Here is a 57,465-nt window from a genome sequence, read left to right on the forward strand (position 1 = left end):
AAACCCTGATCTGAGGGCCTAGCAGGCGATCGTGATCAGGGCGCGTTTAGGACTGTTTCGGCGGTAGCGTTCCTCCGCTACCAATTAAACAAGCCCTGCATCAATGATGCAGGGCTTGTTTCATTTCTACGCGCAGGATCGGGCTTGAACCCCCTAGTTCACGAGAAAGCGAGGCACGCAGCTTTCGGGAGACATCGCACCTTGTGCGATGGTCCGCCGGGCTCCGCCCAAGGATAAAAAGCAGCCCAAAGGCTGGTTTTTACAATTCCCTCCTCCGCGAATATCAAGGGTTCTGGTCTAGCTGAGCCCGGCATGTTCCTGCAACGCCCGCCAAATCTCCGCCTGCACCCGCCCCATCGCCTGATCCCGCCTTCTGATGGCGAAGACTTCTGTGTGACGCGGGCGGAAGCCTTCGACGTTGAGCGCAACAAGCTCGCCGTTTTTAAGTTCTTCCGCGATCATGTGTTCGGGCAGGCCGCCCCAGCCATGGCCATTCATGATGACCGATTTCTTGGTGGCGAAGTCTGAAACAGTCCAGCGCCGCCCACCGGCAAGCACATCGCGCGACTGGTCGTAATCCGGGCCACCGGTGCCCGAGACGATGACCTGAACATAGCTTTGCATTTCCATGCGCGATCGCATGCCGCTGCGCCCGGCCATGGGGAAGCTGCGATGGGCGACGGGGCGGATGACAACCGCGCCGACTGGCGTGGTTTCGACGTGGTCGATGTCGACCCCCTCCAACCCCGCGATGATCAGATCGGCTTCCCCCTTCATCAACCGGGCCAGCGGGCCGCCCATCATTTCGGTGGCAACCGCGATGTGGGTATTGGGGAATTTATCGCCGATTTCACCAAGGATTTTAAGGATCGGTTCGAGTGACATGGTCGCGGTCAGCGCGATGCGCACCAGCGGTTCCTGTGTGCTGCGCAGTTCCTGTGCGGTGGCCTGAAGCTTGTGGAATTGATCAAGCACGCGGGTGGCTTCACGCAGGAATACTTCGCCCTCTGACGACAGGCGGGGTCGGTAGTCTTCGCGCGAAAAGATGGCAAAGCCCAGCTCGTCTTCGAGTTTGCGGACTTGATGGCTGATGGCCGATTGCGCCTTGTTCAGGCGATCCGCAGCCCCGCGAAAGGTGCCGGTACTGACAACCGCGTCAACGGCGATGAGTTGTTCGAGGTTCATGTACGCCTCAAGATGATCTGATTTATAGATCATTACTATGAAAAGTCGATATTATCAATTGCTCGTCTGGTTTGGCATTAAGGGGGCATAGATCAAACCAAAGGAGCTACCCATGAAACTCTATTACTTGCCTGGTGCCTGTTCGCTTGCCAGCCACATCATGTTGCATGAAGTGGGGGGCAAGTTTGACATCGAAAGCGTTGATGTTGCGCAAGGCCTGACCGAAACCGGCCGCACATACCGCGAAATCAGCCCGAATGGCTATGTCCCCGCCCTTGAGATCGAAACGGGGGATACCCTGACCGAAGGTGTCGCGATCTTGCAATACATCGCTGATACCCACCCGTACAGTGCCTTTTCGCCAAAGCCCGGTTCGGTTGCACGCGCGCGCCTGCAACAGTTCTTGAACTTCGCCGCAGCAGAGCTTCACAAATCCTGGGGCCCGCTTTTCACCGACGGGTCGAGCGCGGCGGAACAGCTTGCGGCCAAGCAAAAGGTCGGAACCAAGTTCGATTATCTTGAAAGCGTATTGGCAGATGGCCGCGAGTACCTTGTTGAAAACCGGTTCTCGGTGGCTGATGCCTATACCTTTGTTCTGGCGAACTGGGCGAATTTCAAGGAAATCGATCTGGGCAACTGGCCGAACCTTGCGACGTTTGTCGCGCGCATTCAGGCCCGCCCGGCAACGCTGGCTGCGATGAAGGCCGAAGGGCTTGTGTGATGAAATCTTCTGATGAACAGCAGATCGACGCGTTGATGGAGCGCTATTTCGAAGGGCTTTATCACTCTGACAGTGCAATCCTGCGCACCGTGTTCCACCCGGAACTTGCGTATGTCAATGCGACGGACGGCAATCACGAGTTCATGGATCTTGAGACGTACATGACGCGCATCGATAACCGTGAACCCCCGGCCAAACGCGGTGATCCCCGCCGCGAAAGCGTTGACCGGGTATCCCTGACGGGCCGCCAGATGGGCCTGGTCGAAGCCCGCATGACCATGATGGGTCGGGATTATCAAGACCTGCTGACACTGATCCATACCGATGACGGATGGCAGGTGATCACCAAGGTTTTCGCGTATCGCGCAAAGGAGGACTGAGCAATGCCGTACGTCAATATCAAGGTCACCCGCGAAGGTGGGCCGGATGGAACCGGCCCAACTCCGGAAGAAAAAGTGCAACTGATCAAGGGCGTAACTGATCTGCTTCAGAAGGTCCTGAACAAGTCACCCGCGACAACTTTTGTTGTGATTGACGAGGTGTCTCTGGACGACTGGGGCATATCGGGCCGGTCCGTCCGAGATATCCGGTCAACCCAAAGCTAGCCCCTGCTTCCCCCCGTGCAGAGGCTATGACATCAACGGCACCTCGCATGCCGTTGATGTCTTCCCGATTGACGCTGTTTGGAGTGTATACAATGAACGAGGGCAGTGGCTGGATGTACCTGACGATGCTTTTGGCCGGGCTTGCGATCCCGGTGATGGCGGCGATGAGTGCCGAGGTTAGTCATAGGGTCGGTGCACCGACGGCAGCCGTTGGCATTTTTCTGACGGCGGCTGTGGCGGCAACACTCTTTGCGCATCTCAGCGGTGGTTTGCGCCTGAACATGCTTGGCAGCATTGCTATCCCGACAGTCCTGGGCGGTGCAATCATCGCATTTTATTTGCTGTCGATTTCGATCCTCGGGCTAAAGGTCGGGATTGGAACGGCGGTTTTGCTGGTCCTTGCCGGGCAGATCGCAAGCTCGGTGGTGATCGATACGTTCGGGCTGTTTGGCGCGCCGCGCGTTCCGGTTAACGTCATGCGTATCCTTGGTATCATTTTGGTTGTCACGGGCGTTATTCTGGCACGAAGACCCGCTCTTTAGGCAACGCAATAGTTCGGTCACCATTGATGGAAACAGATCGAGATCAGGGAACGACAATGACACAGTATGTTGTAAAGAAATCAGAAATTGATGCGTTTGACGGCACCGCAAAGACCCATTTCCTCAATGAAAATGCAAAGCGCACAAACAAGTCTTTGGGTGATATGACCGGCCTGACCGGGCTTGGCTTTCATATCATCGACGTCCCGCCGGGCTGTTGGTCGACCGAGTATCACGTCCACCATTTCGAGGACGAATGCACCTATGTTCTTTCCGGGACAGGCACGGTCATAATTGGTGACGAAACCCATCCTATCGAAGCAGGCGATTTCATCGGCTATCGCAAGGGCGGACTGCCCCATACGATGAAAAATACAGGCCAAGACGTGCTTCGCTGCATTGTCGCCGGTGAAAGGCTTGACCACGACGTTGCGGATTACCCGAACAAAAAGAAGCGGATTTACCGTAATGCCGGTCAGAAGTGGGACCTTGTCGATCACGACGCCATTGCCAATCCGCAGGCCGGTGAGAAATAGACCTGACCCGTGCATAGGTTGCGCGGCTTGGTGCGGATCGCGGGCTTGAGATTGCGCTGATATCCTCCGCCCGGTTTTCCCTATCACCAGTTTGACCAACTGGACTGGCGTTTGGCTGATAAGGTAACGTAGTACTAGCGTTTCTGACGAGAACCGGGGGTGGAACATGTCGGGCGGGCAAGATCAGACGCGTCGTCGGTCACTATTGCCATTTGCCTATTCGCTACAGGCATTGGTGCGCGGGCGACTTTGGTTGCAAGTTTTGGTCGGCATGGTGCTGGGGGTGGGGACCGGTCTGCTGATCGGGCCGACAACCGGGCTGCTGTCGCGCGAAACGGCATCGGTAGTGGGCAACTGGCTGGCCTTTCCCGGACATCTTTTCCTTGCGCTTATCCAGATGATCGTCATCCCGCTGGTGTTTTCATCGATCATTCGTGGCCTGTGTTCCTCGGATGATATTGATCAACTGCGCAGGCTTGGGGTTCGCGCGGTGCTGTTCTTTGTGCTGACGACCGCGATTGCTGTGACCATCGGGGTTGCCCTGGCTTTGTTTATCCGCCCCGGCGATTACGTGGATGCCACCAACCTTGGTCTGGCCAGTGCGATCGGGGCCCCGGCCGAGGCCGCTGGCAGCGGGCAGGCACGGCTACTTGATTTGCCGGCACATGTTTTAACGCTTCTGCCGTCCAATCCGCTGTCCTCGATGGTTGAAAGCAACATGCTGCAGATTGTTATATTTGCCAGCATTTTTGGTGTGGCGCTTGTCGTGATGCAACGCGACAAAGCCCGCCCGGTGCTTGATCTGCTGGCGAGCTTGCAGGAAGTCTGTTTGACCATCGTGAAATGGGCCATGTGGTTGGCGCCGCTTGCCGTCTTTGGTCTGATGGCGCGTCTGACTGCCGATACCGGGCCACAGGCATTGTTGGGTATGCTGGTCTATGTGGCGACGGTGCTGCTGGGCCTGGGGCTGATGCTTGGCATGTTGCTTGTGGTTGCGCGCATATATGGCGGTTTGCCACCACGCGTATTTATCGGTGCGGCCAAGGATGTCATGTTGCTGGCCTTTTCGACCTCAAGTTCGGCCGCTGTGATGCCGCTGTCGATCAAAACGGCCGAAGGGCCGCTCAAGGTCAAAAAACATATCAGCCAGTTTGTCATTCCGCTTGGTGCAACAATCAACATGAACGGCACGGCCTTGTATCAGGGCGTTGCAGCGATTTTCATCGCTCAGGTTTTTGGTGTCGAAATTGGTTCTGCGGGGTTGGTCCTGATTGTGCTGACGTCTGTGGGGGCGTCGATTGGGTCGCCGGCGACGCCCGGGGTCGGGATCGTCATCCTGTCGACCATTCTGGTGTCGATCGGTGTTCCGGCATCGGGGATCGCCCTGATCATGGGGGTGGACCGGCTTCTGGATATGAGCCGCACGGTGATCAATGTTTGCGGGGATCTGGTCGCCTGTATCGTGCTTGATCGCATGGATCAGACCGACACCGAAGTTACCGATGACCCTGCAGAACCATCCCGGGCAGAGGCCGAAACCACCTGATCGGCAGCGTGAAGGCGAGGAGCAACTTTCCTCGATCTTTGTTCCAGATCATGGACAGAGACCCACTAAAGGCGAGATTGTTCCAAAGGTTAGATTCCAATTATACATTGGTATGTATATATTCAGCGTGACAAATTTACCCGGGAAAACCACGCCTGCCGATGACCTATGTCGACTATCTTTCCATTATCTTTGCGTTCGTTGCCGTTGGCGCATTGGCATATTCCGTCCATTCGCGCCGGCAGGCGCGGACGACGCTCAATGTATTCGATACCCTGATTGCGAACATTTCGGATGGCATCGTGACGTTGGGCGCAGATGGATCGGTTCAGGCGCTGAACGCCGCAGCGGCAGAGATGTTTGATCAGCCGGAGGGCGCGGTTTCCGGGCTTCGTCTTACCGACCTTTTGCCTGATGGGCCTGAAAATACTGATAAAACGCAGGCAACCGAATACCGCAGCAACGCGATGCGCTCGAACGGGACGACTTTCCCGGTTGAGGTAAAGCGTCTCGTGCTCCGGGGCCAGAATGAACGTGTGCTGATCGTCCGTGATCTCTCACGTGTGCGACCGGACGCGCATGAGGAAGAGCAACGCTTCAAGCAAAGCCAGTATTTCGCGCGCATCGGGACCTGGGACTGGCGCGTGGATACCGACGAACTTTACTGGTCCGACGCCATTTACGGCATGTTCGGCTATAAACCGGGCGAGGTAACGCCGACCTATTCCCTGTTCTGTGATGCCGTACATCCCGACGACAAGGAACGCGTCCGCGAAGGCGAAATCCGCTGCATTGAAACTGGCCAGAACCATGACGAGGAATACCGCGTCGTCTGGCCGAACGGCACCATTCGATGGCTGCGCGAAACCGGCAACGTCATCAAGGATGAGGCCGGGGAAACCGTCAAAATGATGGGGGTTGTGCGCGACATTACCGAGGAACGCGAGGAAGTCGATCAAATCCGCGACCTTGCTTTCCATGATCCACTCACCCGCTTGCCCAATCGGATCATCTTCGAGGACAGGCTCTCAAGGGCGATTGAGCGTGCAAACCGCCATCAAAAACAGGTTGCCGTTGTCTTTATCGATCTGGACGGTTTCAAGCTGATCAATGACGAGCTTGGCCACGCTGCCGGAGACCGTGTTTTGGTGAATACCGGACAGCGTCTGGTCAATGCTGTGCGGGCAACTGATACTGTTGCGCGCATCGGCGGTGATGAATTCACCATCATCCTTGAGGATCTGGATAACGACGCCGAGGTGCATGGTGTCGCCAAGAAGATCATTGGTACAGTGTCCACGCCGATGGAACTCGGGGACGGCACGTATCATGTGGGGGCGAGCCTTGGCATTGCGATCTATCCCGAACATGCCCGAACGCTTGATACCCTGATCCATATCGCTGATCAGGCGATGTATGCCGCCAAGGCGACGGGAACGAACCTTTATCGTGTCGGTTGGGAGATGGCAGACTGATGGCCGAGATGATCGAAATACGCCCCGCCACGGGTGCCGACCGGGATGCCTGGGCCGGCCTGTTTCGCGACTATATGGTGTTTTATGGCTGCGCGGTCTCTGAAACCGCACTTGATACGACATGGGGCTGGATCATCGACCCCGACGGACCAATGGACTGCCTGCTGGCTGTCAGGGACGGTCAGGCGATCGGATTTGCCCAATACCGCGCTGTGCCGGAAACCCTGACGGGGGGCTGGTTCGGCCAGCTTGACGATCTATACGTCACACCAGAAGCCCGAAGCCACGGCGTGGCTAAGGCCCTGATGCAGCGGCTGGGCGAAACTGCCCGCGATCGCGGCTGGTTCAAACTGGCCTGGATCACGGCAGAAGACAACGCGACAGCACGGCGGCTTTACGACCAGATCGGCAATGCCTCGAACTGGGTGGTTTATGAGAAGCCAATTGAGGGCTAAGGTCTGAAAGGTCGTTATCCTCTCTTCCTTGGCATCAGTCGACCATCGATCATCACCAGTCCTGCCCCAATCACCGTCATGCCGATGATATGTTGCATCATCAGTGTTTCCCCGAGAAAGCCGACCCCCAGCAATATCGCACTGACCGGAATCAGGAAGGTCACAAGCAGCAGGTTGCTCGACCCGGCGCGTTTGAGGATGGCGAAATAGAGGATATAGGCAAGCGCAGTGCTCAGCGTTGCAAAGCCCAGAACGGCAAGGATGGTGCTGGTCGTCGGGACGGGCAGGTGCCAGGGCTGATCAATCATGAGTGACAGCGGCAGCAACATCAGGCTTGAAGCACTCGTCATCCCGGCTGCCGTCAGGATTGGCGGCGTTGCAGCAAAACGACGGCCAAACACCCCGGCACAGCCATAGCTGAACGCGGCAAGCAAAACGGCACCCGGCGCAAGCAGGCCTATCGTGTTGCCAGATGTCGGAAGGCCGAAAATCACAACCACACCGCCAAACCCGATCAACACGCCGATAGCTTTGCGCGCCGTCAGTTTTTCCGTATCTGTCGCAATGTGGGCAATCAGCAGGGTGAAAAGCGGGGTGGTTGCATTCAGGATGGCTGCAAGGCTGCTGGTGATTTGTGTCTGACTCCAGACAATCAGGCAAAAGGGCACAAGGTTGTTAAGCCCGCCCATCACGGCAACGCCCGCCCAGAATTTCGGATCACGCGGTACGGCAATATCGCGCAACACCACCACCCACCACAGAACCATGGTCGCAATAGACACCCGGCACAGCACAAGCGTCAGGGGCGGCAGATCGACAAGCGCGATTTCGGTAAAGAAAAATGACCCACCCCACAGGACCGATAGCGAAATCAGCATCAACCAGCTGAGGCGGTCCATCGGTTGGGCAGGTGGTTGCTTGGGATGTAAGCCGCCTGCATTAGAGAAGTTTTTGGCCCCATCAATACCACGATGTTTCGGGCGTGAAGCCAGTTCCATATCAAGCGATATCAAACGTGTGGTGTTTTCATGGGGCAGCATCGCGGGCTCCGTCGATCTGTTGGTGACCAACGAAGATTAGGCGGATCGGCTTTTTGCTGCTCGCCAGTTTCGGACCTGAAGGTGAGATCAAAAAAAACGGGACCAAAGCGGCCCCATTTTAATCATCAGACAATCAGATTTCCTGTTCCGCCACGAGGGTTTTATTCCTCACACCAATGAATTTCGGTAGTTTGGCAAAGATCGTGATGTTGCCAAGCAACACCATTGCAAGCCCGGTTGCGCCAATCGGTGTCCAGACATAGCCTTCAAGGAAGGTCGAGACGGTAAGGGCTACCACCGGGAACAGCACGGTGACATAGGCTGCCCGTCCGGCACCGACGCGGTTGACCAGGGCGAGATAGGCGATGAAGGCCACGACCGAGCCCGGAATGGCGAGATAAAGCAAGCCACCGATATAAAGCGGATCGGTTGGCAGGGTCGGCGTCTGGCCGCGGAGCATGGCAAAGATGAACAACAATACCGTGCCATAGATCATACCGCGCGCAACCGCATCGCGGTTGGGAATGCCCATGGCATGTAGTTTGACCGAAACCATGTTGCCGCAGCTAAAGACCGCCGTGCCGCACAGGGCGAATATCATTCCGGTAATCGCGTGCGGATTGTGCGACAGGGCATAGATCTGATTGGCAAACAGACACGCAATCCCGCCCAAACCAAAGGCTGCGCCAAAAACAAAGCGCAAGCCCGGGCGATTGCCGTAAAAGGCCCAATTGCCGAGCGCATTGAAAATGGTCGAGGTGGTGAAGATGACCGCAACGATTCCGCTGGCGATATAGCCGGTTGCCGAATACATCAGGATAAAGTTGATGCCAAACAGCCCGCAGCCCAGAAGCACGATCCACGGATGGGCTCGCCATGGCACCGGGCGCCATTTACGGGTCAGTAACAAGAAACCGCACAGAACCGCGGCCGCTAGCGCAAAGCGATAGAAGATCGAAATTTCGACCGGGATCGGACCGATCTGAAGTTTGATCGCATACCAGGTAAATCCCCAGCAGGCGGTGACGATCACGAATAAGAGGGCTGTCATCATCGGGGCTTTCAAAACAGCACGTGCAAGGCATTCGGTGGCACGAAGGGTTGCGCGAACCGGTCACGCGGGTTGGTGACGCGCGGGGACCAATCAGGGAACGAATATTCAGGGGCATATCCGCAAACCGGTAATAAGCCACAATCAGCCTCGCGTGGCTTTCACGTTCTTGCGCTGTTTTTCATATTCTTGCGGGCAAGCTCGCCTCGCCAATAAAAGACGGGGCGGATACCGCAAGGTATCCGCCCCGTTCGATTTGAAGTGTCTGTTTAGGAAGACCGTGTCATTGCCGTTGATCGGTTGGTGGCCTCGGGGATCAGTCCCTTTGGCGCAAACCGCATCACGGTCAACAGGATCGCCCCCATCATCAGGTAACGCATATAGGCGGCACCAGCGACCAGATGCTGGGCAAGTTCCGACTCTTCACCAAGCGGTGCGGTCACGGTGGACATGAACCAGTTGCCAAACGGCTCTGCTTCGACCCACAGGAACCAGATGATGAAGCCGCCCAGGATCGAGCCCCAGTTGTTGCCCGAGCCACCGAGGATCACCATCACCCAGATCAGGAAGGTGTAGCGCAGCGGAATATAGCTGGTTGGCGTCAACTGACCGTCAAGGGTGGTCAGCATCGCACCGGCAATCCCGCAAACGGCACAGCCCAGAACAAAGGTCTGCAGATGACGACGTTTTACGTCCTTGCCCATCGCAGCGGCTGCATCACGGTTGTCACGGATGGCGCGCATCATGCGGCCCCACGGCGACTTCAATGCGCGTTCGGCAAACCACATGATGATTGCCAGCACGATGACAAACAGCACGGCATAGCACAGCTTGACGAACAGGCTGGCGGCATCGGAAATCTCGCTCGCCCCGAAGAAGTTCGCCAGATTGATGAACCATTCGCTTTCAACCAGGTTGACCTCATAGGGCACCGGTCGCGGAATGCCGGTGACGTTCTTGACGCCACGTGACAGCCATTCCTCGTACTTGATGATCGCAATGATGATCTCGGAAATGCCAAGGGTGGCAATCGCCAGGTAATCCGCCCGCAGACCAAGCGCGATCCGCCCGATCAGCCAGCCTGCACCTGCTGCCACCAGGCCGGCAAGCGGCCAGGCGACAAGGACCGGAAGTCCGGCACCACCAAGATAACCGCTCAGCGCCGGATCGATGCTTTCAATTGCATCGGTTGCCGGACCAAAGAACACACCAATAAGGAAGTAGCCCGCCAGCAGAAGAACAAGCGTGACAGGAAGCTTCAAGACGGGCGGCACAATGCGGCGGGCGTAAATGACCGCAACGATGGTTCCCGCAAGGCTAAGCAAGGACAGGGCAATATCCCCACCCGCAGCGGCCCAGGCTTCGCCCACAGGGGGCATCGAAACCAGAACAGCAGTCAGGCCACCAAGGGCTGTAAAGCCCATGACACCGACATTGAACAGGCCGGCATAGCCCCACTGCATGTTGACGCCGAGCGCCATTACCGCAGAGATCACACAAAGATTGAAAATGCCAAAGGCGACGTTCCAGCTTTGAAGAAAGCCGATCGCGATCAACACAAGGCACATCAGGCCATATAGGAGCGCAACTCTCTTCGTCATATCACTTTCCCACGAATAATACCGGTTGGTCGGATCAGAAGAACCGCGACCAGAATGATGAAGGAGACCGCGAACTTGTAGTCAGTAGACAGCAGTTGCACGAGGCCTTCTGGCGCCCAGTCCGTGGGGCCGAGATAGGCGAGAAACTTCTTGAAGGCATAGGTCACGGTCACCTCGGAGAAGGCAACAATGAACGCGCCAAGGATCGCGCCAACCGGTTGACCAATGCCGCCCAGAATGGTCGCCGCAAAGATCGGCAGCAGGATCTGCAAGAAGATGAAAGGCTTGTAGGTCTTATCAAGGCCGTAAAGCGTGCCAGCAATCGCTGCCAGTGCCGCCGCAATGACCCAGCAGATCGTCACCACGCGTTCCGGGTTGATGCCCGAAAGCAGTGCCAGATCCTCATCATCGGAATAAGCGCGCATGGCTTTGCCCGAACGGGTTTTCTGCAAGAACCAGAACAGCCATGCAACGACAATGGCGGTCACAACAACCGTGATCACCTGACTTTGCTTGATCGCAATGCCTTCATCAAGGCCAAGGGCACGACGGCTGTCAAATGCGCCGATGATGAAACGCTGGCCATCTGCAAAGCTCTGATCGGCCGGGCCGATGACGATACGGATGATGCCTGCAATCAGGAACATGACGCCAACCGACACGATGGCGAACACAATCGGGTTGGAGCGTTGCTTGCGATAGAACCGGAATACCATCCGGTCCGTGACAAGCGCCATACTGATTGCGGCCAATACACCAATCGGCAAGGCCAGAAGGGCGGTCGGGAAGGGGGCAATAGAGACGCCCATATTCTGCAGGAACCAGGTGACCAGGATGGTGATCATGGTGCCAAACGACATCAACTCGCCATGTGCGAAATTCGCAAACCGCAGGATGCCGAAAATGAGTGTGACGCCAAGCGCCCCAAGGGCGAGCTGCGCGCCATAGGCAGTCGCGGGAACGACCACGAAATTGGCAAACAGCGCAAGTGCGTTAAGGATTTCCATTCAATACCCCATTTACCCGCCCAGGAAGGACCGGCGGACTTCTTCGTTGGCGAGAAGGGCTTCGCCCGTATCGGTGAACCGGTTGCGTCCCTGTACGAGGACAAAACCGTGATCGGCGATTTCCAGTGCCTGACGGGCATTCTGTTCGACCATCAGGATGGCAACGCCGGTTCTGGCGACCTCCACGATCTTGTCAAACAGTTCATCCATCACGATTGGCGAGACACCAGCGGTTGGCTCATCAAGCATGAGAAGCTTTGGCTGGGTCATCAGTGCACGCCCCACAGCTACCTGCTGGCGCTGACCACCGGAAAGCTCGCCGGCTGGCTGATTGCGTTTTTCGCCAAGGATCGGGAACAGATCGAAAATCTGTTGTTTGGTTTCCTCGATCTTGTCGTCTTTGCGGATGAAGGCCCCCATATCGAGGTTTTCTTCCACCGTCATCGACACAAAGACGTTGCGGTTCTGCGGAACAAAACCCATGCCCTCGGGCACACGTTCCTGCGGGGCAAGATTGGTGATGTCCTTGCCGTCAAGAACGACAGACCCTTCACGCAGGTTCAGCATGCCGAACACCGCCTTCATGGCTGTTGACTTGCCCGCACCGTTCGGGCCGACCACGACTGCGATCTCGCCTTTTTCCACAGTGATCGTACAGTCATGCAGAATATCGGACCCGCCATAGCCGCCGGTCATACCGGTTGCGCTCAAGAAACTCATGACGGTACCTTCCGTTCATGCTTGCGACCTGTCCCGAGATAGGCCTCAATGACCTCCTCGTTGTTTTTGACCTCTTCAATCGTGCCCTGGGTAAGGAGCTTGCCCTCGGCCATGACGATGACGGGATCACACAGGCGTGCAATGAAGTCCATATCGTGCTCAATCAGGCAGAAGGTATAGCCGCGCTCTTCATTCAGGCGCTTGATCGAGGTCGCAATGGTGTTAAGCAGCGTACGGTTCACACCGGCACCAACTTCATCAAGGAAGACGATCTTTGGCTCGACCATCATGGTGCGGCCCAGTTCCAGCAGCTTTTTCTGACCGCCCGAAAGGTTGCCTGCCAACTCATGCTTGATGTGGTCAATTTCAAGGAAATCGATGACTTCGAGCGCACGCTCGTAGTTTTGTGCCTCGACTTCCTTGACGCGAGAATAGTTGAACCAGCTGTGACGGAGTTGTTCGCCGGGTTGCTCGCCCGGAACCACCATCAGATTGTCCAGCACACTCAGTGTCGAGAATTCGTGCGCAATCTGGAAGGTACGCAGCAGGCCCTTGTGGAACAGTTCGTGGGGTTCCAGTTCGGTAACGTCTTCGCCATCAAGGAAAATTTTTCCCGAAGACGGTGGGAAGACGCCCGCAATAATATTGAAAAGCGTGGTTTTTCCGGCCCCGTTCGGCCCGATCAGGCCGGTTATGGAGCCCTTTTCGATCGACAGCGATACGCCATCGACCGCCTGAATGCCGCCGAAATTCTTGGCGATGTTTTCGACCCGTATCATGGGGAGTTTTTGACCCTGTCATTCAATCAGTCCCAGGCATCCTTTCGCCAAGCGGCGCATAGGGCCCGGTAATAGAGGAACTGCCAGAGACCGAAGTCCCTGACAGTTCCAGCGTCGTTAGCGATCAAAGAATGATCGGCTTAGTGGTACATCTCCGTTTCCCACTTGCCGTCTTTGATTTCCGTTTCACGGAAGCTACCAGCGGACTCGCCCGGTGCGATCAGCTCAAGCGCGGTGCCACCGACATAGTCGATTTCGCCACCATCAGCCAGAATCTGAAGCGCTTTGGCCAGTTCACCCGGATAGATTTTCTCACCCGGTGCATTGGCAACTTTCATGATGTGGTCTTTGTAGACCGCGCTGTCGGTCGAACCTGCGGACTGCATGGCAAGAAGCAGCAGTGCAGATGCGTCATATGCTTCCGGGACATACGGGTCGTCGCCCTTGAAGCCTTTACCCGAAGCGAGTTCTGCAAGCATCGATGCGCCCGGGCTGTCGGTACCCGGGTTGGTGCCGATCGAACCGTCAAGTGCATCGCCGAAGTTATCGGTCAGTGCTTCACCAACCATGCCGTCCGGAAGAACGAAGGTTTCGAACGCACCGGTGTCAAGCGATGCCTGGATGATGCCCTTGCCGCCCTGGTCAAGGTAACCAGCAACGATCAGAACTTCACCACCTGCAGATGCAAGGGTACCGATTTCAGCAGAATAGTCGGCTTTGCCGTCTTCGTGTGCGGCAACAGCGGTGATTTTACCGCCTTTTGCTTCGTAAGCTGCCTGGATGGCGTCAGCAAGACCTTTACCATAGTCGTTGTTGGTGTAGGTCAGTGCTGCGGAGCCGATGCCGCGACGGTCAAGGATCTCAGCAATGATCTGGCCCTGACGCGCATCAGAAGGAGCGGTACGGAAGAAGTAGCCGTCATCTTCGATTTCGGTCAGCGCCGGCGAGGTCGCTGACGGAGAAATCATCACGATGCCGTTTGCACGGACAACGTTGTTCAGGATGGCAGTGGTCGCACCCGAGCAGGTTGCGCCATTGATGCCATGAACGCCATCAGACGTCACAAGACGATCAGCTGCGGCTGTGGCTGCTGCTGCATCGATACAGGTACTGTCACCGCGTACCGAAACAACTTCACGACCGCCAAGCAGAAGGCCGCTGTCGGAGACTTCCTGAATGGCCAATTCGCCGCCAAGTGCCATCGGCTTGACGAGCGATTCCGTCGGGCCGGTGAAGCCTTGAAGCATGCCGATCTTTACCTGTTCCTGTGCAGATGCGCCTGCGACGACAGCCGTCGAAAGTGCAGCCGAAAAGAGGAGGGTAGAGAGTTTTCCCATAGTGTAGCCTTCCCTGTTTTATTGGGCCTTTATATTCGTCGGGCAGTATACAGAAAACGCTACACGTTTCCAGTTTCTTAACTACAGGTTTTGAATTCTACACCTAATTCTTGCCGTTAAGTTCGAGATTCCAATGACTTCAGCCCTTGCGGGGCGGGCGATAGGTGCATTTCTGGGGTTGTTCTGCGGGTAAATATTTTCAGCGTTTGGTAGTCGGTTTTCACTGGATTTTGTTGTCAAATGGCCAGATGAACCGAATCCTGATTCACGATGCGGATCATACGTCATGCAGGTATGTTGACTGAGGATGTGCAAGCCTTGGCGAACAGTCAGGCAAAGACCCGCATGCCGCGCTCGGAACTCTTGCGGAATCCGGCAATAACATGTTCAGCCAACGCGTCTTCAACCGGCCCGTGGCCGTGGCGTTTGGCAAGGGTCATGCGATATTCACCAATTTCGGGCAGGCCATGTGCCGGGCCAAGATGCACCAGATCATCTGAAATCACGCTGATTGGCACTGCCGCAATCGCCAGATCGGCGCGCACGGCGGCAATCTGGGCCTGACAGAATTCACTGGTATAGGCGATGCGGTAATCCATCCCTGCATCGTCAAGCGCCTTGAGCGCCACTGTCCGCCAATAACAACCCGGTTCTGCCATCGACACAGGCAGCGGACGTTTGTCAATTGCACTGCCATGTCGTGCCCCCAGCCATACCAGCGGTTCGGCATGGATCGGCGGCTGGTGATCAAGTTCTGCATTATAGCTGAAGACCGCGATATCAAGATCGCCGGTTTCTACGCGCTCTCGCAGGGTGCGGGTCGGACCAAGATTGACGTCGATATCGACATGCGGATGGGTTTGCGCAAACCGTTTGAGAATCTCGGGAATGACAACCACACCCGTGTCATTGGGGACGCCAAGCCGCACGGTGCCAGAAAATTCCGGCGCATGGAAATGCGACATCGCTTCGTCATTGAGTTTGAGCAGACGGCGTGCATAGCCCAGCAAAATCTCGCCATCCTCGGTCACGGTGACCTTGCGGGTTTCGCGTTTGAACAACTCCCGCCCAATCATGGTTTCAAGCTTTTTGACCTGAAGACTGATCGCCGAGGCACTGCGGTGAACCTTTTCAGCCGCGCGCGAGAAATTCCCGGTCTCGCAGATCGCTACAAAGGTGCGGGCAAGATCGAGGTCAAGATTATGAACAACGCTTGTCGTGGAATTCATGACCGGCCTTTCAGGTTCAGAAATTCATATTTGTGAGTTTCGCTAATAGATAAGATTAAATCTTCTCGTTTGATTAATCAATGAGTCTTCCTCAATCTACAAAAAACATTGATTGGAGAAACTCATCATGAAAGCCATCACATCTTTCGAACATGCCCCTCTTGGCCTTGTGGGTCATCTACGTGTCGCGATTGAAGCCTGGCAGCAAGAACGCGCAGCACATCGGGCAGGTACCTTTGCATCCAGGGCCGGAACACCTGCTGCCCAAAACCTTTCTTATCTGACGGCTGCAGAGTTGCATGAATATCAGCAAACGCGATCTGGCACCTTTTCAGAGACGGGTGACGTTTTGTCGGGACTGGTTCTGAATTGGCCATCCCCGTCTGGCAAAGGGCACTGATGGTGCCTGTTGCGATACCCGTTCATAAGCACCAAACCAGCTGGAATGCACAATGACCATTGAAAACCCGTTGTTCAGACCGCTGGAGCTGCCCTGCGGTGCCATCCTTAAAAACCGGATTGCTAAATCGGCGATGTCGGATTCCCTTGGGGATGGCACCGGACATCCGACTGCTGGCCAAATGCACCTGTATCGTCGCTGGGCTGATGGTGGTGTTGCTGTTTCGATCATTGGCGAAGTGCAGGGGCATCCGGGATTTGCCGAAAAGCCCGGAAATCTTGTGCTTGATGATAATTCTGACCTTGAACGGTTTCGTGCTTTGGCGCGCCAAGGGACTGTCAATAACAGCAATTTGTGGCTGCAACTTGGTCATGCCGGGGCCTTGGCCTATGCCCCGACCAGTACGCCAAAGGGGCCAAGTGCGCTTGATCTGCCGGGGCTGACCTGTGCGGCCCTGACGGATGACGAAATTCGTGAAATTCCAGCCCGTTTCGCAAAGACCGCCAAGCTTGCCCGGAAAACCGGCTTTGGCGGGGTGCAGATTCATGCGGCGCACGGGTTCCTGCTTAGTCAGTTTCTATCGCCGTTATTCAATAAGCGACGTGATGAGTATGGCGGATCAATTGCCAATCGCATGCGCCTGCTTCTTGAAACGGTGCATGCCGTGCGTGCCGCGGTTGGACCGGATTTTGTGATCGCCATCAAGCTCAATGCCACCGACCAACTTGACGGTGGTTTGTGCGAAGATGATGCACTTGCCGTCATTGCCGCACTTGATAATACCAGTATTGATCTGATCGATATCAGCGGCGGGACATATTTCCCCGGTGCCAAGGCGGCCTCTGACGGGGGTGGTGCCGGGCCGTATTTCCTGGGGTTTGCCAAGCGGGCCCGCGAAATCACATCCAGGCCATTGATGTTGACCGGTGGCTTCAAAACCTGTGCCCAGGCTGAGGCCGCCGTTGCCAGCGGGGCAATTGATGTCGTTGGATTGGCCCGTGCGCTTGTGATCGAACCAGCGCTGCCAAATATCTGGCGAAACGCAGCCCCAAAAGATCCAGCGTTTCCGCGGTTCGAAAAGGCCCCGGCTGGCGGGATTACTGCATGGTACACAATGAACATGACCGCATTGGCTGAAGGCAAGGAATTCCCGGAATTTGATGATCTCCGCCATGCCATTGTGGTTTATGAGGCGCGGGATGCCGAGCGCACAGGAATTTGGCTACGTCATTTTACCTGACGGTATGCAGGGTAATTAAGTGCTATCAGCTCGCAAAAATCTCCCCATCGGTATTCGTAACGGTTAACGTTCACGGGTTGAGCAGCTATTCTGGTAGGAAATAGTTGTGAAAGGGATGGTTATGAGTAGGGCTCTTTGCGTGCCTTTCATGTTGCTTCTGCTCACAGGCTGCGATGAGAGCGAAGTGTTCACATTGTATAGGTCGTCGGTATTGGATCCAACACTGCGCATTCATATGGCGACCTTTGATGCTGCAGAGAACTCTGCGACATATAATCAGGAAAACTGTTAGATCGCGGCAGACCTGTTCTCGCAGCAACCTGAAGTTACTGTCCGCTACTGGTGTGAAAAAGGTGAGTATCAGGATTAAAGCTATCTAGTTCCGTCCGTTTTCGGACAGTGCGTGCGGTGAATATGGATTTTCACATTCTTGCGCAAAACAGGGCAGCATTGCATTCGCCTTGCTTTGCAAAAGGCCATGGCAATGCGATGATAACGGCTTCAATGTCAGGAACAGGTTATGGAAGAGTCCGGCACCGCCTTTCAGCCCAACGGGCGTTACCAGAAGTTTGAAGTCTTCAATCAACTGATTGGGGATGCAAACCTGCTGCGTGCGGGCGATTTCGGCGACAGCATTTCGGCAGCCCATTGGCGTCGCAAGGCGGATGTCCTGACCCGCTACACGGATCCTGATCATCACACCATTAGCCTTTATGTGAATGGTGGGACGGGGATTCAGCGCAAAATCGGTGCTGATCCGTTGACGGGTGGCGGGCCTGGCCGTTGTTGCCTGATGCCGGCCCATCTGACATCGGACTGGGTTGTGCATGGCGAGGTGGAGCTGTTTCACCTTTATATCCCTCATGCTTCTTGGGAACGCGCCGTGGTCGAAGCCTTTGATGTCGAACCCAATGCTGTGGAAGTCCCGGAAAAGACCTTTTTCCTTGATCCATTGATTGAGCAAACCGTGCGGCATGCGATGCTGCCTCTTGACTGGAATGTGCCGGCTGACCGGATGGCAATGTCCAATGCCGGACAACTTTTGCTGGGCCATATGCTGCGCAGTTATTCCACCCGCCGTGATCTTGGCTTTAAGGTTCGGGGTGGGCTTTCGCCTGCGATCAAACGTCGTGTGCTTGATTTCATCGATGCCCACCTTGATCACGCATTGACCATTGAGGAACTGGCAGAAGTCGCGGACTTGTCGTCCTATCACTTTGCGCGGATGTTTCGCAAAACCGTGGGCGAGGCACCGCACAAGTTTGTTCTGCGTCGGCGGATTGATCGCGCAATGCATATGCTGCGTGACGGCAACGCGCCGGTCGCGGAAATCGCGCTTGCGACGGGCTTTTCAAGCCAGGCGCACCTTACCACCCGGTTTAGCCGCTTTACCGGGCTGACACCGGCGAAATATCGCGACATCTCCCGCTAGTTATTTCCATCATCTGCTGGCGCTGTTTTCAGTCCGATCAACTGTGTTGAACGGACTGTTTTCGCATGCCCGGATCCATCTGTTTCTGGTCCCGTTCGGCCGTGTTTTTGGCATGCCCGGGAGCATTCATCTGTTCAAAATCATGTGCAAGCTGATGACAGGCAATTGTGTCAGGCACGATTAATTCATCATAAGTTATTGTAAATAAATGATTTTACAAGCTTGAGAAATCCGTTGACAAGAAGAGTGCGGGATATCTAGAATTTTAAAGCAACTAAAATATCAGTTTGGCAAAAGCCAATTCATCGGGAGGACATCCAAAATGAAGATCACAATGAAATCACTCGGGCTGTGTGCCGTGCTTGCGGGTGCGGTGGCGGCAGCAATGCCGGCAGCGGCGGCGACAACTCTTCGCATCGGGACGGTTTTGGCACCGCATGATCCGATGGGGCAGGGCCTTGAAAAGTTCAAGGCAGAAGTCGAAAAGGCGACCAACGGCGATGTGGAGATCGAGGTTTTCCACAATTCCCAGCTTGGTGACACCACTGAAATGATTGATCAGGCCCGTGCGGGTGCGGCTGTCGGGACGGTCACGGATGTGGCCCGTTTGTCGAGTTTTGTACCGTCACTGGCGATTATGTCAGCACCGTTCCTGTTCGATACCTATGAGCAGGCCGATAAATTTGCGCTTTCGGATGAATACATCGCCTGGGGCGAAGAGCTTCGCGAAAAATCCGGTCTCGTGATGATTGCCTCAAACTGGTATCAGGGCGCACGCCATGCCCTGACGCAAAAGCCGATTTCTGGTCCGGCGGACCTTTCGGGTGTGCGCATGCGTACCATCGGCGCGCCGGTCTGGATTGAAACCATCCGTGCAATGGGTGCTGAACCGACCCCGATTGCCTGGGGTGAGGTATATAGCGCACTTCAGCTTGGCACGATTGATGGCGCCGAGGCACAGCCAACAGCCATCTGGAACGCCAAGCTTTATGAAGTCATCGAAAATGTCACCAAAACCGGCCATATCCAGTTGGTAACCGCGCTGGTTGTTGGCGCTGATGCCTGGGACGATATTTCGCCGGAGAACCAGAAAATCGTGCGCGATCTTGCGGTTGAAAATGGCCGCTATGCATCCGGCCTGACCATTGAACTTGGTGACAAGGCGCTTGAAGACGTTGCGGCAAGTGGTGTCACGGTTAGCGAAGTCGATCTGGCACCGTTCAAGGAAGCCGTTGCACCGGTATATGAGATGCTTGATCTCGAGGCAGAAGCCGCCATTGTTAACAAGGTTCTCGGGCGCTAACACCCGGTACGGACACCCTGCCTTACGAAAGTGCGTTGCCTTGAGTGTTGGCAACGCACTTCAAACTTCACAATGGAAATTGAATTGATGCTCAAGCGGATTGAGTTTGCCTGTGGGGGCATGTTGCTTGTCGCCGTGGTCATCCTTGTGGCGGTGGCCTCTGTCGCGCGCGCCATGGGATCGCCGATCATCTGGTCAGTGGAAATGGCACAACTGATCTTTGCCTGGCTTTGCATGCTGGCGGCAGACATTGCCATGCAGGAAGACCGGCATTTTGGTCTTCAGTTTTTGCGTGAAATCTTGCCGGAACGAACAAGCCACTGGCTGGAGGTCATCAATATTCTGGTGATCATCGCCTTTCTTGTCTTTCTGCTGAATTACGCATGGACAAACATGATCCTGATGCATCCGCGTCTTGTCGGGGCAGCGCAAATCAATGCGTCTTATATTCATGCCTCGATGGTGGTGGGCATTCTTTTGATGATTAGAACCATGGTTTCGCAACTTATCCGTCGCGTCCGCAACAGAGGGGGCAACTGATGCTGTTGCTGATTGCAGGTCTGTTTACACTGTTTCTGGTTTGTGGGCTGCCAGTCGCATTTGCACTAGGTCTTGCGTCCATCCCGGTCTTTGTCATGACCGGTGCGATGCCCCCAACCGTTGTGATCCAGAAAATGGTCACCGCGACCCAAAGCTTCCCGCTTTTGGCTGTGCCGTTCTTTATCCTTGCCGGGAACCTGATGAATGTGACGGGCATTACCCACCGTCTTGTCAAATTCGCAAGTCTTCTGACGGGCTGGATGGCCGGTGGTCTGGCACAGGTTTCCATCGTGCTCAGTTTCATGATGGGGGGCATTTCCGGGTCGGCGGTTGCTGATGCCTCGATGGAGGCGCGCCTGCTCGGACCAAGCATGATCAAAAAGGGTTACTCCAAGGCCAATACGGCGGCGGTTCTGGCCTTTGGTTCGGTGATTACGGCAACCATCCCGCCCAGCATCGGCTTGATCCTGTTTGGCTTTGTAAACGAAGTTTCCATCGGCCGCCTGTTTTTGGCCGGGGTTCTGCCCGGTATTTTCCTGACCATTGTCCTGATGATTACCTCCTGGCTGGTTGCGCGGAAAAACGGCTATACGCCGGATCTGCCGGAACTTCCCAAGTTCAAGGATCTGACGGCCAGCTTCTTTGAAAGCATCTGGGCTTTGGCCTTTCCGGTCATTCTGATCATCGGGTTCCGGTTTGGTATTTTTACCGCGACAGAGGCCGGGGCTTTTTTGGTGTTCTATGCGCTGGGCGTTGGTTTGTTCATCTATCGCGAACTGAACTTTGCCCGGCTCAAGGAAGCCATTTTTGGTTCGATTTCTGATCTCGGCATGGTGATGTTGCTGATCATCATGGCCGCCGTGCTTGGCTATGCCATGACAATTGAACGTGCCCCGCAACAGATCACCGAATTTGTCACCACGCTTACCGAAAACAGAACGGCCATCCTGATGCTTGTGGTTGGCGTCTTGGTCGTTAGCGGCATGTTCCTTGAAGGGGCGGCAAACATCCTGCTTGTGACGCCAATTGTCATGCCGGTTTTGGTAAGTGCCGGTTACGACCCGGTGCATATGGGCATTTTGATAGTGACGCTGATCAACTTTGGCGGCCTCACGCCGCCTGTCGGTGTGATCATGTTTACCGTCTGCGGGATTTTGGGTGTCAAGACCGGCTCGTATACTCGGGCATCCATTCCGTTCTTTGTGGCGATGGTGCTGTTCTTTGTTCTGATGGCAGCCGTGCCAAGTTTGACATTGTTGTTGCCCAATACACTGATGTAATGACAGTTTCAGACGAATAGGGGCATATGCGCAAATGCCAGGGAGACACAAAAAATGAATACCACAACAGGTGGGCTGCTTGCGGTGCATGATGGCAATTTGAAAACAAACGCCCATGTTCCGGCCTCGGCATTGGTATATGAAGAAGTCCGCAACCGGATTATCTCGCTTTCGCTTCTGCCGGAAACGACGCTTGTCCGCGCTGAATTGGCTGAAAGTTTCAATGTCAGCCAGTCTCCGGTGCGCGAAGCCATCATGCGTCTTGAACAGGACGGGCTGGTCGTTTCCTATCCACAGTCGCGCACAGTGGTGACCAAGATCGATGTTGCCCGCATCCGCGAGGAGCATTTCCTGCGTGTTGCAGCAGAATGCGAAGTGGTCCGTCAGTTGGCTGAGGCCAAAGAGTCATCCGCCGTGGTCAAGGCCAAGGGTATTGTTAAGATGCAGGAAGCACTCGTTGGAGATATCGAGCAGATTGACCTTTTCAAGCAGCTTGATGAAACGTTTCATGCCGCCTTGTTTAACGGCGTGAGCCAGTCGAACCTGCATTTGCAGATCACCGCGCGCAGTGGTCATCTGGCCCGTGTGCGGACCCTTGATTTACCGCGTGCCGGCAAGATGATTTCGGTTCTTGAAGGGCACAAGGCAATAATCGATGCCATTCAGTCAGGTGACGGTAATACTGCAAGTGCCGAAATGCGACAGCACCTTTCAGGGACCATGGAACGCCTGCCACAGATCATCGAGGAAAACAAAACCCTGTTCTCGTAGTCAAATCCGTGCGGTGGCACCAGGCGACCGAAAACCGGGACAAAGCACAGGTAAACGGCGCGTCGCAACCAAATCGACGCGCCGTTTACATTTTGGGTCAGGCGCGTTTGGCGACGTCCCAGATACCCGTTCCGGCGACTTCTTCAACGAAGTTGCGCAGGCTGTTGGGTTGGCGTCCCAAAATCTCGTGTACATCGTTGGTCGGCTGACTGTTGCGGCCATCAAGGACTTCGGAAAACAGATAGCGGATCAATCCCCGGAAGTCATCGGGCAAGCCGTCTGCGGCAAGGGCAGCATCAAGTTCTTCAATGCTGATAGGCACGAAAGTGACCGGATGATTGGTAACGTCGGAAATCATCTTGGTGGCTTCGGCAAACGTCACCGCAGTCGGTCCAGACAGTTCATATGTCTTGCCGATATGACGGTCGTCAAGCAGGCAGGCAACTGCGCACTCGGCAATGTCATTGGCGTCGATGAACGGCTCGGGTACGTCACCGGCGGGAAGGGCCAGTGTGCCTTGCTGGATATAGGGCAAGAACAGGTCTTCGTTGAAGTTCTGGAAAAACCAGTTGGCGCGCAACACAGTGACATCAGCGCCCGAAAGATGCAGGGCATGTTCGGCCTGATGGGCGGCATCTTCACCGCGACCCGACAGCATTACGATGCGTTTCACCCCATGAAGCAGGGCACACTTGGCGAAGTTTGCAATGATTTCGTCAGAACCCGGCACTGCGAGATCGGGCTGGAAGGTGACATATACAGCGTCGCGGTCACGCAAAACATCATCCCAGGTTTGCGGGTTTGTCCAGTCAAAGGCCAGCGTCGTGCTGCGCGAAACCGCACGAACATCATGACCGAGAGAATTCAGTTTATCCGCAACACGGCGGCCGGTTTTCGCCGTCGCGCCCAGGACAAGAAAACGGGGATTGTTTGACATCAAAATAGCTCCTGATAGAGGTTTTCGAAATGTGAGTAATCCTCACATTTGCCAAATGTGATAAATCCTCATATTTTGATCGTCAAGTGTTCTAAGCCGTCAAAAGTGTGCTAAACCCGTGCAGATGTGTTTGGGCGTCATAAGAAAAAAGGATCTAAGCGATTGACTGATAACGTGAAAAAGATGCGCCGTGCGCCGACACAAAAAAGAAGTCGTGAACGGGTCAACAACATACTCAATGCAGCTTGTGATCTGATTTCGACCCACGGCAGTGATGCGATCAGGATGGGAGAACTGGCGGAAAAGGCCGGAGTCTCTATCGGATCGCTGTATCAGTACTTCCCGGACAAGGCGGCGATCATTCATGCGCTTGCTGATCGCTATAACGAGGAATCCCTGCACTGCATCGAAGAGGCACTGGCAGAGGTGAATTCGGCCGAAGGTTTGCTCGCAGCTTTTGATAAGCTGATCGACACCTATTACGAACTGTTTCTGGCCGAGCCGGTGATTTGCGATATCTGGACCGGAACGCAAGCCGACAAGACGCTGCGCGACATGGAAATGGAAGTGAGCCGGACAAATGCGGAGCAATTGGCCAAGGCGATCTTGCGGGTGCGTGGCAATGATGGTGATTTTAAAACAATCGCCGCGCGGTGCCTGTTAATCATGTATTCCGGCGAGGCCACCATGCGCCTTGCCATTTCCGTACCGCGCGCCGAGGGGCGCGAAATCGTCGCAACTTACAAGCGGATGGTCGGGCGGGAACTTTCGGATATGAGCCGCATCTAGGGCGCGATCTGCGTGCTTAATCTGCCGTCACGGTGAATGGTGACGGGCCAGGGCGACCCAACAAGAAGCCCTGCACATAGTCGACGTCATGACTGCGCAGGAAATCAAGCTCTTCGGTGCGTTCAATGCCTTCGGCAACGACCTCGATATCGAGTTGCTTGGCCAGGGCAATCAGTTTGCTGACAATTGCCTGCTTGAAATGGTCACGATCAACATGGTCAACCAGTTCGCGGTCGATCTTGATGATGTCCGGGCGCAGTTCAGGCAAAAGGTTCAGGGTGGAATAACCCGAACCAACATCATCAAGAGCAACCCGGAACCCCGACGCACGATAGCTTTCCAGAATGGCGCTCAGATGTGCGGTGCTTCGGACCTTTTCGGTTTCGATGACTTCGAAAACAACGTTGCTGCGGTCCAGATTGCATTGCTCGACCACCTCGATGGTGGACCGCAGGCAGGAATCCGGATCGTAGATCGAACTTGGTGTAAAGTTGATGAAAAGATTGCCAGTGATCCCGGCCTTGTGCGCATTGCGGACATTGGCTGCGCGCGCTGCCCGGTCAAGTTGGAACAACAGCGTCGCCGACTGCGCCGCATCAAAAAGCTGGCCGGGATTGATGACATCTCCTGACACGCTTTCACCCCGCACAAGGCATTCATGGGCATAAGGTTTCTTGAAATCACCAACAGAAAAAATTGGCTGAAACACCGAATTCAGCCGATTGTCGCGCAACAGATCGCCCAGCCATTCGGCACCGATTGCCGCACGGATCGCGCCAAGGCTTGTGATGTCTGCGATGTCATCAATCTCCGGGCGATCGGTACCAGGCATGATAAGGGCCTTGGTGTCAGATAGCTCTTCGGGCAGAAGGTCGCGCGAGATGACATCAATCAGCGCACTTAGTCCCGGACGATTATATTGAATGGACAGGGTGGTGGCTGACGGTGACTTTTCCACATCAACACCAATCGACTTCGCACCCTTTAGAATTTTGCCCGTCGTATGTGCGACAGGCGGCCAGAGATAGAGTGTCCCGTTTTCAGGTGCGATTTCAGGAACTGAATCACATTTTTCACAGTAGGTCACATCATTCTCCCCGGGTGTCGGTCGTGCTGCTGGCCTTTTGTCAGCTTGCTTTACTCTACTAATTCCAGCTCCTGACTCTAGCGTAACATATGGGTTTAAACGATAAAAAATCCAGCGTAGAACTTAATTCAATCAACGCATTGGCTCTATTGAATGTCTAATGCGCAAAGGTCCTTTGTTCCCGCTCAACCGGCACTGTGCGCGAAAGCGTTGGTTCTTGCGAATTGCGCTGGTAATATTTGACGACAAACTGCCCGATAGAGGACCAGATGCACTACAGCATGCGGCAATACCGTGCCGAAGCGGAAAGCCACAGTCATAGCGATTTCCATCAGATCATCATTTCTGATCTTGGCCGTCTTGAGATGGAGGTCGAAGGTCGGGGTGGTGAGGTTTTTGGCCGTCAGATGGCCTTTGTCGAAGCGGGCAAGACCCATGCCTACCGCGCAGAGGGCCTGAACCGTTTTCTGGTTCTTGACCTGAATACGGACTTGGCGCGCCGCACCGGATTAGAGGCACTGTGGTATCGCCATGGCGGGGCCTCAACCTATCTTGAAGTTCGAACCGGTCATCAACAGGGACTGGTCGGGTTGCTGGGCCATTTGTCGGCTGCGAATGAGGATGTCTGTCCAGACGGGCTGGAATGTCTGAAAACACTGTTGTTGCGCAGTCAGCGCGCAAGCGGTCTGGGGGCATTCGCCTCGCAGGCATTGCCGTCCCGTCTTCTTCGCGTGATGGCATGGGCCGAAGCCCGGCTGGGAGAAGACATTACGATCGCTGATCTGGCAGCTGTTGCAACACAATCGGAAAGCAGCCTGTTTGAGGCATTCCAAAAGTATGTCGGGACAAGCCCGATGCGCTGGCTGACAGAGCAGCGTCTTGAAATGGCAATGGCGCTTTTGCGTGATCAAGATGTCAGTCTTTCAATGTCAGATCTGGCGAGCGTGGTCGGGTTTTCCGATCAAAGTGCTTTTTCCCGCGCCTTTTCACGACGCTTTGGCTGTTCGCCAAGGGCTGCTAAGCGCAGCGCTCACGGCCTCACATACTAAAGCGTTTCTGTAAGAAACATTTTCATCATTTTTGTGGTTTTGCGCCGTTCTTGCCGCGAACTTCTGGAGTTTGGGCAAAGACCTGCCTGCTGTGAGCGGGCATCTTCCCCTGTGCAAGAAGCAGCAATATGGGGCGACGTCGATGAATGTGGTGAATGGCAAGCGCAAGGCGACGTTGATCGGGGCGATAGCCGTTATTCTTTGGGCGCTGCTTGCGCTGTTTACAACCGAACTGGCATCCATTCCGCCATTTCAGCTGGTCAGCCTGTGTTTTGCCATCGCGACACTGTTTGGTGCCGCTTGGATTTCTCTGCGCGGGGGCAGTGTGGTGGGCGTGTTGCGTCAGCCACTTGGTGCTTGGCTTTTGGGTGTTGCGGGCCTGTTTGGCTATCACTTTTTCTATTTTGTGGCCTTGGCCAACGCGCCGGCGGTTGAGGCCAGTCTGATTGCCTATCTCTGGCCGCTCTTTATTGTTTTGTTTTCCGCGTTTTTGCCCGGTGAACGCTTGAAATGGAAGCATGTCGGGGGTGCTGTTCTTGGTTTGACGGGGGCAGTCCTTTTGATTGGCAAGGGGCAAGGCGTGTCTTTCGATCCGGCATTTGCGGCTGGATATGGTGCGGCGATCATCTGTTCACTGCTGTGGTCGGGATATTCTGTCTTGAACCGGCGTTATCGCAATGTGCCAGTTGGGGCTGTCTGCGGATTTTGTGCCGGTGCATCGCTTCTGGGGTTTGGAACGCATGTCATTCTCGAAGCATGGGTGCAGCCGGATGCAACGCAGTGGTTGGCAATTCTGGGGCTTGGGCTGGGGCCGGTTGGTGCCGCCTTCTTTGTTTGGGACCATGGCACCAAACACGGTGACATTCAGGTTCTTGGCGTTGCGGCCTATGGGGCACCGTTGCTCAGTACGTGTTTGTTGATTGCTTTTGGCAAAGCGCTCGCGACGCCTGCAACCATTGCGGGATGCTTGCTGATCGTTGGCGGTGCGATTCTTGCTTCGTTAAACATCCGATTGCCCCGAAAAAACACCCGCGTCTCCGTAAAATGACGCTCTGGCGCGCGCAAACCAGATCGTCCTATTCACAAGCTTCCCGGTCGTACGACTTATATTAGCCCATTAAATTGTTTGGCTTTTTCCGCTCGTGTTCCCCAAGCACGCATTTGTTTGCCGACGCAACATTAATTGCATTCACTTTTAAGTGACTTGTATTCGTTTAGTTTCCATTCGTGCCTTTGGAAGATTACAGTTGTCGGGCATAAGTTGGGCGTTGCTCTCTAAAATGTGAGGCAAATAGCTGCATTGAGTGTTGTGCGACGCGGTATTAATGACTTATAGTCATGGTTTATCAGGTGGTTGCTAGTCGTTTAACATGCGTAATTGGGGGCATTTGTGGCAAACGGGAATGCTGATGTGACAGCCGAAGTGAAAAAGGCCATGTCGGCTGGCGAATTCGCATCTGCTGCGGATGTTGGCGCTCGGCTGCTGAAAACGCATTCGCGTAACACCCTTTTGTCCGTCATGACATCTGTTGCGGAAATTCATGCAAAGCGGTTCTCGCGCGCTGGTGCGCGTCTCAAACGGTTAATTGCCGATGTATCGCCCAGCGATCAGTATTTCGCGCCCATTCTGCAAAACCTGCACGAGTATGCCCGTATTACGGGTGACTTTTCCGCCGTTGTTCAGGTGCTTGAAAGCAAACGCCAAAAGCAGAATGCGCATCCGATTTACTCGGAAGCGATCGCCAATTTGGTTCTGGAGCGTTTGAATCAGCAGGGGATGGCGCGCCTTTACTCGAAAGACATCTTTCACGCGATTGAATTGCTTGAAAAACTTCCAGCAGATTACCCGCGTGCACGTGAGGCAAAGGAAGTTCTGGCGCGTCTGTATGTCCATTGCGAAGTGACCGACAAGGCCTTTTCATTGTTGACCGAATTGGTCGCGGCCAATCCTGACGACAGGGCTTTGCGGCTGTTCCAGCTTTCTGCACTTGCCATTTCCGGTGAAGTAGAGGCTGCAAAAAAATGTGCGCTTTCCCTCATTGATGATTACACCGATATCGGTCCACGGCCCTATCTGGTACTTTGTTATCTTTCCCCGCTAGCGTTACCCGAAAACAGCGAACAGGTTCTTGAGGCCTACTTGGCCGATACGCGGAACCCGGTTATTGATCGTTTTCAGGCCGCGTTTGCATTGGGCGCAATGGCGGAAAGTCGTAACGACATGAAAACCGCGTTTTCGCGCTATCAGGCGGGACATGCAATCAGTGCGGCGATTGCGCCGTATGACATCAATAAAGATCTCACGTCATTCGAACGTATTCGGGCGCTTCTGAACCAAACGGTTCAGCATGGCGAACCACGTTCCATGCATAAAGACGAAGCGCCGACCCCGATATTTATCGTTGGCATGCCGCGTTCTGCCTCCACATTGGCAGAAAGCATTCTTGGGGCCCATGCCGATGTTCACGGTGCGGGGGAAATTGGTGATTTTGCACATATCGTCTGGGAGGTAACGGGCGTTAAGGACGTTGCCGACCAGATGGCGAAGTTGGGCAAAGCCGAAATTCATGAAATTCGGCGGCGGTATCTTGCCGCACTTCGCGGTTACGCCCCGGATGCGCGGTTTGTAATTGACAAAAATTTGGGCAATCTCACGCGTGTCGGCCTGATCCGGATGATTTTCCCGACGGCTCCGATTGTCTATATGCGTCGGAATCCTGTCGCGACTTGCGTGTCGATTTATACGACACCGTTTGTCAATTCCATGCGCTACGCTGATAACCTTGATGATCTTGCGGCCTATTATCGGGCTGCTGAAGAATTGATGACCGAATTTGTCGAAACGGATAAGCATAACACCGTGTTTGAACTGGAATACGAAACATTGGTCGCCGATCCGGAGACCGTCGGACGGGCCCTGTTCACCCATTGCGGTATCAACTGGGATTCAAGTTGTCTTGAGTTCTATCGGTCGGAAAAGGTATCGCGAACCGCAAGCATGTTGCAGGTCAGAAGGCCGCTAAATAGCGATTCTGTTGCCAAGTGGCGCCGCTTCGAACCCTATATCGGCCCACTTATGATGCTGGATGACGATCATGGCGCGGTTCAGGAAATGCGCGCGTCTTGATAGACGCGCTGGCGCTGTAATGTCGAGGACAGATGGTGGCGATAAAATCTGATATTGCCTCGGAAATGAAACGGGCAATGTCGGCCGGGCAATTTGACCAAGCAGCCAAAATTGGTGCCCGGATTTTGCGCCTGCACCCCAAAAGAACCGATATCGAGATCATGACGGCCGTCAGTGAGTTGCAGACAGGTTGGCTTGCAAACGCGGGTCGGCGGTTAAAAAGGCTGTTTCATGCGCTGCCGTTGACAGACCGTTTCTTCGCGCCGGTTGCGCAAAATTTTCGCCAGTATGCCTACCAGTCAAATGACTTTGCGGCATTGGAAACTGCAATAAGAAGGCGTCTGGGGACAGAGCCCGGGAACGGCATTCTGGCCTATATGCTGGCGGATGCCATATTTCAGGACGAGCTCATCAAAAGTCCTGGAGTGTGCGTCGCACCGCGACTTGCAGAGGCAATTGATGCGCTTGTGCTGATTCCTGCGCAATCAGCACAATATGATGATGCACAAATTCTGCTGGCACGGATCCATTTGCATCAGGAACAGCACGCCCAAGCATTTGATGTGCTTGAAAAGTTTGTCATACGGTATCCGGATAATCTGGCTGTGCAGATGATGCTGGCTGCGTCGTATGCTGCAGCCAATGAGGCGAGCAAGGCTGTTTCCACATGTCTCGCGATCATTTCAGTCAATCCATTCTATAGTGCGCAACCTTACCTGATCATCTCCTTTATGCGCCCCAAATCCATGCCAGAGGGTGCAGTCGGTTATCTTGATTCCATGCTCGACAAGCAAGACCTTGCGAACGCGGAACGCTACAAGGCGGCCTTTGCGCGCGCGAGGATCGAAGAGACCAAAGGCAATATGAAACAGGCCTTTGATTTCTATAAGCTGGGACATGCTGCAAACCGCGCAGAGCGCCCGTTCGACATAGTACATGAGCGTAAAGAGCTTGCGCGTTTGCGTGATATGGCGGGGGAAACGCCGGTTTGGGATCACGCGGGGGCAGGAGATGAAAATGGGCCACAGCCAATCTTTGTCGTCGGCATGCCGCGGTCCGGAACGACATTGACCGAGCGTATTCTTGGTGCCCATCCCGATGTGTATGCAGCTGGTGAGATCGGCGATTTTGCCAAGGCGGTGATTGACGTGGTCGGAGTTGGCCCGGTTTCAGAGAAGTTGGCACGCATTGATCGCAAGGCTGCAGCCAGAATTCGCAAGCAATACCTTGATGCGTTAAAGGCCTACGCGCCCGAAAAACGCTTTGTCACCAACAAGACACCAGCCAATTTCATGCGGATTGAGATGATCCGGCGCGTTTTCCCTGATGCACCGATCATTCACACCCATCGTCACCCGCTTGCGACTTGTCTTTCGATTTACACAACGCCGTTTTCGGTCCCGATGCGCTACTCCGACGATCTTGGTGAATTGGCCGATTATTATCGCGGCTATGTCGCGTTAATGAAAGCCAGTTTCGAAGCCGATGATCGAGGTCAGATGTATGATCTTTCTTACGAAGATCTGGTGTCCGATCCAGAAACCGTGGCCCAGGATTATCTGGCGCATTGTGGGCTGGACTGGCATCCCGGATGCCTTGAGTTTTATCGAAGCGACAAAGCCGCCGCAACTGCCAGCATGATCCAGGTACGCCGTCCGATCAACCAGGACTCGGTGCAGAAATGGCAGCGGTTTGAGCCGTTTATCGGCCCGCTGGTGGCACTGGCGGACGATGCGGAGTTTCGTCAATGGCAGGCCCCTGTAAAATCATCGCGACGTGTTGTTGCCGCGTAGACCTTGCGGGGTGCTTCGGGTTAGAAGGTATCAGACGGAACTCAATACCAAGAAAACCGGAGCACGGCGATGAACAGCACCATTCCAAAGGCAGAGCTGCATTTGCATCTTGAAGGAGCGATGACGCCCACACTTGTACGCAGCTTTGCCAAGCGCAATGGAATGACCTTGCCTGATGACATTTACGATGATCAGGATCGCTACATCTGGAACGACTTTCCCGAGTTCCTCAATAGCTTCGACAAGGCAAGTGCCGCCATCCGCACCAAGCAGGATTACGCCGACCTGACCTGTTTTTACCTGACAGAGCAGGCAAAGGCCGGCGCGATTTATGTCGAAATCTTCTGTTCCCCGACCCATGCGGCTGACTGTGGCTTGTCATTTGATGATCATCTGGCAGCGGTGGTCGAAGGCATTGATCGCGCCAACAAGGAAACCGGCATTGTCGGCCGCATCATCATGACCTGTGTGCGTCATATCGGACCGGATGTGGCGGTGAAGGTTGCCCGCGAAACCGTGGCCTGTGGTCATCCATACATTGTTGGATTTGGCATGGGCGGTAATGAAAGCATGTTCACGCAGGAAGATTTCTATGCGGCGTTCAAGGTCGCCCGTGATGGGGGGCTCGGTTGCACGACCCATGCTGGCGAAGTTCAGGGACCACAAAGCGTCTGGGACGCGATTGAAAAGCTGCCGGTGACCCGTATTGGCCATGGCGTAAGATCAATTGAAGACCCGAAACTGGTCGAAACATTGGCCAAGCGCGAGATCGTACTGGAAGTTTGCCCGGGATCAAACATCGCGCTTTCGGTGTTCCCGGACTATGCATCCCATCCATTGCGCAAATTCTATGATGCCGGTGTCAAGGTCACACTGGGGTCGGATGATCCGCCTTTCTTCTTTACTTCGCTTGCGGCTGAATATCAGCGTGCTGAAGAGGTGTTTGGCTTTACCCCGGAAGAACTGCGGGGCCTGACTCGTACGGCCATCGAAGCGGCCTTTGTCGATGACGGTATTAAGGCGAATCTTTTCGCCAAGCTTTAATTGTCAAGCCGTCTGACAACGTGCGATATGCGCATCAAAGGCGTGCCAGAACTTGTCCCTGTAAAGGTCGCGCTCCTGAAGGATCTCGTGGCGGGCTTCCGGGATTTCCGTAATCGTCACGGACGGAACACCGCCAAACAGGTCTTCGGTAATCTGATTGGAAACAACCTGATCGTTTCCGGCCAGCACCATCGTGATTGGTGGTAGCAACCATTGACCGGATTTCATCTGCTCTATGCGGTCTGAAACCGATGCCTGTGCCTTGAAACACGCATCAAGCCAACCGGCAGATACACCGCCGACCACAAGGTTCGGGTGCTCTTTCAGGATCGCGACGTTGCGGGCATAACGGGTTGCATCCGACGTCAGGATGTTATCGGGGTCAAACTCTGCTAGCGGACTGAGCTTCGCTTGCCCGGGAAGATATTGTTTGTCGAACCCGTACCGGCACATGCTGTCAGCAACGAATTGCGCTGCCAGCGACAACCAGTCATGCCCACCCAGCCCGAAAAACGGCGCGACCATCACGGCATTTTCCCAAAGACCGGGTTGATCAAGCATCATCGCCATGGCGACCAGCCCGCCGGTCGAGTGGGTCAGGACGCAAGGACATTCGATACCATGTGCCTGTTCGACATGCTCGATGACATGGCCCGTGTCGGCGATATAGTGCGCAACGTCATGGATGTAGCCCATCACAGGGTCATCGGTTTCACGTGACGAGCCGCCATGACCCCGAAAATCAAAAGTCACGCAGCCAAATCCACGTGCTGCAAGCTCATCGGCGGTTTCCTGATAGCGTTCGATATATTCGCCGCGCCCTTGCAGGATCAGTATGTGCTGACCTGCGTTTTCAGGTGTTTGAACGCCAAAACGGAGCTTGATGCCATCCGGCGTTTCGAGGGTTTCAGTCGTAAATGTCATGCGCACATTTCGGGGTTATTCTTGGGCGGTCACAGATGTCGTGATGAAATCCTTCATCTTGTCCATCATGCCGGTGAAATCCGGATTGAACGTTCCGCGGCGAAGCGTGCCATCCGGGGCCGTATCAAACAGATTGCGTTCCGCATACATGACATCATTACCCGACCGGCAGCGTGAAAGTGCGTCGGGATCGTCATAATGCCCGCAATCGGGGGCCGAGCCATCCAGGCCATATATGGGATCATTCGGGTTCATGGTAATGGCCGTGTGCGCATGATTGAGTGTGCGCAACTGATCATTTTCCGAGCGCACAATATCAATCCCCGCACAGTCCGGAAGGTTCATGGCAGAGGTAATCCTGCCCTGATACCAGACCAATTGTTTTTGGGATGCAGTGACCTTGTTGCAGTAAAAATCAAGCATGACATCGGGATTGATGGTTTGGTCGTCTGAGCTGACAACCCCGAATACCGGGATGTCAAAGTCAGGCAGGCTGCCTTCGCCATAGGGTTCGGTCAGAAGGTAAAACTCGGCGGCGGCATTCATCGCCATCGAGCCATATTTGCCCGGATCGTTGTTTTCGCCCTGACCAACCCAGTCTTTGACGTAGCGTACATAGGGGGTAAGCCACGCCTGATCGCTTTTGGCGGCAAGACCGGGCGACAGCATGACAAGTGCCGAGACCCGGTCTTTGTCTGATTGCTCGCTATACACCCGGCCAATCAGGGCTGCACCGGTGGAAAAGCCCATTGGGATGATGTGTTCAATATCATCGTCAAAGCTGTTCAACCCGAAACGAACCGTCTTAAGCCAGTCTTCATAGTCCACATCAAGCAAGTCACCGGGGACCGTGCCGTGACCGGGCAGAAGTAGCCCGTGGAAGACCGCGCACGGGAAGCGATCACGCAAATTGTCGCGAATGTCACTTAGCCAATAGGGACTGTCTGTAAGACCGTGAACCATCAGGAAACCAAGGCCATTTCCCTGCAAAGCGGGATCGTCGCCAGTGCATGTGGCGCCAACCGGTCCAAGTGCATAGGGTGCGCGCATGTCGACAACCTGATTTAGGGTGTGTTCCCCAAACGGTTTTTCTTCCCCGGCAAAGCGTGTTCGGGAAATTACATCGCGCAGATTCTGGCGGGTGGATTGGACGTAATCATCAAACGAAGTTCCCGGGGCAGGGGCCGTAATCGCCGCGCCAGATGGTTCAAGTGCCGTGTCGGGTGTTGCGCAGGCACCTGTCGCCAAAAGACCACAAAGGGCAAGGGATGCAAGCCCTGTATGAATGATGCGAGACGTGCCCATTGGTTTTGCTCCGATCCGTTTCCGGGTTTGAAGAGGTTTGTTGTTTTGCCAACAGGGATGTTAACGCGCGTACCGGTATGGTGCGAGCAACAAAAAAGCGACCTGTGTACAGATCGCTTTTTCTGACAGTTGGCTTGGCCGAAACCGGCTATTCAATCAGTTCCCAGCTATGGGTGACTTCAGCGGCCTTTGAAAGCATGATTGAGGCAGAGCAGTATTTTTCCGCAGACAACTCAACCGCACGGCCAACCTTTGTTTCATTCAGATCCTCGCCTTTGACCTTGAAGTGCAGATGGATCTTGGTGAAGACCTTGGGATCGGTTTCGGCACGTTCTGCTTTGACATCGGTTTCAACATCCAGAACGTTTTCACGGCCCTTCTTGAGAATATGCACAACATCAATAGACGAGCAGCCACCAAGACCCAGCAGGAGCATCTCCATTGGACTCGGTCCAAAACCGTTATCCTTGTCGCCATCCATGACGACGCCGTGGCCGGTGCCGCTGGTGCCGGTGAAGGTCAGATTTTCAAGCCACTTTACACGCGCTTCCATGATCGAATTCCCATCTGCAATAAACTGTTGCCTTAACCTCTAGCCCGCCTTGGATGTGCCTGCAAGGTGCGATCACGGGCAATCGGGGGCTGAAAGGTCGAAAATGCGACCATGGGTGGTAAGTTGTTATAGGAGTTTTTACTTTCCGGACGGATAATGTTGCGATTATTCAGATTCCTATGGTGCAGGAGTTACGGCCATGACACAGGACCCGACGCGTAGCAAAAGCCGTTTCATGATGGGCATGGAGCATGTTCTGCGTGAGATCAATCACGAGATCATCAGTCCGGCCATCCCTGACATGTCCGTTGAAAATGCCGTTCCTCTGATGATTACGGTTGCACGCCTGCGTGCGGAGTATCTGAAATTCGCTTTTCATCTTTGCGATGATCGGGCCGAAGAACACCCGACTGCCGAGGAACTGGCAAAGCTCAAGCATCTGCGCGAAAGTTTCCAGGAAATGCTGGCCGTGGCCAAAGAGCTCGAGCACTGCATTGACCGCGGCTACATTGATCTTCCGACCAAAAAATAGCGATATACGGGTAAACATTCGCGTTTGATATCTGTACAACAAGAAAAATAATGACTTATTCTCGAGTATATGCAATGGGTTGCGCATAAATATACAAGACCGACTTAAAAGGTCTGATTTGGGGCATCACATAAAACGCGTATAAAGGGAGAGCGCTGCTTTGCAGCGCGCCGGGTGTCTTGTCAGTCAGTGCGGATGTGGTGGCAACTGCGGCGTTGTCACGTGATAGCCTTATTTTTCTTGATCCGGACGGCCTGAAGGTCGTGCATGTCAATGCTGCTGGGCAAAAGCACCTAGCTGATGCCAAGTCCGTCATGCGACCGGGCACAGAGATCAAGCAGCTCTTGGCCTATCTTGCCAAGAATGGCGAATTTACTGATGGTGATGCGGTCGGAGCAGTGCGAAATGCCCTTGCTGCGATTTCGTCGGGCACGCATTCCGAACTTCCTGCTTTTCGTTTGGGCAAAATTCCATTCGTTTGGCACTGCGATGAAGGTCCGTCAGGGACGATTGCGCTTGTATTGCGCGATGTTGGCCGCGCACAGGAACTTGCCAAAGCGTTGGCGGATCACAAAACCTTTATCCAGCACCTGATTGATGTTTTGCCGACCCCGGTTTACCTCAAAAATCGCGACGGGGTACTTACCCGGTGTAACGGTGCCTTTGCGGAACTGTTCGGCCTTGGTACAGAGGACGCAATCGGCAAGAGAATGGCCGATTTCGCGCCGAAATCACTTGCCAAAACCGTTGGTGAACTCGAAGCCCCCTTGCGCGATAAAGAAGGTCAGGTCCGCGACGAGATCAGCTTTGCCATCGCCGATCAGGAATGCGTTGCCCTGTTTGCGGCTTCAACGCTTAAGGGGCCAAGCGGGGCGATCGCCGGTACCATTGGCTCGCTGATTGACGTGACCAGCTTGAAAAAGGCCCAGGCAGAAGTCGCCGAAGCGTCCCAGCGCCTGACGGAACTGCTTGAAAGCGCGCCAATCGGGGTTGGGATTTCCAAACGCGATAGCGGTGTGTTCCGGTTCTTCAATACCACCTTTGCCAAAATGCTTGGTATCGAAGACGAAAAGGAACCATCTGACGCCATTCTCCTTTCAGAGCGCTATCGTGAAAAGTCGCTCAAGGATATGGATGCGCTCGGTGAATTGCAGGATGTCGAAATCCGCCTGCGCCGACCGAATATGGCAGATGCCCGTTGGCTCAAGACGTCAATTGAACCCCTGTCATTCGAAGGCGAAGAGGCCGTTCTTTGGTGGACCAGTGACATCACCAAGCAAAAACACGCCGCGCGCGAACTGCAAAACAAGGCCAACAACGATGAACTGACCGGGTTGGCCAACCGCGCGCGTTTCATGCAAAAACTTGATCAGTGTGAAAATGTTCTGCGCGGGACAGATACCCCGGCGGCGATCTTTATTCTTGATCTTGATGGGTTCAAGCAGCTGAACGACACGCAAGGCCATGCGGCTGGTGACTGGGTGCTTGTGGAAACCGGCAAGCGCCTGAAGCGTGCGGCGCGCCGGGCAGAAGAAGTTGCACGCCTTGGCGGCGACGAGTTCACCTTGCTGTTCTTGAATAAGGGTGGCGAAAAGGAAATGAGCGCGGTGGCCGATGCCATACTTGCCGAAATGAGCCAGCCATTTGTCTGGGAAGGACATGACTGCGGCATATCGGCCTCAATTGGATTGTCTGTATTTGACGGCGGCTCCTGCGATATGAGCGAGCAACTCCGCCGTGCCGACAAGGCAATGTACGAAGCCAAAGCAGCGGGCAAGGCGCAATATTGCCTTTATAGCCCGGCCTTGGAACCCGATCTTCATGGTGACTAAACTGGTATCTACTCTGTGATGCCAGACTGTCGGCATTGTGGCATCGGTGGCATCAATCCGGCGTTACGCCGAGCGCGTCAAACAACGGCGCAAGGTCCTTTGTAAACGGACGCCAACGTTCAACACTACTGTTGTAAATCGGTTGGCGGACTTCTAACGCGCTGTGCGTGCGGACTTCACGCTTTGTGTTGTGAAATTCTAGGCACGCGTCCTGCCATTCCAGTCCCAGAAATTCAAGTAACCGATTGGTTTGACTTTCTTGATCAGCCACCACTTTTTCGTAGTCGACCGTAAGATATTGTTGTGACGGTACGACCTGTTCCCAGTGGTTCATCAAGCCTTGATAAGCGACATAGAAACGTCCGATTTCGGCAAGGTCGCAAAGGTAGCTGTGGCCATCGCCAAAGAAATGGGTGAAACAGGAAAATGCGGTGTCAATTGGGTCGCGACGGGAATGAATGAACTTCGAGTTGGGGAACGCCATGGCTAGTAAGCCAACCGAAACAAAGTTGCCCAGCATCTTGTCGACAACATAGCGCGGTTTGTTGTTCCCCGTCGTGATTTCTGGCGGCAGTTTGCGGGCAACTTCCTCGCGATAGGCATTTGCAAAAGCCTTAAGGCGCGGGGTATCCCTCAGAAAGGCTGTATGTTGTGGCAGGGAAGGAAACAGTTGACCGTATAGCCGTTTCTGCAATGCCGGGATCGTGCGAATTTCACCCACACCGAACACATCGCTATGACTGTCCAGGATGCGTTCCAGAAGGCTCGACCCGCAGCGTGGGACCCCAACGATAAAGATGAATTGCTGCGCGTCTTCCGGCTCGTCGGAAAGCATGTTTTCGCGGATTATCTCCGGGGTAAAGAATTCAGGCATATTGCGCAGATAACCAAGAGACTTTTCTTCATCATAGTTCAAATTGTCGCGCTGGATTTTATTGGCCTTGAAGTAGTTCTCCATCGCTTTCGTTCCGTCGCCCTGATGCATGTAGGCTTCACCCAATGCATAATGCAGGTGCTGGAGATCCTTGCTCGATAGTTTGGCCTTCTTGGTCTTGAGCAGGTTGTGGATTGCCTTGAAGTCATCGGCTGTGAATTTCTTCAGCGTTGCAAGGGCTGTCCAGGCGCGCGCGAAATACTTCGTCGTCTTGATTGCGTCGCGAATGGCTTTTTCACAGCCCTCAGAATCCCCCATGGCCTTGAGGTGATCAGCCCGTTTCATCAATATGCTGGCAATCTCCTGAGGCGTCGGGCGACGGACAACATGGGTTGGCGGGTTTGTGGATGCGGCTTGTGCTGCTTGCAAAGCCTGCTCAAACAGTTGGTCTGCCTGTTTTGGTTGCGGCGACCCTGCCACGGATGATGCATAGATTTCCCATGTTTGCCAGTTCCCTGGATTTTCAGCGATCACATGGTTGAATAATTTGACACCCTGATCAAAGAAGCCGTTATGAATCAGGACGCTCGCGAGTTGTGTCTTGATTTTCGGGTCATTCTGATCACGTTTCATCGCAACTGCCAGAACGTTTTGCGCTTCGATGTTCATGTTCTGTGAACGCAAGAATTGTGCGAAGTCGAGGAAGTACAGGTTTTTGGCATTCTGTGCCTTGCAGGCAAGCTCAAGATGTTTGAGTGCCTGTGCGGTATTGCCCTGACGTTCAAGAATACCGGCAAAGAAGTGCAGTATGGGGCCGTCGCTGGCGTCGTTGCGCAGGTATTGCTGGCAAAGTTCGTGGGCTTCTTTTGCCTTCCCCGCATTCCAAAGCTTTTGGGCGTTCTGCAGAACTTTCTGGGCCGTTTGCTGTGTCGCGGTCATCTGTTGTCCTTTTCGGGCGCTTCGACGCCAAGGGCTGTGAGTAAAGGTTGGATATAGGGGGCGTAGGGTTTCCAGCGTTCAACGCTGGTTTGATAGATGCCCTGACGAACCTGCGCGGCACTCGCGGTTCGGACCAAACGTTCCGTCTTGTGGAAGTCAAGCACGGCATCATTCCAGGGCAGGCCCAGAAATTCGATCAGTCTGCGGGCTTCAGGTTCGATATCGGCGACGAGATCTTCGTAGTCTACCTCGATAAATCGGTCCTTGGGTAACACAGCGCGCCAATGTGCCATCAGGTCTTCATAAGCGCGATAGTAATGACCCAGCTCGGTTTGGTCGTAGGCGTAGACTTGCAGATTGGCGAAGCGCTTGGAATAGCACGACAGGCACGTATCCACCGGGTTGCGGCGGCAATGAATGATCTTGGCGCCGGGCACCGAAAGCAGAATCAAGCCAGCCCAAGCGAAGTTCCCCAGCATCTTGTCGATAATGATTTTGGTCGTTGACGACGCCGTTAACATCGCATGGACTTCGTCGCGATAAAGCTTCGCAAGTTCCGTCAGCATGGCCTGATTTCTGATCTTGGTATGGTCTTCGGGCTGACTGGGGAAGGTGGTGCCAAACAGCCGATCCTTGTATTTCGGCAAGCTGCGCAATTCGCCGGTGGGCAGCGTTTCGGGATGGCTGCCAAGAATTTGCTCCGTGAGGGTGCTGCCACAGCGGGGCATGCCCACGATAAATGCGTGGTCCGGGCCTTCACCGGTCTTTTCCGGCAGGTTTTCAAACAGTGTGGCTGGAAAGTAGTCTGCTATTGCGCGTACGCGTTCGCAGGCATTTTTTGAATCATAGGCCTTTCGCGTGGGGGTATCCTTGGCAAAATCCTGACGACGCAACGCATTGGCGCGATCAAGGTGAAAAATCGCCTGTTTGGGATTCTTGCTATCGATATAGGCCTTGCCCAGCGCAAAGCCGATCATTTCGCGGTCAACTTTGGCCAGCTTATCCTCATTTGCAAGGATATCGGCCATTGCCGCGATTTCGGGACTGTCAGGCTTAAATATCGTCACATCTGCAAGATCATGCCATGCACGTCCCGACTTGGGGTTCTCGTCAATTGCTTTTCGGAAGTATTCCGCAGCACCGTCAAGATCACCCATATGACGTTTCGCTTCACCGATCTGAAGCAAGTTGCTGATCCGGCGATCCGGTTCATCCGGGGCGAGTTCTTCTGCGCGACCAAGATATTGCAGTGCTTCGCGCACACGTCCAACCTTGATAAGTGCCGATCCAAGATTGGTAAGTGCGCCCCAGTCATTGGGAGCGAGATCAACAGCCTTCTCGAGGATCGCTATGCCCTGGGTAATGTGGTCACCCTGAATGAGGTAGACGCCAAGGTCACTGTAAGTCTGGGCATGCGTGGGAAATTTCCGGATAGCCGCAAACAAGATTTGTTGCACCAGATCATACCGCTTGCTTGCAGCAAAAATACCAGCCAGCTCACGGAAATATTCAATTTTTGTGTCGGGCAGGTTGCAGGCAGTCTGCAGGACTTTTGCCGCTTCATTCAGATTGCCCGTCGCACGGTAAATTTGGGCAAGAATCAGATGGGCAGCACCATAATCCGGAACCAGTGCCAGTGCCTGTCGCGCATGTTCAAGAGCGTCACCCGCCTTGCCTGACGCCAATGCGCTTTGCGCGGCATGGATCAGTTTGTCGGCCTTTTGGCGATTGCGCTTTTCCGCGAAACTGGGCTTGGACGCTGCCTTGCTCATGGAGATGATTAAATCCTGATACGAAAGATCAGGTCAACCTTAAGCGCAAGGGGTAAGCAAACTGTTTAAGCGGAAACGAAAAACGCCCGGCCAACCGGCCGGGCGTTTCCCGTAAGCATGGTCTTCCAAAAGGAAGATTATGCGCTGTAGTACATGTCGAACTCGACCGGGTGCGGAGCCTGTTCGAAGCGAATGACTTCTTCCATTTTGAGCTCGATGTAAGCTTCAATCAGGTCGTCGGTCATGACGTCGCCTTTTTTCAGGAACTCACGGTCTGCATCGAGGCTTTCAAGAGCTTCACGCAGCGAGCCGCAAACGGTCGGAACTTCTTTGAGCTCTTCCGGCGGAAGGTCATAGAGGTTTTTGTCCATTGCTTCGCCCGGGTGGATCTTGTTCTCGATACCGTCAAGGCCAGCCATCAGCATCGCGGTGAAGGCGAGGTACGGGTTGGCCATCGCATCCGGGAAGCGGATCTCGACACGCTTGCCTTTCGGCGATGCGGTGTACGGGATACGGCAGGATGCAGAACGGTTACGTGCAGAATATGCCAGCAGAACCGGTGCTTCAAAGCCCGGGACCAGACGCTTGTAGGAGTTGGTCGACGGGTTGGTGAAGGCGTTCAGAGCCTTGGCATGCTTGATGATGCCACCGATGTAGTACAGGGCGGTGTCAGACAGGTCAGCATAGCCGTTACCTGCGAACAGCGGCTTGCCTTCGTGCCAGATCGACTGGTGGGTATGCATGCCCGAACCGTTGTCACCGAAGATCGGCTTCGGCATGAAGGTTGCGGTCTTGCCATACTGGTGTGCAACCATCTGGATGCAGTACTTGTAGATCTGGATGGCGTCGGCATGTTCGATCAGGGTGCCGAATGCGATACCCAGTTCGTGCTGCGACGGAGCAACTTCGTGGTGGTGCTTTTCGCAACGCACGCCCATTTCGTTGATGTAGTTGACCATTTCGGCACGGATGTCGTTTGCCGAGTCAACCGGCGGGACCGGGAAGTAACCACCCTTCGGACCCGGACGGTGGCCGCGGTTGCCGCCTTCGAATTCGGTGCCGGTGTTGTACGGACCTTCTTCGGAGTCAAGCGCGTACGCCATGCTCTCCTGCGAGGTGCTCCAACGGACGTCGTCGAACAGGAAGAATTCCGGCTCTGCGCCGAAGAATGCGGTGTCGCCGATGCCAGCCGACTTCATGTAAGCCAGTGCGCGTTTCGCGGTCGAACGCGGGCAACGCTCGTAACCCTGGCCGGTGGCCGGTTCGATAACGTCGCAGAACAGGATCAGGCAAGGCTGAGCGGTGAACGGATCAACAACAGCGGTTGCCGGATCCGGCATCAGAATCATGTCAGATTCGTTGATGTCTTTCCAACCGGCGATCGACGAACCGTCGAACATGATGCCGTCAACAAAGACGTCTTCGTCGATCGTGCAGATATCCTGCGCGGTGTGCTGCCATTTACCTTTGGAATCGGTAAAGCGCAGATCGACAAACTGGATGCCTTTTTCTTTGATCAGATTAAGTACAGAAGCAGCGTCAGACATGATGCAACCCTTTAAAACTCATAAACAGTTACCGTATGGTGTTCTTAGCGTGGCGTGACCGATCAGATCGCGTCGTTACCCCGTTCACCAGTACGAATACGGATCGCGTCCTCGAGTGAGGAAACGAAAATTTTACCGTCGCCGATACGCCCGGTATGAGCGGCTTGCTGGATTGCCTCAATCGCACGCTCAACCAGCGTGTCCTCGACAACGATTTCCAGCTTTACCTTCGGCAGAAAGTCCACAACGTATTCGGCGCCGCGATACAGCTCCGTATGACCTTTCTGACGTCCGAAACCTTTGGCTTCGGTAACGGTAATCCCTTTGAGACCGATCTCTTGAAGGGCCTCTTTTACCTCGTCAAGCTTGAACGGCTTGATGATGGCTTCAATTTTTTTCATTAGCGCCCTCTGCTTTTTGGCGAGAGTTGCGTTGAACTCTGTAAAGCGTAATGCTTCGCCCGCTGACTATTGCACGGACCATGCCAGTTTTTACCGGCCACGGCATTCTAAGGATTCTCGTTGCGAAAACCCAGCAAAACCCATGAAATTTTTACGATTTTCCACCTTGTCGCTGACTGCGTTTTAGGCAAGATGTTCAAAAAATATGCAAATGACCGATTTGACAGGCACGTGGGGGCATTTGATTGGTTCCGGACTTGCCAATCGGGGGCCATCATGCAACAGGATTTTCTATGAAAGGGTTCTATCAGATGCGAAAATGTGCACGATGATCGGGACTCGACCGGAGGCCACCATCCGGTGAACGACCATAATATAAAGGACGCCTCATGACCGAATTTGTCGGCAATCCGCTTTTCGCTTCTGGCGGGATTACAATCTTTGAAGTGATGAATGAGCTGGCCCTGAAGCACAAGGCCATCAATCTGGGGCAGGGCGCGCCAGATGAAGACGGCCCGGCCGATATCCGCGAGGTCGCGGCAAAATCACTGACCGATATGTCCAACCAATACCCGCCTTTGGCCGGTGTTCCGGAATTGCTTCAGGCGGTTGCCGATCACAACAAACGGTTTTATGGAATCGAGGTTGACCCCAAGAAAGAAGTGCTGGTCTCGGTCGGTGCGACCGAAGGTCTGGCCGATGTCATCCTTGGTCTGGTTGCACCGGGCGATGAAGTCATCCTGATCGAGCCGCTTTATGACAGCTACCTGCCGATGGTGAAACTGGCAGGCGGCATCCCCAAGCTGGTGCGTGTGACCCCGCCGGAATGGGAGCTGCCGCGCGAAGAGCTTGAAGCCGCGTTTTCCGACAAAACCAAGCTGATCTTGCTCAATTCGCCGCAAAACCCGTGCTCTAAAGTCTATCGCGAAGACGAGCTGCAATTCATCGCCGATCTGTGCATCAAGCATGACGTGATCGCGCTGTGTGACGAGGTTTACGAGCATCTTGTCTTTGACGGGCGCAAGCATACACCTTTGATGACCCTGCCCGGGATGCATGAACGCACCGTGCGCATTGGATCAGCCGGCAAGACCTTTTCGCTGACGGGGTGGAAGATCGGCTATATTACGGCCTGCGCCAAACTGATGGAGCCGATCAAGAAGGCGCATCAGTTCCTTGTCTTTACCGTATCACCCGCCCTTCAGCATGGCGTGGCATTCGGCCTGAACAAGGACGACGCCTATTTCGAGAACTTCACCGCCGAAATGGAAGCCAAGCGCAATTACCTGATGAAGGGGCTGAAGGAGGTCGGGTTTGACGTGCTCGATTCCCAGGGCACTTACTTCATCACCTGTGATTTCCGTCCGCTTGGCTATGACTGCGATGATGTCGAGTTTTGCCAGATCATGATCAAGGAAGCAGGCGTGGTGGCGATCCCCGTCTCGGCCTTCTATCAGGGTGAAGATGGCGGGGTGCGCAACTTCGTGCGGTTCTGCTTCTGCAAGGACGAAGCCAAAATGGACGAAGCGATTGCACGGATGAAAAAGGCTTTTGCCAAGTAAATTTTGCGATGTTTCGCAACGAAAGCTGGCAATAAGACAGTTTGCTGTTCCTGCACCAGCATAAGACGGGCCGACATTTTTTAATGTCGGCCCGTTCTGGTTGCGCGAAGGGAGATCAGGCGGTTTGTTCAAGTGCGCCTTGCCCCTGAAGCGGGAGGCCCGCCTCGCGCCAGTCACTTTTGCCTTCGTGGTAATCCCGCACATTGCTGTAACCAAGCTTGGTCAGCGCCATCCGGGCGATGCCGGAGTTCTTGCACGGACCATTGGCGCAATAAACAACAATCGGTGAATGCAAATCGGGCAGGATCTGCTTCACGTTTTCATCAATGGCGTCATGGGGAATGTTGATCGCGCCGGGCAGGTGGGCATCAACATAATACCGCGCCGGAAGCGCTTCGATCAGGGTGGGTGCGTTGGCGGTGCCAAGGGCGGCCTTGAGTTCGTCACGGGTGATTGTGTTGCTCATTTTCCAATCTCCATCTGGAATGTTGTGGGTGATGGGATCAGTATTGATGTGCAGGTATGCGAAGTAAATTTGTGATAATTCAAACAGTATGTGCAATAATGCGAATCGTTGGGCGGCGCAGTTGGAGGGTTGCACATGCTGGAATGGGATGATCTGAAACTGGTACTGGCGGTGGGGCGGGCACGCAGCATTACCCAGGCGGCCAGACAATGTGGCCTTCATCATTCCACATTGTTTCGGCGTATGGCCGACATCGAAAGTCGCCTTGGTGCCAAGCTCTTTGAACGTCAGCAGGGCGACTATCAGCCGACCAGTTCCGGTCTGGCAGCGATGCAGACCGCTGAAAACCTTGAGGCGGAAATGGCCGTTCTCGCCCGTACCCTTGCGGGGCAGGATATCCGGCCAACCGGCACAGTGCGATTGACCACGACAGATACGTTGCTTCACGCGGTGCTGGCCGATGATCTGGCCGCTTTTGCCAATGGCTATCCTGAGATCACTGTACATGTTGTGACCGACAACCGGTTTTATGACCTGAACCGGCATGATGCCGATATCGCAATCCGGCCAAGCAACGCGCCCAATGAAAACCTTGTCGGGCGGCAAATCGCCCCGATCCGGTCTGTGGTTTGTGCGGCAAAGGGCATGGGTGATCCCAACGACGCTGACGGGCCATGGATCACTTGCGATGAAAGCCTTGCCCATATCAAGGCCGCCCAGTGGCGCGACAAGCATTTCCAGGAACAGCATGTCACGATGCGCAGCAATTCGCTTTTGAATGTTGCACGGCTGGTGAATGCCGGGGCGGGCTATGCGGTACTGCCGATGTTTCTTGCCGGTGCGTTTTCCAATATCACCATCCTTGGTGATGCGATTGACGGGCTTGATAATGATCTTTGGATCTTGATGCACCGCGATCTTAAGGCTGTGCCGCGCATTCGGGCGTTCAATGATTTCATGTTCCCGCGGCTTAAGGCCAAATCCGCCCTGTTTGCGGGCGCATGACGGACAAAGAAAAAGCCGGGTTTCCCCGGCTTTTGCTGTATCTTGATATTTGCAATGCGTTGATCAGGATTTGACCATTTCCCAGCTGCCGGTCTTGGCAGAGCGGGCAAAGGCATCGAGGATCTGCATATTGGCAATCGCGTCCTCGATTGGGTAATCGATCGGGCTGTCCCCCTTGAAGATCGCGGTGGCTGCCTCACCCTGCAGGGTGTAGTGGTTGCAAACCGGGAATTTGATTTCGCGTGCTTCGTCAAAGCCTGGTTGTTTCTGGCCCGCGACGCGAATGACGGCTTCGTTTTCCGACACGGGATTGAACGGCATCAGGATTTCAATCCGGCCTTCGGTGCCAAGGATATGCACGCGCTGAACAGCGGCCGATTGTGTGCCGCACACAAAGCTTGCCTGCAGGCCTGACCCGAAATCGAGCATGCCCGATACCAGACGATCGGTTCCGAATTTCGGATCCTTGTCCATCAACGACACCACACGGATTGGTTCCTTGCCGGTGATGAAGCGCGGGCCGACAATGCAGTAGCAGCCGATATCAAGCAATCCGCCGCCGCCAATGTCCTTTTTGTTGCGCACATTATTCGGATCAGCATTGAAATAGGTAAAGATGCTTTGCACCGTGTTGAGCTGACCGATCTGGCCGCTTTCAACGATCTTGCGTGCCTCAAGCCATTGCGGATGATGGCGGACCATAAACGCCTCAACCACCTGCTTGCCGCTTTTGTCACGTGCCTCGATCAGGCGTTTGGCGTCTTCGGTATGAAGGCCGATCGGCTTTTCACACAGAACATGTTTACCGGCCTCAAGCGCCTTGATTGACCATTCCACGTGCAAATGGTTGGGCAGGGGATTGTAGATCGCCTCAATCGACGGATCGGCCAGCAGTTCTTCATACGAACCATAGGCCCGCGGAATGCGCATGTTTTCTGCGACCTCGCGGGTCTTTTCAAGATCGCGACCGGCAATGGCCAGGATTTCAAGCTGATCGCTTTCCTGCATGGCCGGAATAACCTTTTCCGTGCCGATCTTGGCGGTGCTGAGAACGCCCCACTTCATTCCGATACTCCGTCTGTTTTTCTCTTTTGTGGCCATTTCGACCTCAGGACAATCAGGCAACCCTTTATATATGGGGGTTCCGACAGCCTGTGTTTTGGCAATGGCTTGTTATTGAACCAAATTAATTAAGGCATGTGGTCAGGGATGCAAGATGTTCAGACGGGTGGGGTACCCATTTTACGGATAGGAATGGATGAAGAAACCGGTTGCGGATGGCTCAAGCCCGCAAAAATCGGCGCTTTGAACAACTTGGCCGAAATCAGGGGAAAAAATTGAAAATATGCGCTTGACGTTGGGGGCCTCGGGCCATATAAACCGCGCCACACGATGGCGGGTGTAGCTCAGGTGGTTAGAGCACCAGTTTGTGGCACTGGGGGCCGTGGGTTCAAGTCCCATCACTCGCCCCATTTGTGAAAAGGTCAGGCAGAAATGCCTGGCCTTTTGTCTTTTGCGGTCGTTTTTGCCCCGGCCCGGTTGCCTTTGACGGTTTATCATCTAGACTGCCCGAAAACATCATGGTTCGGGGTCGTATGGCGAAGCTCAAAGTTGATCAGGCAATGAAGCGCGCAAAGGCGCATATGCGCAAAGGCGAAATGGCCGAGGCGCGCGCCCTGTATGAGGCGATCCTTGCTGATTATCCGAAAAACGAACGCGTCAAAACGGCTCTGGCCGAGTTAAGCGGCCCTGTCAAACCGGCTTTGGGCGCAAAGGGCGGCACATCCGGGGCAGCCGGCGAACCCCCGGCTGAAGTCTTTGCCAAACTTTCACAAGCCTATCAGGCCGGTCGCCTGCAAGATGTCCATGCCATGACCGGGCAGCTTTTGGGCCAGTATGGCAAATCTGCCAAGCTTTGGAACTTTCGCGCAGCCGTCAGCAGCAATCTGAACCTGCTTGATGACGCCGAACAGGCCCTGCGTCAGGTTGTGCATCTGCAACCTGATATGGTCGCCGCCAAAAGCAATCTTGGTGTCATCCTTGAACGTCTTGGCAAGCTGTCTGAGGCAGAGCAGTGCTACCGCGCCGTCATTGCGGCCTCCCCGGAGTTTCCCGAGGCGCACAACAATCTGGGCAATATCCTTAAAGGTGCGGGCAAACTTGAAGAAGCCCAGAGCTGTTATATGAACGCGATTGCGCGCAAGGCCGATTATGTCGACGCGCACTATAATCTTGCCAATACGCTCCGCGAACGTGAACTGCTTGAGGACGCCAAACAGCAATATTTCAAGACGCTCAAGCTACAACCAAAACTGGCCGAGGCCTGGTACGGGCTGGGCCAAACCATGGCAGAGCTTAAATCCGGCCCAGAGGCGATTGAGGCCTATCAACGCGCCCTTGCGGTCAAGCCGGGTTATGTTTTGGCAATGGTCGAACAACTGCGTGAGCAAAGCCAATTGTGTGACTGGCGGGCGTGCGACCTGTTTGATCAATATGGTGCCGAGCTTGGTGTGACGGGCGAGGCGGCCCTGCCATTCCCGCTGCTGCCGTTCGAGGATCATCCCGCCCATCAACTTGCCCGTTCGCGCAACTGGGCGAAAAGCCATTTTTCGGCGGCGGCCCCGGTATCGACGATCCAGCCGACCCCGGCGGACGGGCGCAAAATCCGTCTTGGCTATTTCTCGGCCGATTTTCATGACCATGCGACCATGTTCCTCATGGCAGGCATTTTGCGCCATCATGACAGATCAAAATTCGAAATCTTCGTCTTCAGCTATGGCAAAAGCAAAACTGACGCACAGCGCGATCAGGTGCTTGAAAATGTTGATCAGTTCTTTGATGTGCAGGGCATGTCCGATGGTGATCTGACCAAGCTTGCCCGTGAACAGAACCTTGATATCGCGATTGATCTCAAGGGCTATACCCGCGATGGCCGCCTCGAACCGTTCGCCAAACGCCTGGCCCCCTTGCAGATCAGCTACCTTGGCTATCCCGGCACGCTTGGTGCGGATTTCATTGATTATATTGTGGCCGACCCGGTGGTCATTCCGCCCGAACAGCGTTCCGGCTATCACGAGAAGATCATTTATCTTCCCGATTGCTATCAGCCCAATGACAATACCCGCGAAATATCAAGCAAGCCGATGACACGTGCCGAGCTTGACCTGCCCGAAGATGGCTTTGTCTTCTGTTGTCTCAACAACAACTACAAAATCATGCCAAGCGAATTTGCCATCTGGATGCGGGTGATGAAGAAGGTGGGGGGCAGCGTACTCTGGCTTTGGTGCAATAATGATGTCGCAAAGGCCAACCTGCGTGCGGCGGCGGAAAAGCACGGTATCTCGGGCGACCGGCTGATCTTTGCCGGTTACATGCCGCAATCCGAACATCTCGCCCGCTTTCGCCACGCCGATCTGTTTATCGATACCTTCAATGTCAACGCCCATACGACCGCCAGCGATGCGCTTTGGGCCGGATTGCCGGTGGTGACACTGGCCGGACAGCAGTTTGCCGCCCGTGTTGCTGCCAGCCTGCTTTCGGCCATTGGCCTGCCGGAGCTGATCACAGACACGCCAGTGGCCTATGAGGAGCTCATCCTCAAGCTCGCGCAAAACCCGGACATGCTGGCGGAACTGCGCACCAAACTTGCCACGAACCGCCAGACCAAGCCGCTGTTTGATACCGAAGGCTACACCCGCGGGTTTGAGCAGGGGCTGGAACGTGCTTTTGCACAAAGACTGGCAGACGAAGCAATTTCGGATATTGCCGTGAGTATCTAGGCGTGTCCGATTGTGGTCTGATGTTTCTATCCTGCGTAAATAGTTCCAGACAAGGGCTTTATCTTCCGGCTCAATTGACTGGAAAGGTGTGCGTTGCAGGCCGTGGTCATATGGACTGCGTATCGTTTGAGCCCGCATATGATCCCGACCGCCTAGGACTGATGGATATGCCGAGCGACAGACCTCATCCGATGCTGACCCGCCGTGCCTTCTCAGTGACCCTTCTGGGTGCTGCGGCCGCGCCCTTTGTGGGCCGGGCGTTCGCACAAACCGCGTCCGACATCCGTTCGCGAATTGCTGACATGTCCCAGCTTCATGCGATTCTGGTCCAGCGCGGTGACGAGATTATTGTTGCCGAAGCGCCGCGCGGGCCGGGCCTGGATCGGGTTGCGAACATCAAGTCCTGCTCGAAAAGCATCATCGGTCTGCTGACGGGCAACGCGATTGCAGAAGGCGCGATCCCCTCAATCAAAGCCACCATCGGCGACATCGCGCCGTCTATCATTCCAACGAATGCCACCCCCGGTGTGGAAGACCTGACCATCGAAGATCTGGTGACGCTCCGGGCCGGGCTTGAGAGTACATCAGGGCGCAACTACGGCACTTGGGTCAATTCCGACAACTGGGTGTCCTTTGCGCTGCGCCGCCCGATGGTGGCAAGCCCGGGCGGGCGTATGATCTATTCCACCGGTACCACGCATATACTTGGTGCGGTGCTTGCGGTTGCGACGGGGAAAAGCCTGCTGGAACAGGCGCGCGCTGCCCTTGGTCAGCCGCTTGGTATTCAAATTCCAGCCTGGACACAGGATCCGCAGGGCTATTATTTCGGCGGCAACGAGATGGCGCTGACACCGCGCGGGATGTTGCGCATCGGGGCGCTTATGCGCGATCAAGGCCGGTTCGAGGGTGTTCAGATCATTCAGGCCGACTGGATAGACCAGTCAACCGAGGCCCACACCCGATCACCGTATTCGGGGCTCGCGTATGGCTATGGCTGGTTCCTGAGCCGCAGCGGCTTCGTTATCGCACGCGGCTATGGCGGCCAGATCATCGCGGCACATCCCGAAAAAGACCTTGCGGTGGCCATCACTTCTGACCCGACGTCGCCCGCGCGATCCGGTGGATATTTCGGGGATTTGATGGAGCTGCTTGAGGGGCCTGTGCTTTCGCTGGCCTGACGAGAGCAATAAAGAGCATGTAACAATACAGGCGGGTAGGATGGGGGCAGAAAATTAAACACTTCCCCTTCTTTTCCATAGCTCACCGCTTAAGTTGTTCTTCGCAACTCTCTTTGAGAAAACGGCCAAGGTGCATCATGTCATCCAATGTGCTTAGTAGGCCCGTTGGATTTTCTTCTTTGTCCGGGGCAACGGACATACCTATTCCTTCAGGGGAAGTTTCAAGCTCCCTTGTCATTGAAGTGAAGAAAATCAGTAGTCTAGAGCGCAGGAATGTTAAACTGACGTATGTGGAGGTTATCTCTTCCGAGCACGTTAGCGGAGCTTTTGGGATTTCAGTTGCGATAAGAGCGTCATGCATCGTCTGAAGCTCTTTGATCTCGATGGGCTGGCTTGAAAGTCTTTCACTAGTTGATCTAGCGAATAGTTCGCACAACTCCCCAACTTCCTTCCCCAGAAGATAGTATCTAGTGTTAGCTAGTGCAGCTTCCCTTTGGATATCATCCTCTCTCTGCCGTCTTTGAGCTGTTATCTGAGCTTTCGCTGCGAATAGAGCACAAGCACCACCGGTAAGACCTAGAAAACCAGCAGCGAGTGTTTCCCATTCTTCGCCATCAAATTTGCTTCCATATAGCGTGCCAGCCAAAAAACCCGAGATGATCATCCCTGCAAGTGGGATGCCGTTCAACAAGTCTCCAAACTTGTTCAAGTTTTTGTCCTCGCGTTTAGTGTTACATGTTGTAGTGTTCTCGAATTGTGCCGATAGTCAATGAAAGCAGAAGTTCTGCCTGCGGAAAAGAGAAAGGCATCGTTTCCCTCGGAATTGGTGTGGTTTTTCCGCTTTAACATTCCCAATTCCGCGCCAATCTGCTAGGTAACGCTCCATATTTCCCAAACGGGTTCATTGCTTGCCAGGAGATCGCCGCATGTCGACCAATCGCATTACCCTTCGCCGTCCTGATGACTGGCATTTGCATTTGCGTGATGGCGATATGCTGAAAGGTGTGATTGGCGAGACGTCCGAGCATTTTGCCCGTGCGATCATCATGCCCAATCTGGTGCCGCCGGTGGTCAAGACGGCCGATGCCGTGGCCTATCGCGACCGGATTACTGCTGCCATCCCGTCGGGCCATGATTTTACGCCACTGATGACCCTGTATCTGACAGAGGGCAGCAATCCCGATGATATCGAGGAAGGCTACAAGGCCGGGGTGATCACGGCACTGAAGCTTTATCCGGCGGGTGCGACGACGAATTCGGACAGTGGTGTGCGCAATTTCGATAATGCCATGCCAGCGCTGGAGCGGATGGCAGAGCTTGGCATTCCGCTTTGTGTACACGGCGAAGTCACCGATCCGGACATTGATATTTTTGACCGTGAAGCGGTGTTTATCGACCGGATTCTTGATCCGCTGCGCAAGCGTCTGCCGGAGCTGCGCGTGGTGATGGAGCACATCACGACCGAAGACGGTGTCGAGTATGTCAAAGCCAATGACAAGAATTTGGGTGCGACGATCACGACCCACCATCTGATCATTAACCGCAACGCCATTCTGGTCGGCGGCATTCATCCGCATATGTATTGCCTGCCGGTCGCCAAGCGTGAAAAGCACCGTTTGGCGCTGCGGGCTGCTGCAACGTCGGGTGATGCGCGCTTCTTCCTTGGCACGGATTCCGCGCCGCATACCGATGAACGCAAGGAAAGCCCGTGTGGATGCGCCGGGATATTTACCGCCAACAACACCGTGCAGCTTCTGGCGCATGTGTTTGAGGAAGAAGGGGCGCTGGACAAGCTTGAAGGCTTTGCGTCGATCCACGGCCCGCAATATTACGGCCTGCCATTGAATGGTGATCAGATCACGCTGGAAAAACGCGCTGAACCCGCCAGGTTTGCGGAAAAAATCGAGACCGGCGAAGGCCCGGTAACGGTGTTTAATCCGGGCTTTGATGTGTTCTGGCATTACGCCTAAGCACAAATGCACGACAATACAAAAGCGGCTCCGACGGGGCCGCTTTTTTCGTTTGTGGTAGCCGGGATTATCCGCTCAGATCCACGGTGCCCGGCGCAGCATTCAGGCCCAGCGTCATGCGATAGCTTTCAGCCGCCGCATAAGCCTGTGCCGAGATCATTGCCGAGATGTTCATCGATGCGCCCTTGGCGACATTAAAATCAGCCGCCGAGCTTCCGGGGACGGATGCGGCACGGGAAATGGCGGCCTGGTTGGCGATGGCGGCGATACCATCAAGGCCCTGAATGGGCCGGATGCTGACCTTGCCGCCGGTGGCGTAAAGCCGCCCGTCCGGGCCCGGCGTGTAGCTATAGCTGATCATGCCGGCATTTGCCCCGGCAAGGGCCTGATGGCTTTCTTCCTCTGTCCGTACAACTGCGTCACGGGCGCGCAGCTCCTGCACGATTTCACGTTCGGTCGCGGTCAGAAGTGCCGGGTTTGACGTGGGTTGACGTGCGCTTTCAGGGGTGGCTTCGCGTTCTTCCTGCTGACGCTGTGTCGGACTCTGGATTTGCGGTTCTTCCGGCGCGCCACCGTTAATATCACGCGGGTCAAGCTGCTGGATGATCGTGACCACCGATGCCGCGCTGTTGACAGGTGCTGTTTGCGCCGGGGCAGGCGGTGGTGTTGGGGCCGGTTCGTTCGTGCCGTTGGTCTGCGTTGAATTTGCTGACTCACCGCGCGACGTGGATGTGTTTGCGGGGGCCTGGGTGGGGGCAATGGTGCTTGAAAGCGGGACAAGCGCAACGGCAGCCGGTAAGGTTTGCGGCGCAGACGCAGCCGTTCCGCCCGACCCGCTGGTCGGCGGTTGGCTCCCGGAGCCGGGCAGGGCGCGTGTGGCTATAATCTGGCCAAGTTGCCCACCACTGCCGGGGATAACCTGTATTGCACCTGCCTGTATCATGGCGCTTAGTATAGCCCAACTCTGGGTTAAATGTACATAAGCAGATCAAGGCGATGGCAACGGCAGCGCCATGGATCCGCGATCAGATCACGCCGGTTTGATGCGGTGGTTTTGCATCTGGCGGGTAAGGTGGGGGAAAGTTGTTCCAGATCGGTTTGTCGATGATGCGTTTTATGATTTCTGCCTTGGCCCCTGTTCTGATCGCTGTGTTGATGCTTGCCCCGCCATCTTCGGCGCAAGCCGCGCCGGATGCAGATTTATGGCCGGACTGGCAGGCGCATGATCCTGAAAGTGCCGTGGTGATCGATCATGGTGATTGGCAGGTCGTTCTGGATCGCTATGTCACGGTGCAGGAACCCGGTGTGACCAGCTTTGATTATAAAGCAGCAAGCAAAGATGGCGGGGCAGGGATGGTTGCGGGCTATGTTGATGCCATGACCAGGGTCGCGGTGGATCAGCTTAACCGGGATCAGCAATTTGCCTATTGGGTGAACCTTTATAATGCGCTGACCGTCAAGGTGGTTCTGGATCATTATCCGGTGGACAGCATCCGAGATATTGATATCTCGCCGGGGTTATTTGCCTCTGGACCGTGGGGCAAAAAGCTGATCACGGTGGAGGGGCGAACACTGAGCCTTGATGATATCGAGCACCGCATCCTGCGCCCGATCTGGCGCGATGCGCGCATCCATTATGTGGTGAATTGTGCATCTATCGGCTGCCCGGCATTGGCGCCAGAGGCCTTTGATGCCGACAAACTTGAAGCGCAGCTTGATCAGGCGGCGCGTGATTTCATCAATCATCCACGCGCGGTGCGTATCAATGCCGATGGAAGTCTTGTGCTTTCAACCCTGTATGACTGGTATCGGGATGATTTCGGCGAGAGTGACGCGGAGTTCATCACGCATCTGAGGGCGTTTGCCGCGCCTGATCTGATGACCTATCTGGGCGATATCACAGAACTTGATATCGCCGGATACACCTATGATTGGGCGTTAAACGCCCACGGGCGTTGATCGCAGAGTTTTTAATTATGCTGCTGTATCGCGCAAGCGATCAGCGGCGCTGCCCGGTTTCCAGTTGAAGGCAGCGTCTTCTTCGTCCGGATTTTCCGGGCGATGCTGATTTACTGCTTCTATCGTGTGACGGACATCACTGGCAGAGATGCCATCATAGCGCATTAATGTCTGAACGATCGGGTCGGCAAGCATATCTTCGACCGTCAATTCCTGATCAACGTAACTCATCTTCTCGTATCCCGAATTTTTTTGTTGTAGTGAATGTAATGCAATTGCAAGTCATTCGCAACAATTTTCGTGTTCTGATGATATCTTTTTTCATTTTCGGCCCTTAAACGCTTTGATCTGTCTTAAGGCAGGTCGATCTGTGCGAAATTTTCGCAAACCGCGTTTGCGGGCTTTTTCGTGCCTGAGTCCGGGCCAAATTCCTGTGGGTTGTATTTCCTTGATTAAAACCCTGATCGGTTTTAACGCTGTGATCTGGTCTGTTTGTAAAAGCGATTAGACCCAACAAGTATGGCAAAAATAGGCTGGCAAAATGACACGTCCGGGATTTCGCGAATATCTGCTTCTGGTGCTTCTGGCATTGATGTGGGGAAGTTCATTCACCTTCATCAAAATCGGTGTGCATGCCTATTCGCCGCTTGTGGTGGCAAGCGGACGTCTGGCCTTTGCCGCCCTTGTGCTGTGGTGCCTTGCCTTGATTCGTAAATCGGAAATGCCCACGGGGCGGCGTGCATGGATCTCGACCTTTGTGGTGGCGCTGGTCGGGAACGCCATTCCGTTCTTCCTGATCAGCTTTGGCGAGATCAAGGTCGATGCCGGGCTGGCGGCGATCCTGATGTCGACCGTGCCACTTACGACTGTCGTCTTGGCGCATTTCTTCACCCAGGATGAAAAGCTGTCGACCGGCAAGGTGATCGGGGTGATTTTGGGCACGATTGGCGTGATTGTTCTGGTTGGCCCGGAAACGCTTTCCGGGCTGGGCGGTGAATTCCTGTTCCAGCTGGCCATTCTGGTCGCGGCAATCGGATATGCGATTTCGTCGCTTGTGGCGCGGAATCTGCGCGATCAGCCGCGCATCGGATCGACGGCAGTTATTCTGACGTTCGCAACACTGATGCTGATGCCCTTTACCCTGATTGTCGATCAGCCCTGGACCATGAACTGGGATCTGGAAGGCGCACTTGCGATCATGTATCTCGGCATGTTCCCGACCGGCATCGCCATGTTCCTGATCCTGCAAATCATTGCCGTGGCAGGGGCCAGTTTCCTTGTGTTTAACAACTATCTGGTGCCGGCCGTAGGGGTTCTGATCAGTTTCCTTATTCTGGGCGAGGTGCCCCAGCCAAATGCCCTGATCGCACTGGCCATAATTCTGGGCGGGATTGCGGCATCTCAGATGCGGTTTGGCCGCAAATCGCAACCGGCCGATGCGGCAGGTGCCAAGGCCGATCCCATGGCCGCTGTGATGGAAGCACCAGAAGGCGAAAAATCCGCGCAAAAATGATGGTTTTCAGGGCAGCGAAATCCCTGAATTCGCGATAAATTTCGAACTTTCTTTGCCAACCGTGAAGGATAGGATTTGTCAATATTGTTTGTGCGCGACAAACCTGATACTTTCCGCCTTTCTGGTCCGGCATGCGCCTGAAAACGGGGCATGTCACGCCGATTGAATCATTTCTGATCAAGCGTTTAAGAGGTCACGGGCTTTGTCCACCGAAGAGACCAATCCTGAGAACCGCGATATCTTCCCGGTTTCCATCGAACAAGAAATGCGCCGGAGCTATCTTGATTACGCAATGAGCGTGATCGTCAGCCGCGCACTGCCTGACGTCCGAGACGGTTTGAAACCGGTACATCGTCGTATTCTGTACGCCATGCACGAGAACGGGTTTGAATATAACAAACCGTTCCGCAAATCCGCCCGTGTGGTCGGGGATGTGATGGGTAAATATCACCCGCACGGCGACAGCGCGATTTATGACGCAATGGTCCGTATGGCGCAGAACTTCTCTATGCGCCTGCCGCTGATTGACGGGCAGGGGAACTTTGGTTCCATGGACGGTGATAAGGCCGCCGCCATGCGTTATACCGAGGCGCGCATGGCCAAGGCCGCGCACTTCCTGCTTGATGATATCGACAAGGACACAATCGATTTCCGAGATAACTATGACGAAACCACCAAGGAACCGTCTGTTATCCCGGCCCGTTTCCCGAACATGCTGGTCAATGGTGCCGGT

The 57,465-nt window shown here is 54.7% G+C and carries 54 protein-coding genes and 1 tRNA gene (1 of these 55 only partly in view); 32 read left to right on the top strand and 23 right to left on the bottom strand.

Going from position 1 to position 57,465, the window contains the following annotated elements:
- Positions 1-297: 297 nt before the first annotated feature.
- Positions 298-1,185 carry a LysR family transcriptional regulator gene (locus AUQ43_RS18680; RefSeq protein ID WP_062957886.1) on the bottom strand — a complete coding sequence of 296 codons (888 nt, stop codon included), beginning with the start codon at positions 1,183-1,185 and terminating at the stop codon, positions 298-300.
- Positions 1,186-1,297: 112 nt separating this feature from the next.
- Here AUQ43_RS18680 and AUQ43_RS18685 point away from each other — a divergent pair, with 112 nt between their 5' ends.
- From AUQ43_RS18685 to AUQ43_RS18720, 8 genes are all read left to right on the top strand, one after another.
- Positions 1,298-1,906 (top strand): glutathione binding-like protein, encoded by a 609-nt coding sequence (locus AUQ43_RS18685; RefSeq protein WP_062957841.1) that lies wholly within the window; start codon positions 1,298-1,300, stop codon positions 1,904-1,906.
- Positions 1,906-2,286, top strand: a complete 381-nt coding sequence (locus tag AUQ43_RS18690; RefSeq protein ID WP_062957842.1) for a nuclear transport factor 2 family protein — start codon at positions 1,906-1,908, stop codon at positions 2,284-2,286. Before AUQ43_RS18685 ends, AUQ43_RS18690 begins: the two co-directional genes overlap by 1 nt.
- Before the next feature lie 3 nt (positions 2,287-2,289).
- Positions 2,290-2,511, top strand: a complete 222-nt coding sequence (locus AUQ43_RS18695) for a 4-oxalocrotonate tautomerase family protein (RefSeq protein WP_062957843.1) — start codon at positions 2,290-2,292, stop codon at positions 2,509-2,511.
- A gap of 92 nt (positions 2,512-2,603) precedes the next feature.
- On the top strand, positions 2,604-3,053 hold the full coding sequence (locus AUQ43_RS18700) for a DMT family transporter (protein WP_062957844.1): 450 nt from the start codon (positions 2,604-2,606) through the stop codon (positions 3,051-3,053).
- 56 nt (positions 3,054-3,109) lie between these two features.
- Entirely contained in the window at positions 3,110-3,589 is a 480-nt protein-coding gene (locus AUQ43_RS18705; RefSeq protein WP_062957845.1) for a cupin domain-containing protein, read from the top strand.
- A 166-nt stretch (positions 3,590-3,755) separates the two neighbouring features.
- Positions 3,756-5,135 (top strand): dicarboxylate/amino acid:cation symporter, encoded by a 1,380-nt coding sequence (locus tag AUQ43_RS18710; protein WP_084272169.1) that lies wholly within the window; start codon positions 3,756-3,758, stop codon positions 5,133-5,135.
- Positions 5,136-5,296: 161 nt separating this feature from the next.
- On the top strand, positions 5,297-6,610 hold the full coding sequence (locus tag AUQ43_RS18715; protein ID WP_084272170.1) for a diguanylate cyclase domain-containing protein: 1,314 nt from the start codon (positions 5,297-5,299) through the stop codon (positions 6,608-6,610).
- Entirely contained in the window at positions 6,610-7,065 is a 456-nt protein-coding gene (locus tag AUQ43_RS18720) for a GNAT family N-acetyltransferase (RefSeq protein ID WP_062957847.1), read from the top strand. Before AUQ43_RS18715 ends, AUQ43_RS18720 begins: the two co-directional genes overlap by 1 nt.
- Positions 7,066-7,079: 14 nt before the next feature.
- Here the strand turns inward: AUQ43_RS18720 and AUQ43_RS18725 are convergent, their stop codons facing one another.
- The 8 genes from AUQ43_RS18725 to AUQ43_RS18760 form a co-directional block, all read right to left on the bottom strand.
- Positions 7,080-8,105, bottom strand: coding sequence for a DMT family transporter (locus AUQ43_RS18725; RefSeq protein ID WP_084272171.1), 1,026 nt, complete (start codon positions 8,103-8,105; stop codon positions 7,080-7,082).
- A 133-nt stretch (positions 8,106-8,238) separates the two neighbouring features.
- Positions 8,239-9,159 carry a DMT family transporter gene (locus AUQ43_RS18730; protein ID WP_232310747.1) on the bottom strand — a complete coding sequence of 307 codons (921 nt, stop codon included), beginning with the start codon at positions 9,157-9,159 and terminating at the stop codon, positions 8,239-8,241.
- Positions 9,160-9,425: 266 nt separating this feature from the next.
- Positions 9,426-10,757 carry a branched-chain amino acid ABC transporter permease gene (locus AUQ43_RS18735; RefSeq protein ID WP_062957848.1) on the bottom strand — a complete coding sequence of 444 codons (1,332 nt, stop codon included), beginning with the start codon at positions 10,755-10,757 and terminating at the stop codon, positions 9,426-9,428.
- A complete protein-coding gene (locus AUQ43_RS18740) occupies positions 10,754-11,764 on the bottom strand; it encodes a branched-chain amino acid ABC transporter permease (protein WP_062957849.1) in 1,011 nt (336 codons plus the stop codon). Before AUQ43_RS18740 ends, AUQ43_RS18735 begins: the two co-directional genes overlap by 4 nt.
- Before the next feature lie 12 nt (positions 11,765-11,776).
- Positions 11,777-12,484 (bottom strand): ABC transporter ATP-binding protein, encoded by a 708-nt coding sequence (locus AUQ43_RS18745; protein WP_008890664.1) that lies wholly within the window; start codon positions 12,482-12,484, stop codon positions 11,777-11,779.
- Positions 12,481-13,263 carry an ABC transporter ATP-binding protein gene (locus AUQ43_RS18750; protein WP_062957850.1) on the bottom strand — a complete coding sequence of 261 codons (783 nt, stop codon included), beginning with the start codon at positions 13,261-13,263 and terminating at the stop codon, positions 12,481-12,483. Before AUQ43_RS18750 ends, AUQ43_RS18745 begins: the two co-directional genes overlap by 4 nt.
- Before the next feature lie 140 nt (positions 13,264-13,403).
- A complete protein-coding gene (locus AUQ43_RS18755; RefSeq protein ID WP_062957851.1) occupies positions 13,404-14,600 on the bottom strand; it encodes an ABC transporter substrate-binding protein in 1,197 nt (398 codons plus the stop codon).
- 329 nt (positions 14,601-14,929) lie between these two features.
- On the bottom strand, positions 14,930-15,829 hold the full coding sequence (locus AUQ43_RS18760; RefSeq protein WP_062957852.1) for a LysR substrate-binding domain-containing protein: 900 nt from the start codon (positions 15,827-15,829) through the stop codon (positions 14,930-14,932).
- Between the two features lie 127 nt (positions 15,830-15,956).
- On the opposite strand from AUQ43_RS18760, the gene AUQ43_RS18765 reads away from it, so the two are divergent.
- From AUQ43_RS18765 to AUQ43_RS18795, 7 genes are all read left to right on the top strand, one after another.
- Positions 15,957-16,229, top strand: coding sequence for a hypothetical protein (locus tag AUQ43_RS18765; RefSeq protein ID WP_062957853.1), 273 nt, complete (start codon positions 15,957-15,959; stop codon positions 16,227-16,229).
- Positions 16,230-16,281: 52 nt separating this feature from the next.
- A complete protein-coding gene (locus AUQ43_RS18770) occupies positions 16,282-17,469 on the top strand; it encodes an NADH:flavin oxidoreductase/NADH oxidase family protein (RefSeq protein WP_062957854.1) in 1,188 nt (395 codons plus the stop codon).
- Between the two features lie 520 nt (positions 17,470-17,989).
- Positions 17,990-18,901 carry a helix-turn-helix domain-containing protein gene (locus tag AUQ43_RS18775; protein ID WP_062957855.1) on the top strand — a complete coding sequence of 304 codons (912 nt, stop codon included), beginning with the start codon at positions 17,990-17,992 and terminating at the stop codon, positions 18,899-18,901.
- A 322-nt stretch (positions 18,902-19,223) separates the two neighbouring features.
- On the top strand, positions 19,224-20,204 hold the full coding sequence (locus AUQ43_RS18780) for a C4-dicarboxylate TRAP transporter substrate-binding protein (protein WP_062957856.1): 981 nt from the start codon (positions 19,224-19,226) through the stop codon (positions 20,202-20,204).
- Positions 20,205-20,291: 87 nt separating this feature from the next.
- A complete protein-coding gene (locus tag AUQ43_RS18785; RefSeq protein WP_232310748.1) occupies positions 20,292-20,744 on the top strand; it encodes a TRAP transporter small permease in 453 nt (150 codons plus the stop codon).
- A complete protein-coding gene (locus AUQ43_RS18790) occupies positions 20,744-22,024 on the top strand; it encodes a TRAP transporter large permease (protein WP_084272172.1) in 1,281 nt (426 codons plus the stop codon). The genes AUQ43_RS18785 and AUQ43_RS18790 overlap by 1 nt, the downstream gene beginning before the upstream one ends.
- 54 nt (positions 22,025-22,078) lie before the next feature.
- Positions 22,079-22,795, top strand: a complete 717-nt coding sequence (locus tag AUQ43_RS18795) for a GntR family transcriptional regulator (protein WP_062957858.1) — start codon at positions 22,079-22,081, stop codon at positions 22,793-22,795.
- 97 nt (positions 22,796-22,892) lie between these two features.
- On the opposite strand, the gene AUQ43_RS18800 is transcribed toward AUQ43_RS18795, so the two are convergent.
- Entirely contained in the window at positions 22,893-23,732 is an 840-nt protein-coding gene (locus AUQ43_RS18800; protein WP_062957859.1) for an NAD(P)H-binding protein, read from the bottom strand.
- A 162-nt stretch (positions 23,733-23,894) separates the two neighbouring features.
- Between AUQ43_RS18800 and AUQ43_RS18805 the strand changes: the two genes are divergently transcribed.
- On the top strand, positions 23,895-24,521 hold the full coding sequence (locus AUQ43_RS18805; RefSeq protein WP_114129940.1) for a TetR/AcrR family transcriptional regulator: 627 nt from the start codon (positions 23,895-23,897) through the stop codon (positions 24,519-24,521).
- A 16-nt stretch (positions 24,522-24,537) separates the two neighbouring features.
- Here the strand turns inward: AUQ43_RS18805 and AUQ43_RS18810 are convergent, their stop codons facing one another.
- A complete protein-coding gene (locus tag AUQ43_RS18810) occupies positions 24,538-25,608 on the bottom strand; it encodes an EAL domain-containing protein (protein WP_062957861.1) in 1,071 nt (356 codons plus the stop codon).
- Positions 25,609-25,877: 269 nt separating this feature from the next.
- On the opposite strand from AUQ43_RS18810, the gene AUQ43_RS18815 reads away from it, so the two are divergent.
- The 5 genes from AUQ43_RS18815 (at position 25,878) to AUQ43_RS18835 (ending at position 32,621) form a co-directional block, all read left to right on the top strand.
- Complete coding sequence (locus tag AUQ43_RS18815) at positions 25,878-26,657, top strand: AraC family transcriptional regulator (protein ID WP_062957862.1); 780 nt, start codon at positions 25,878-25,880, stop codon at positions 26,655-26,657.
- 142 nt (positions 26,658-26,799) lie between these two features.
- Positions 26,800-27,705 (top strand): DMT family transporter, encoded by a 906-nt coding sequence (locus AUQ43_RS18820; protein WP_062957891.1) that lies wholly within the window; start codon positions 26,800-26,802, stop codon positions 27,703-27,705.
- Positions 27,706-28,068: 363 nt separating this feature from the next.
- The gene (locus AUQ43_RS18825; protein ID WP_114129941.1) at positions 28,069-29,784 is read left to right on the top strand and encodes a tetratricopeptide repeat-containing sulfotransferase family protein; all 1,716 of its coding nucleotides are present in this window, start codon (positions 28,069-28,071) and stop codon (positions 29,782-29,784) included.
- Positions 29,785-30,101: 317 nt separating this feature from the next.
- Entirely contained in the window at positions 30,102-31,577 is a 1,476-nt protein-coding gene (locus tag AUQ43_RS18830) for a sulfotransferase (RefSeq protein WP_181838597.1), read from the top strand.
- Between the two features lie 69 nt (positions 31,578-31,646).
- Positions 31,647-32,621, top strand: coding sequence for an adenosine deaminase (locus AUQ43_RS18835; protein WP_062957865.1), 975 nt, complete (start codon positions 31,647-31,649; stop codon positions 32,619-32,621).
- 3 nt (positions 32,622-32,624) lie between these two features.
- On the opposite strand, the gene AUQ43_RS18840 is transcribed toward AUQ43_RS18835, so the two are convergent.
- The 3 genes from AUQ43_RS18840 to AUQ43_RS18850 form a co-directional block, all read right to left on the bottom strand.
- A complete protein-coding gene (locus AUQ43_RS18840; protein WP_062957866.1) occupies positions 32,625-33,545 on the bottom strand; it encodes an alpha/beta fold hydrolase in 921 nt (306 codons plus the stop codon).
- Between the two features lie 15 nt (positions 33,546-33,560).
- Positions 33,561-34,850 carry a carboxylesterase gene (locus AUQ43_RS18845; protein ID WP_062957867.1) on the bottom strand — a complete coding sequence of 430 codons (1,290 nt, stop codon included), beginning with the start codon at positions 34,848-34,850 and terminating at the stop codon, positions 33,561-33,563.
- A 148-nt stretch (positions 34,851-34,998) separates the two neighbouring features.
- On the bottom strand, positions 34,999-35,403 hold the full coding sequence (locus AUQ43_RS18850) for an OsmC family protein (RefSeq protein WP_062957868.1): 405 nt from the start codon (positions 35,401-35,403) through the stop codon (positions 34,999-35,001).
- A 199-nt stretch (positions 35,404-35,602) separates the two neighbouring features.
- Here AUQ43_RS18850 and AUQ43_RS18855 point away from each other — a divergent pair, with 199 nt between their 5' ends.
- A complete protein-coding gene (locus AUQ43_RS18855) occupies positions 35,603-35,935 on the top strand; it encodes a hypothetical protein (protein ID WP_062957869.1) in 333 nt (110 codons plus the stop codon).
- A gap of 179 nt (positions 35,936-36,114) precedes the next feature.
- On the top strand, positions 36,115-37,767 hold the full coding sequence (locus AUQ43_RS18860; protein ID WP_232310749.1) for a diguanylate cyclase domain-containing protein: 1,653 nt from the start codon (positions 36,115-36,117) through the stop codon (positions 37,765-37,767).
- Positions 37,768-37,819: 52 nt separating this feature from the next.
- Here the strand turns inward: AUQ43_RS18860 and AUQ43_RS18865 are convergent, their stop codons facing one another.
- The 4 genes from AUQ43_RS18865 to AUQ43_RS18880 form a co-directional block, all read right to left on the bottom strand.
- Positions 37,820-39,580 carry a sulfotransferase gene (locus tag AUQ43_RS18865; RefSeq protein WP_062957870.1) on the bottom strand — a complete coding sequence of 587 codons (1,761 nt, stop codon included), beginning with the start codon at positions 39,578-39,580 and terminating at the stop codon, positions 37,820-37,822.
- A complete protein-coding gene (locus tag AUQ43_RS18870) occupies positions 39,577-41,352 on the bottom strand; it encodes a tetratricopeptide repeat-containing sulfotransferase family protein (protein WP_062957871.1) in 1,776 nt (591 codons plus the stop codon). The genes AUQ43_RS18865 and AUQ43_RS18870 overlap by 4 nt, the downstream gene beginning before the upstream one ends.
- A gap of 137 nt (positions 41,353-41,489) precedes the next feature.
- Positions 41,490-42,899, bottom strand: coding sequence for a type I glutamate--ammonia ligase (gene glnA, locus AUQ43_RS18875; protein ID WP_062957872.1), 1,410 nt, complete (start codon positions 42,897-42,899; stop codon positions 41,490-41,492).
- 62 nt (positions 42,900-42,961) lie between these two features.
- Positions 42,962-43,300, bottom strand: a complete 339-nt coding sequence (locus tag AUQ43_RS18880; protein ID WP_007091888.1) for a P-II family nitrogen regulator — start codon at positions 43,298-43,300, stop codon at positions 42,962-42,964.
- Between the two features lie 389 nt (positions 43,301-43,689).
- Here AUQ43_RS18880 and AUQ43_RS18885 point away from each other — a divergent pair, with 389 nt between their 5' ends.
- Complete coding sequence (locus tag AUQ43_RS18885) at positions 43,690-44,862, top strand: aminotransferase (RefSeq protein WP_062957873.1); 1,173 nt, start codon at positions 43,690-43,692, stop codon at positions 44,860-44,862.
- 115 nt (positions 44,863-44,977) lie between these two features.
- Here AUQ43_RS18885 and AUQ43_RS18890 read toward each other — a convergent pair whose 3' ends face one another.
- Positions 44,978-45,328 (bottom strand): rhodanese-like domain-containing protein, encoded by a 351-nt coding sequence (locus AUQ43_RS18890; RefSeq protein WP_062957874.1) that lies wholly within the window; start codon positions 45,326-45,328, stop codon positions 44,978-44,980.
- Between the two features lie 135 nt (positions 45,329-45,463).
- On the opposite strand from AUQ43_RS18890, the gene AUQ43_RS18895 reads away from it, so the two are divergent.
- Complete coding sequence (locus AUQ43_RS18895) at positions 45,464-46,333, top strand: LysR family transcriptional regulator (protein ID WP_062957875.1); 870 nt, start codon at positions 45,464-45,466, stop codon at positions 46,331-46,333.
- A gap of 63 nt (positions 46,334-46,396) precedes the next feature.
- Here the strand turns inward: AUQ43_RS18895 and AUQ43_RS18900 are convergent, their stop codons facing one another.
- Positions 46,397-47,398, bottom strand: coding sequence for a Gfo/Idh/MocA family protein (locus AUQ43_RS18900; RefSeq protein WP_062957876.1), 1,002 nt, complete (start codon positions 47,396-47,398; stop codon positions 46,397-46,399).
- A gap of 330 nt (positions 47,399-47,728) precedes the next feature.
- On the opposite strand from AUQ43_RS18900, the gene AUQ43_RS18905 reads away from it, so the two are divergent.
- The 3 genes from AUQ43_RS18905 to AUQ43_RS18915 all read left to right on the top strand — a co-directional run bounded on the left by AUQ43_RS18905 (position 47,729) and on the right by AUQ43_RS18915 (position 51,290).
- Positions 47,729-47,805, top strand: a tRNA-His gene (locus AUQ43_RS18905).
- A gap of 123 nt (positions 47,806-47,928) precedes the next feature.
- Positions 47,929-50,112 carry a tetratricopeptide repeat protein gene (locus tag AUQ43_RS18910; RefSeq protein ID WP_062957877.1) on the top strand — a complete coding sequence of 728 codons (2,184 nt, stop codon included), beginning with the start codon at positions 47,929-47,931 and terminating at the stop codon, positions 50,110-50,112.
- 167 nt (positions 50,113-50,279) lie between these two features.
- Positions 50,280-51,290, top strand: coding sequence for a serine hydrolase (locus tag AUQ43_RS18915; RefSeq protein ID WP_232310750.1), 1,011 nt, complete (start codon positions 50,280-50,282; stop codon positions 51,288-51,290).
- Between the two features lie 82 nt (positions 51,291-51,372).
- On the opposite strand, the gene AUQ43_RS18920 is transcribed toward AUQ43_RS18915, so the two are convergent.
- A complete protein-coding gene (locus AUQ43_RS18920; RefSeq protein WP_114129942.1) occupies positions 51,373-51,999 on the bottom strand; it encodes a hypothetical protein in 627 nt (208 codons plus the stop codon).
- Between the two features lie 217 nt (positions 52,000-52,216).
- Between AUQ43_RS18920 and pyrC the strand changes: the two genes are divergently transcribed.
- A complete protein-coding gene (gene pyrC / locus AUQ43_RS18925; protein WP_062957879.1) occupies positions 52,217-53,260 on the top strand; it encodes a dihydroorotase in 1,044 nt (347 codons plus the stop codon).
- Positions 53,261-53,327: 67 nt separating this feature from the next.
- Here pyrC and AUQ43_RS18930 read toward each other — a convergent pair whose 3' ends face one another.
- Positions 53,328-54,203, bottom strand: coding sequence for a putative metalloprotease CJM1_0395 family protein (locus AUQ43_RS18930; protein ID WP_062957880.1), 876 nt, complete (start codon positions 54,201-54,203; stop codon positions 53,328-53,330).
- A gap of 173 nt (positions 54,204-54,376) precedes the next feature.
- Between AUQ43_RS18930 and AUQ43_RS18935 the strand changes: the two genes are divergently transcribed.
- Positions 54,377-55,219, top strand: a complete 843-nt coding sequence (locus AUQ43_RS18935) for a DUF547 domain-containing protein (protein ID WP_062957894.1) — start codon at positions 54,377-54,379, stop codon at positions 55,217-55,219.
- Between the two features lie 15 nt (positions 55,220-55,234).
- Here AUQ43_RS18935 and AUQ43_RS18940 read toward each other — a convergent pair whose 3' ends face one another.
- Positions 55,235-55,450: a hypothetical protein gene (locus tag AUQ43_RS18940; RefSeq protein WP_062957881.1), complete on the bottom strand. Its 216-nt coding sequence runs from the start codon at positions 55,448-55,450 to the stop codon at positions 55,235-55,237.
- A 310-nt stretch (positions 55,451-55,760) separates the two neighbouring features.
- Here AUQ43_RS18940 and AUQ43_RS18945 point away from each other — a divergent pair, with 310 nt between their 5' ends.
- Together AUQ43_RS18945 and gyrA are read left to right on the top strand one after the other, a co-directional pair.
- Positions 55,761-56,732: a DMT family transporter gene (locus tag AUQ43_RS18945; protein ID WP_062957882.1), complete on the top strand. Its 972-nt coding sequence runs from the start codon at positions 55,761-55,763 to the stop codon at positions 56,730-56,732.
- A 202-nt stretch (positions 56,733-56,934) separates the two neighbouring features.
- Positions 56,935-57,465: the beginning of a DNA gyrase subunit A gene (gene gyrA / locus AUQ43_RS18950; protein WP_062957883.1), read on the top strand. Its footprint extends 2,277 nt past the window's final position; only the first 531 of its 2,808 coding nucleotides appear in the window; its start codon is at positions 56,935-56,937; its stop codon lies beyond the right edge, outside the window.

It is taken from the genome of Thalassospira sp. MCCC 1A01148 (genome assembly GCF_001613795.1).
In the GTDB taxonomy this organism is placed as follows: Bacteria; Pseudomonadota; Alphaproteobacteria; order Rhodospirillales; family Thalassospiraceae; genus Thalassospira.

Bases quoted from the DNA above. Each gene is read 5' to 3' on its own strand.
- AUQ43_RS18855 (WP_062957869.1), top strand. From the start codon at position 35,603: ATGACACAGGACCCGACGCGTAGCAAAAGCCGTTTCATGATGGGCATG.
- AUQ43_RS18880 (WP_007091888.1), bottom strand. From the start codon at position 43,300: ATGAAAAAAATTGAAGCCATCATCAAGCCGTTCAAGCTTGACGAGGTA.
- AUQ43_RS18765 (WP_062957853.1), top strand. From the start codon at position 15,957: ATGAAAGCCATCACATCTTTCGAACATGCCCCTCTTGGCCTTGTGGGT.
- AUQ43_RS18890 (WP_062957874.1), bottom strand. From the start codon at position 45,328: ATGAGCAACACAATCACCCGTGACGAACTCAAGGCCGCCCTTGGCACC.
- AUQ43_RS18845 (WP_062957867.1), bottom strand. From the start codon at position 34,850: ATGGGCACGTCTCGCATCATTCATACAGGGCTTGCATCCCTTGCCCTT.
- AUQ43_RS18870 (WP_062957871.1), bottom strand. From the start codon at position 41,352: ATGAGCAAGGCAGCGTCCAAGCCCAGTTTCGCGGAAAAGCGCAATCGC.
- AUQ43_RS18775 (WP_062957855.1), top strand. From the start codon at position 17,990: ATGGAAGAGTCCGGCACCGCCTTTCAGCCCAACGGGCGTTACCAGAAG.
- AUQ43_RS18755 (WP_062957851.1), bottom strand. From the start codon at position 14,600: ATGGGAAAACTCTCTACCCTCCTCTTTTCGGCTGCACTTTCGACGGCT.
- AUQ43_RS18745 (WP_008890664.1), bottom strand. From the start codon at position 12,484: ATGAGTTTCTTGAGCGCAACCGGTATGACCGGCGGCTATGGCGGGTCC.
- AUQ43_RS18935 (WP_062957894.1), top strand. From the start codon at position 54,377: ATGATTTCTGCCTTGGCCCCTGTTCTGATCGCTGTGTTGATGCTTGCC.
- AUQ43_RS18770 (WP_062957854.1), top strand. From the start codon at position 16,282: ATGACCATTGAAAACCCGTTGTTCAGACCGCTGGAGCTGCCCTGCGGT.
- AUQ43_RS18710 (WP_084272169.1), top strand. From the start codon at position 3,756: ATGTCGGGCGGGCAAGATCAGACGCGTCGTCGGTCACTATTGCCATTT.
- AUQ43_RS18885 (WP_062957873.1), top strand. From the start codon at position 43,690: ATGACCGAATTTGTCGGCAATCCGCTTTTCGCTTCTGGCGGGATTACA.
- AUQ43_RS18680 (WP_062957886.1), bottom strand. From the start codon at position 1,185: ATGAACCTCGAACAACTCATCGCCGTTGACGCGGTTGTCAGTACCGGC.
- AUQ43_RS18790 (WP_084272172.1), top strand. From the start codon at position 20,744: ATGCTGTTGCTGATTGCAGGTCTGTTTACACTGTTTCTGGTTTGTGGG.
- AUQ43_RS18715 (WP_084272170.1), top strand. From the start codon at position 5,297: ATGACCTATGTCGACTATCTTTCCATTATCTTTGCGTTCGTTGCCGTT.
- AUQ43_RS18915 (WP_232310750.1), top strand. From the start codon at position 50,280: ATGCCGAGCGACAGACCTCATCCGATGCTGACCCGCCGTGCCTTCTCA.
- AUQ43_RS18820 (WP_062957891.1), top strand. From the start codon at position 26,800: ATGAATGTGGTGAATGGCAAGCGCAAGGCGACGTTGATCGGGGCGATA.
- AUQ43_RS18865 (WP_062957870.1), bottom strand. From the start codon at position 39,580: ATGACCGCGACACAGCAAACGGCCCAGAAAGTTCTGCAGAACGCCCAA.
- AUQ43_RS18785 (WP_232310748.1), top strand. From the start codon at position 20,292: ATGCTCAAGCGGATTGAGTTTGCCTGTGGGGGCATGTTGCTTGTCGCC.
- AUQ43_RS18735 (WP_062957848.1), bottom strand. From the start codon at position 10,757: ATGACGAAGAGAGTTGCGCTCCTATATGGCCTGATGTGCCTTGTGTTG.
- AUQ43_RS18685 (WP_062957841.1), top strand. From the start codon at position 1,298: ATGAAACTCTATTACTTGCCTGGTGCCTGTTCGCTTGCCAGCCACATC.
- AUQ43_RS18705 (WP_062957845.1), top strand. From the start codon at position 3,110: ATGACACAGTATGTTGTAAAGAAATCAGAAATTGATGCGTTTGACGGC.
- glnA (WP_062957872.1), bottom strand. From the start codon at position 42,899: ATGTCTGACGCTGCTTCTGTACTTAATCTGATCAAAGAAAAAGGCATC.
- AUQ43_RS18740 (WP_062957849.1), bottom strand. From the start codon at position 11,764: ATGGAAATCCTTAACGCACTTGCGCTGTTTGCCAATTTCGTGGTCGTT.
- AUQ43_RS18815 (WP_062957862.1), top strand. From the start codon at position 25,878: ATGCACTACAGCATGCGGCAATACCGTGCCGAAGCGGAAAGCCACAGT.
- AUQ43_RS18695 (WP_062957843.1), top strand. From the start codon at position 2,290: ATGCCGTACGTCAATATCAAGGTCACCCGCGAAGGTGGGCCGGATGGA.
- AUQ43_RS18730 (WP_232310747.1), bottom strand. From the start codon at position 9,159: ATGATGACAGCCCTCTTATTCGTGATCGTCACCGCCTGCTGGGGATTT.
- pyrC (WP_062957879.1), top strand. From the start codon at position 52,217: ATGTCGACCAATCGCATTACCCTTCGCCGTCCTGATGACTGGCATTTG.
- AUQ43_RS18720 (WP_062957847.1), top strand. From the start codon at position 6,610: ATGGCCGAGATGATCGAAATACGCCCCGCCACGGGTGCCGACCGGGAT.
- AUQ43_RS18750 (WP_062957850.1), bottom strand. From the start codon at position 13,263: ATGATACGGGTCGAAAACATCGCCAAGAATTTCGGCGGCATTCAGGCG.
- AUQ43_RS18945 (WP_062957882.1), top strand. From the start codon at position 55,761: ATGACACGTCCGGGATTTCGCGAATATCTGCTTCTGGTGCTTCTGGCA.
- AUQ43_RS18795 (WP_062957858.1), top strand. From the start codon at position 22,079: ATGAATACCACAACAGGTGGGCTGCTTGCGGTGCATGATGGCAATTTG.
- AUQ43_RS18760 (WP_062957852.1), bottom strand. From the start codon at position 15,829: ATGAATTCCACGACAAGCGTTGTTCATAATCTTGACCTCGATCTTGCC.
- AUQ43_RS18895 (WP_062957875.1), top strand. From the start codon at position 45,464: ATGCTGGAATGGGATGATCTGAAACTGGTACTGGCGGTGGGGCGGGCA.
- AUQ43_RS18900 (WP_062957876.1), bottom strand. From the start codon at position 47,398: ATGAAGTGGGGCGTTCTCAGCACCGCCAAGATCGGCACGGAAAAGGTT.
- AUQ43_RS18940 (WP_062957881.1), bottom strand. From the start codon at position 55,450: ATGAGTTACGTTGATCAGGAATTGACGGTCGAAGATATGCTTGCCGAC.
- AUQ43_RS18835 (WP_062957865.1), top strand. From the start codon at position 31,647: ATGAACAGCACCATTCCAAAGGCAGAGCTGCATTTGCATCTTGAAGGA.
- AUQ43_RS18840 (WP_062957866.1), bottom strand. From the start codon at position 33,545: ATGACATTTACGACTGAAACCCTCGAAACGCCGGATGGCATCAAGCTC.
- AUQ43_RS18725 (WP_084272171.1), bottom strand. From the start codon at position 8,105: ATGCTGCCCCATGAAAACACCACACGTTTGATATCGCTTGATATGGAA.
- AUQ43_RS18930 (WP_062957880.1), bottom strand. From the start codon at position 54,203: ATGATACAGGCAGGTGCAATACAGGTTATCCCCGGCAGTGGTGGGCAA.
- AUQ43_RS18910 (WP_062957877.1), top strand. From the start codon at position 47,929: ATGGCGAAGCTCAAAGTTGATCAGGCAATGAAGCGCGCAAAGGCGCAT.
- AUQ43_RS18850 (WP_062957868.1), bottom strand. From the start codon at position 35,403: ATGGAAGCGCGTGTAAAGTGGCTTGAAAATCTGACCTTCACCGGCACC.
- AUQ43_RS18780 (WP_062957856.1), top strand. From the start codon at position 19,224: ATGAAGATCACAATGAAATCACTCGGGCTGTGTGCCGTGCTTGCGGGT.
- AUQ43_RS18700 (WP_062957844.1), top strand. From the start codon at position 2,604: ATGAACGAGGGCAGTGGCTGGATGTACCTGACGATGCTTTTGGCCGGG.
- AUQ43_RS18690 (WP_062957842.1), top strand. From the start codon at position 1,906: ATGAAATCTTCTGATGAACAGCAGATCGACGCGTTGATGGAGCGCTAT.
- AUQ43_RS18800 (WP_062957859.1), bottom strand. From the start codon at position 23,732: ATGTCAAACAATCCCCGTTTTCTTGTCCTGGGCGCGACGGCGAAAACC.